General features: G+C 42.2%; 46 protein-coding genes and 1 tRNA gene (1 of these 47 cut by a window edge). 40 read left to right on the top strand and 7 right to left on the bottom strand.

What is annotated here, in order from left to right; all coding sequences use genetic code 11:
* From HNQ46_RS07860 to HNQ46_RS07815, 10 genes are all read left to right on the top strand, one after another.
* Nucleotides 1-64, top strand: partial view of a carbohydrate ABC transporter permease gene (locus tag HNQ46_RS07860; RefSeq protein ID WP_183684197.1) — the 3' end only. 980 nt of this gene lie to the left of the window's left edge; only the last 64 of its 1,044 coding nucleotides appear in the window; its start codon lies off the left edge, out of view; it ends in the stop codon at nt 62-64.
* Nucleotides 64-933 carry a carbohydrate ABC transporter permease gene (locus tag HNQ46_RS07855; protein ID WP_183684196.1) on the top strand — a complete coding sequence of 290 codons (870 nt, stop codon included), beginning with the start codon at nt 64-66 and terminating at the stop codon, nt 931-933. Before HNQ46_RS07860 ends, HNQ46_RS07855 begins: the two co-directional genes overlap by 1 nt.
* 122 nt (nt 934-1,055) lie before the next feature.
* The gene (locus HNQ46_RS07850) at nt 1,056-2,177 is read left to right on the top strand and encodes a LacI family DNA-binding transcriptional regulator (RefSeq protein WP_183684195.1); all 1,122 of its coding nucleotides are present in this window, start codon (nt 1,056-1,058) and stop codon (nt 2,175-2,177) included.
* Between the two features lie 98 nt (nt 2,178-2,275).
* The gene (locus HNQ46_RS07845) at nt 2,276-4,015 is read left to right on the top strand and encodes a glycoside hydrolase family 13 protein (protein WP_183684194.1); all 1,740 of its coding nucleotides are present in this window, start codon (nt 2,276-2,278) and stop codon (nt 4,013-4,015) included.
* A 93-nt stretch (nt 4,016-4,108) separates the two neighbouring features.
* On the top strand, nt 4,109-5,785 hold the full coding sequence (locus tag HNQ46_RS07840) for an alpha-glucosidase (RefSeq protein ID WP_183684193.1): 1,677 nt from the start codon (nt 4,109-4,111) through the stop codon (nt 5,783-5,785).
* A 223-nt stretch (nt 5,786-6,008) separates the two neighbouring features.
* Nucleotides 6,009-7,253 carry a S1C family serine protease gene (locus HNQ46_RS07835; RefSeq protein WP_183684192.1) on the top strand — a complete coding sequence of 415 codons (1,245 nt, stop codon included), beginning with the start codon at nt 6,009-6,011 and terminating at the stop codon, nt 7,251-7,253.
* A 368-nt stretch (nt 7,254-7,621) separates the two neighbouring features.
* The gene (locus tag HNQ46_RS07830; RefSeq protein ID WP_330604563.1) at nt 7,622-8,536 is read left to right on the top strand and encodes an alpha/beta hydrolase; all 915 of its coding nucleotides are present in this window, start codon (nt 7,622-7,624) and stop codon (nt 8,534-8,536) included.
* Between the two features lie 111 nt (nt 8,537-8,647).
* Nucleotides 8,648-10,063, top strand: coding sequence for an undecaprenyl-phosphate glucose phosphotransferase (locus HNQ46_RS07825; RefSeq protein WP_183684190.1), 1,416 nt, complete (start codon nt 8,648-8,650; stop codon nt 10,061-10,063).
* Between the two features lie 73 nt (nt 10,064-10,136).
* Nucleotides 10,137-12,029 (top strand): LCP family protein, encoded by a 1,893-nt coding sequence (locus HNQ46_RS07820; protein ID WP_330604562.1) that lies wholly within the window; start codon nt 10,137-10,139, stop codon nt 12,027-12,029.
* A 37-nt stretch (nt 12,030-12,066) separates the two neighbouring features.
* Complete coding sequence (locus HNQ46_RS07815; RefSeq protein ID WP_243155883.1) at nt 12,067-13,677, top strand: O-antigen ligase family protein; 1,611 nt, start codon at nt 12,067-12,069, stop codon at nt 13,675-13,677.
* 41 nt (nt 13,678-13,718) lie between these two features.
* On the opposite strand, the gene hpf is transcribed toward HNQ46_RS07815, so the two are convergent.
* Nucleotides 13,719-14,249 carry a ribosome hibernation-promoting factor, HPF/YfiA family gene (hpf, locus tag HNQ46_RS07810; RefSeq protein ID WP_183684188.1) on the bottom strand — a complete coding sequence of 177 codons (531 nt, stop codon included), beginning with the start codon at nt 14,247-14,249 and terminating at the stop codon, nt 13,719-13,721.
* 214 nt (nt 14,250-14,463) lie between these two features.
* On the opposite strand from hpf, the gene secA reads away from it, so the two are divergent.
* From secA to HNQ46_RS07755, 11 genes are all read left to right on the top strand, one after another.
* The gene (secA, locus tag HNQ46_RS07805; RefSeq protein WP_183684187.1) at nt 14,464-17,049 is read left to right on the top strand and encodes a preprotein translocase subunit SecA; all 2,586 of its coding nucleotides are present in this window, start codon (nt 14,464-14,466) and stop codon (nt 17,047-17,049) included.
* Nucleotides 17,050-17,146: 97 nt separating this feature from the next.
* Nucleotides 17,147-18,283, top strand: coding sequence for a peptide chain release factor 2 (gene prfB, locus HNQ46_RS07800; RefSeq protein WP_183684186.1), 1,137 nt, complete (start codon nt 17,147-17,149; stop codon nt 18,281-18,283).
* A 41-nt stretch (nt 18,284-18,324) separates the two neighbouring features.
* Nucleotides 18,325-19,575: a homoserine dehydrogenase gene (locus tag HNQ46_RS07795; protein ID WP_183684185.1), complete on the top strand. Its 1,251-nt coding sequence runs from the start codon at nt 18,325-18,327 to the stop codon at nt 19,573-19,575.
* 161 nt (nt 19,576-19,736) lie between these two features.
* Complete coding sequence (tsaE, locus tag HNQ46_RS07790) at nt 19,737-20,165, top strand: tRNA (adenosine(37)-N6)-threonylcarbamoyltransferase complex ATPase subunit type 1 TsaE (protein ID WP_183684184.1); 429 nt, start codon at nt 19,737-19,739, stop codon at nt 20,163-20,165.
* A 92-nt stretch (nt 20,166-20,257) separates the two neighbouring features.
* Nucleotides 20,258-21,031, top strand: a complete 774-nt coding sequence (gene tsaB / locus HNQ46_RS07785; RefSeq protein WP_183684183.1) for a tRNA (adenosine(37)-N6)-threonylcarbamoyltransferase complex dimerization subunit type 1 TsaB — start codon at nt 20,258-20,260, stop codon at nt 21,029-21,031.
* A gap of 22 nt (nt 21,032-21,053) precedes the next feature.
* Complete coding sequence (gene rimI, locus HNQ46_RS07780; protein WP_183684182.1) at nt 21,054-21,494, top strand: ribosomal protein S18-alanine N-acetyltransferase; 441 nt, start codon at nt 21,054-21,056, stop codon at nt 21,492-21,494.
* A 3-nt stretch (nt 21,495-21,497) separates the two neighbouring features.
* Complete coding sequence (locus HNQ46_RS07775) at nt 21,498-22,418, top strand: ribonuclease Z (RefSeq protein ID WP_183684181.1); 921 nt, start codon at nt 21,498-21,500, stop codon at nt 22,416-22,418.
* A 110-nt stretch (nt 22,419-22,528) separates the two neighbouring features.
* Nucleotides 22,529-23,545 carry a tRNA (adenosine(37)-N6)-threonylcarbamoyltransferase complex transferase subunit TsaD gene (gene tsaD, locus HNQ46_RS07770; RefSeq protein ID WP_183684180.1) on the top strand — a complete coding sequence of 339 codons (1,017 nt, stop codon included), beginning with the start codon at nt 22,529-22,531 and terminating at the stop codon, nt 23,543-23,545.
* 10 nt (nt 23,546-23,555) lie between these two features.
* Nucleotides 23,556-24,416, top strand: a complete 861-nt coding sequence (locus HNQ46_RS07765; protein WP_183684179.1) for an IspD/TarI family cytidylyltransferase — start codon at nt 23,556-23,558, stop codon at nt 24,414-24,416.
* A gap of 52 nt (nt 24,417-24,468) precedes the next feature.
* The gene (locus tag HNQ46_RS07760; protein ID WP_183684178.1) at nt 24,469-25,464 is read left to right on the top strand and encodes an NAD(+) diphosphatase; all 996 of its coding nucleotides are present in this window, start codon (nt 24,469-24,471) and stop codon (nt 25,462-25,464) included.
* Between the two features lie 21 nt (nt 25,465-25,485).
* The gene (locus HNQ46_RS07755) at nt 25,486-26,493 is read left to right on the top strand and encodes an asparaginase (RefSeq protein ID WP_183684177.1); all 1,008 of its coding nucleotides are present in this window, start codon (nt 25,486-25,488) and stop codon (nt 26,491-26,493) included.
* Between the two features lie 261 nt (nt 26,494-26,754).
* Here the strand turns inward: HNQ46_RS07755 and HNQ46_RS07750 are convergent, their stop codons facing one another.
* Nucleotides 26,755-28,110, bottom strand: coding sequence for a sensor histidine kinase (locus HNQ46_RS07750; protein WP_183684176.1), 1,356 nt, complete (start codon nt 28,108-28,110; stop codon nt 26,755-26,757).
* A 59-nt stretch (nt 28,111-28,169) separates the two neighbouring features.
* Nucleotides 28,170-28,856 (bottom strand): response regulator transcription factor, encoded by a 687-nt coding sequence (locus HNQ46_RS07745; protein WP_183684175.1) that lies wholly within the window; start codon nt 28,854-28,856, stop codon nt 28,170-28,172.
* A 145-nt stretch (nt 28,857-29,001) separates the two neighbouring features.
* Here HNQ46_RS07745 and HNQ46_RS07740 point away from each other — a divergent pair, with 145 nt between their 5' ends.
* On the top strand, nt 29,002-30,270 hold the full coding sequence (locus tag HNQ46_RS07740) for a bacterial transcriptional activator domain-containing protein (RefSeq protein WP_183684174.1): 1,269 nt from the start codon (nt 29,002-29,004) through the stop codon (nt 30,268-30,270).
* Between the two features lie 56 nt (nt 30,271-30,326).
* A tRNA-Arg gene (locus HNQ46_RS07735) sits at nt 30,327-30,400 on the top strand.
* Between the two features lie 54 nt (nt 30,401-30,454).
* On the opposite strand, the gene HNQ46_RS07730 is transcribed toward HNQ46_RS07735, so the two are convergent.
* A complete protein-coding gene (locus HNQ46_RS07730) occupies nt 30,455-30,916 on the bottom strand; it encodes an RrF2 family transcriptional regulator (protein WP_183684173.1) in 462 nt (153 codons plus the stop codon).
* Between the two features lie 133 nt (nt 30,917-31,049).
* Between HNQ46_RS07730 and HNQ46_RS07725 the strand changes: the two genes are divergently transcribed.
* Nucleotides 31,050-32,699, top strand: a complete 1,650-nt coding sequence (locus tag HNQ46_RS07725) for a helicase HerA-like domain-containing protein (protein ID WP_183684172.1) — start codon at nt 31,050-31,052, stop codon at nt 32,697-32,699.
* 187 nt (nt 32,700-32,886) lie between these two features.
* Here HNQ46_RS07725 and HNQ46_RS07720 read toward each other — a convergent pair whose 3' ends face one another.
* On the bottom strand, nt 32,887-33,798 hold the full coding sequence (locus tag HNQ46_RS07720) for a CPBP family intramembrane glutamic endopeptidase (protein ID WP_183684171.1): 912 nt from the start codon (nt 33,796-33,798) through the stop codon (nt 32,887-32,889).
* Nucleotides 33,799-34,172: 374 nt separating this feature from the next.
* Between HNQ46_RS07720 and recJ the strand changes: the two genes are divergently transcribed.
* From recJ to tnpA, 6 genes are all read left to right on the top strand, one after another.
* Nucleotides 34,173-35,888 carry a single-stranded-DNA-specific exonuclease RecJ gene (gene recJ / locus HNQ46_RS07715; RefSeq protein ID WP_183684170.1) on the top strand — a complete coding sequence of 572 codons (1,716 nt, stop codon included), beginning with the start codon at nt 34,173-34,175 and terminating at the stop codon, nt 35,886-35,888.
* Nucleotides 35,889-35,916: 28 nt separating this feature from the next.
* Nucleotides 35,917-37,173 carry a serine hydroxymethyltransferase gene (glyA, locus tag HNQ46_RS07710; RefSeq protein WP_279287716.1) on the top strand — a complete coding sequence of 419 codons (1,257 nt, stop codon included), beginning with the start codon at nt 35,917-35,919 and terminating at the stop codon, nt 37,171-37,173.
* Between the two features lie 569 nt (nt 37,174-37,742).
* Complete coding sequence (locus HNQ46_RS07705) at nt 37,743-38,687, top strand: AEC family transporter (protein ID WP_183684169.1); 945 nt, start codon at nt 37,743-37,745, stop codon at nt 38,685-38,687.
* A 139-nt stretch (nt 38,688-38,826) separates the two neighbouring features.
* Complete coding sequence (locus HNQ46_RS07700) at nt 38,827-39,774, top strand: alpha-hydroxy-acid oxidizing protein (protein ID WP_207720002.1); 948 nt, start codon at nt 38,827-38,829, stop codon at nt 39,772-39,774.
* Nucleotides 39,775-39,913: 139 nt separating this feature from the next.
* Nucleotides 39,914-40,600 (top strand): hypothetical protein, encoded by a 687-nt coding sequence (locus HNQ46_RS07695; RefSeq protein WP_183684168.1) that lies wholly within the window; start codon nt 39,914-39,916, stop codon nt 40,598-40,600.
* Between the two features lie 182 nt (nt 40,601-40,782).
* Nucleotides 40,783-41,238, top strand: coding sequence for an IS200/IS605 family transposase (gene tnpA, locus HNQ46_RS07690; protein ID WP_183684167.1), 456 nt, complete (start codon nt 40,783-40,785; stop codon nt 41,236-41,238).
* A gap of 197 nt (nt 41,239-41,435) precedes the next feature.
* Here the strand turns inward: tnpA and HNQ46_RS07685 are convergent, their stop codons facing one another.
* Nucleotides 41,436-42,011 (bottom strand): ECF transporter S component, encoded by a 576-nt coding sequence (locus HNQ46_RS07685; protein WP_183684166.1) that lies wholly within the window; start codon nt 42,009-42,011, stop codon nt 41,436-41,438.
* 474 nt (nt 42,012-42,485) lie between these two features.
* Here HNQ46_RS07685 and HNQ46_RS07680 point away from each other — a divergent pair, with 474 nt between their 5' ends.
* The 10 genes from HNQ46_RS07680 to HNQ46_RS07635 all read left to right on the top strand — a co-directional run bounded on the left by HNQ46_RS07680 (nt 42,486) and on the right by HNQ46_RS07635 (nt 56,103).
* Entirely contained in the window at nt 42,486-43,790 is a 1,305-nt protein-coding gene (locus HNQ46_RS07680) for an O-acetylhomoserine aminocarboxypropyltransferase/cysteine synthase family protein (RefSeq protein WP_183684165.1), read from the top strand.
* Between the two features lie 269 nt (nt 43,791-44,059).
* Nucleotides 44,060-44,824, top strand: a complete 765-nt coding sequence (locus tag HNQ46_RS07675) for a 16S rRNA (uracil(1498)-N(3))-methyltransferase (protein WP_183684164.1) — start codon at nt 44,060-44,062, stop codon at nt 44,822-44,824.
* A gap of 18 nt (nt 44,825-44,842) precedes the next feature.
* A complete protein-coding gene (locus tag HNQ46_RS07670) occupies nt 44,843-46,000 on the top strand; it encodes a cysteine desulfurase family protein (protein ID WP_183684163.1) in 1,158 nt (385 codons plus the stop codon).
* A gap of 118 nt (nt 46,001-46,118) precedes the next feature.
* A complete protein-coding gene (gene prmA, locus HNQ46_RS07665; RefSeq protein ID WP_183684162.1) occupies nt 46,119-47,201 on the top strand; it encodes a 50S ribosomal protein L11 methyltransferase in 1,083 nt (360 codons plus the stop codon).
* A gap of 107 nt (nt 47,202-47,308) precedes the next feature.
* Nucleotides 47,309-47,995 (top strand): response regulator transcription factor, encoded by a 687-nt coding sequence (locus tag HNQ46_RS07660; protein WP_183684161.1) that lies wholly within the window; start codon nt 47,309-47,311, stop codon nt 47,993-47,995.
* Between the two features lie 74 nt (nt 47,996-48,069).
* A complete protein-coding gene (locus tag HNQ46_RS07655) occupies nt 48,070-49,251 on the top strand; it encodes a HAMP domain-containing sensor histidine kinase (RefSeq protein ID WP_183684160.1) in 1,182 nt (393 codons plus the stop codon).
* Between the two features lie 270 nt (nt 49,252-49,521).
* Nucleotides 49,522-50,295, top strand: coding sequence for an ABC transporter ATP-binding protein (locus HNQ46_RS07650; protein ID WP_183684159.1), 774 nt, complete (start codon nt 49,522-49,524; stop codon nt 50,293-50,295).
* On the top strand, nt 50,295-52,658 hold the full coding sequence (locus HNQ46_RS07645) for an ABC transporter permease (protein ID WP_183684158.1): 2,364 nt from the start codon (nt 50,295-50,297) through the stop codon (nt 52,656-52,658). Before HNQ46_RS07650 ends, HNQ46_RS07645 begins: the two co-directional genes overlap by 1 nt.
* 444 nt (nt 52,659-53,102) lie before the next feature.
* Nucleotides 53,103-54,401 (top strand): radical SAM protein, encoded by a 1,299-nt coding sequence (locus HNQ46_RS07640; protein ID WP_183684157.1) that lies wholly within the window; start codon nt 53,103-53,105, stop codon nt 54,399-54,401.
* Between the two features lie 34 nt (nt 54,402-54,435).
* Nucleotides 54,436-56,103 (top strand): ABC transporter ATP-binding protein, encoded by a 1,668-nt coding sequence (locus HNQ46_RS07635; RefSeq protein ID WP_183684156.1) that lies wholly within the window; start codon nt 54,436-54,438, stop codon nt 56,101-56,103.
* 306 nt (nt 56,104-56,409) lie between these two features.
* Here HNQ46_RS07635 and thiI read toward each other — a convergent pair whose 3' ends face one another.
* A complete protein-coding gene (gene thiI, locus HNQ46_RS07630; RefSeq protein WP_183684155.1) occupies nt 56,410-57,618 on the bottom strand; it encodes a tRNA uracil 4-sulfurtransferase ThiI in 1,209 nt (402 codons plus the stop codon).
* Between the last annotated feature and the right edge of the window lie 53 nt (nt 57,619-57,671).

Here is a 57,671-nt window from a genome sequence, read left to right as displayed (position 1 = left end):
TATTCTGGCGGTTATTTCCCTGATTCAAGTTCGAATCAGCAATAGTAGAGAGGTGGAGATGTAATGGGCAAGTCTAAAAGTGTAAAAAATTTAATCTTGGGGATTCTGGGAACTTGCATTGCAATTTATATTTTATTTCCCTTCTATTTAGTAGTGATGAATTCCTTCAAGAGACAAGCAGATATCGTTAAGGATCCGGTGGCTTTTCAAGGGGTTAGTTTTGCCCAGTTACAGGCCAACTTGAATTCGGTAATTCATAATTCCAACTTTAACTTCTGGTATGCTTTCGGTACTTCAGCGATTATTACAGTAGTGTCTTTGGTTCTTCTGATTTTATTCGGCTGCATGGCTGCCTGGGTTATCAGCAGAAACAATAAAAAGCCTTGGGCTATTGCCGTATATATGACTTTTATTGCTTCTATGATTATTCCCTTCCAGGTTGTAATGCTTCCTCTTCTTTCCACCTTTAGAGATGTGGGAAAGTTTGTAGGCATTAATATGTTGCAGTCTGTACATGGTATTTTGTTTGCTTACCTTGGTTTCGGCGGTGCCATGACCGTATTTATTCTGACCGGTTTTATTAAGGGTATTCCCTATGAACTGGAGGAGGCTGCGGCAATTGACGGCTGTTCTCCCGAGGGAACATTTTTCAAGATCATCTTTCCTTTGCTTCGTCCGGTGATTACTACGGTGACCATTTTGAATGGTATGTGGATTTGGAACGACTATTTACTGCCTTCTTTGATGCTGGGACAGAATGGAAAGATTAAGACTCTTCCTGTAGCTGTACAGGCCTTTGTGGGATCTTATGTAAAACAGTGGGATTTAATTTTGTCTGCAGCATTACTGGCAATTCTTCCTATGATTATTGTTTTCTTAGTAGGACAGAAGCAGATTATGAGCGGAATGGTAGAGGGTGCTGTAAAAGGATAAGGAGAACAGCGTTCTCAAAGAATCTAACAGAGAGAGGAATATTTATTGCAAAGGACTGCAGGTTGCAAGGAATGCAGATCCTTTGCAGGCTGTTCTCAAGATAAATATTCAGAATGAAGATTATGGCTAGAATTAAAGATATTGCTAAACTTGCAAATGTAAGTCCCTCTACAGTATCCAATGTGATTCATGGGAGAAAAAACAAGTTAAGTCCTGAGCTCTATGAAAAGGTGCAAAGGATTTTAGAAGAAGAGCATTATGTTACGCACCGGGGGGCCCAAATGTTGACAAAACAGGGCTCCCGTCTTATTGCTCTGATTTTGACCTATAGCAGAGCTGAAGAGGAAAGTATTGTACAGGATCCCTTTGTTTCTTCGATTATCGGTGCAGTACAAAGTGCGTTGCAGAAGGAAGGATATTTTCTTTTGCTGTATGCCAATCCCCAAATGGAGCTTTGTACCAAAATCACTTTAGAGTGGAATGTGGAAGGGATTATTCTGTTGGGAGCAAAGCGTGAAGACTACTATTATTTACGTTCTCTGAATTCGGTACCGGTTGTTACTATAGATACCATTTTCTTTCCGGAGGATCATTCCTATGTTAATGTAGGACTGGAGGATTACCGGGGAGCGCTGGAGATGACTCGCTATCTGCTTTCCAAAGGACACGAAAAAATTGCTTATTTATCATTGATGGACGGCATGGATGTATTACGGAAAGATGCCATAGACAATATCCGGTATCAGGGGTACCTACAGGCTTACAAAGAAAAAAACTTAGCGGCGGATTGGAGCCTTTGCCGAAATTTATCCTATGATGGGAAAATTAGACAAAAGCAGTATAAGGACTTTTACCGGGAGAATTTTTGGGGCTGTACGGCTTTATTTTTTACAGCAGATATTATGGCCCTGGAAATGATGAGCTTTTGTATGGATCAAAAGCTACGAATTCCGGAAGATATTTCCATTGCCGGATATGATGGGATTTTTGCGGCAAAGAGAGCAAGACCTCGGCTTTGCACCATTTGTCAGGACAGCACGGAAAAGGGAAGACGGGCAGTAATGGAATTGTTACTTCTGCTTAAGGAAGAGCGGGATATTGGAACTCGTAAAAAAGATATTCGCTTACCTGTATTTCTGGAGAAAGGAAGTTCTGTGCAGACAGTAGGGGAGCAAAAGCAATCTCCCGGGCTACAGCTTCATTTGCAAAAGGAAGCGGAGTTAAGGATAGAGAAAAGTTCTTAGAGGAAGTGTAGTGTGCTTCCGTAACGGAATAGAAGATTGCATGCGAATAGTGTATTGTTAATGGAATAATATATTGTTTTCTTTGGAAGGAGAAGAAGATGAAAAAAACATGGTGGAAGGAAGCCGTTGTGTATCAGATTTATCCCAGAAGCTTCTGTGATAGTAATGGAGACGGTATCGGAGATTTGCCGGGAATTGAAAGCAAATTGGATTATCTTAAGGAATTAGGGATTGATGTAATCTGGCTTTCCCCTGTCTATCGTTCTCCCAATGATGACAACGGCTATGATATCTCCGACTATGAAGATATCATGGAAGAGTTCGGTACCATGGCGGATTTTGACCGTCTGTTAAAGAAGGCTCATGAAAAAGGCATTAAGATTGTGATGGATTTGGTAGTAAACCACAGCTCCGATGAGCATGCCTGGTTTGTGGAGAGCCGTAAGGACAAGGAAAATGCCAAGAGAGATTACTACATTTGGCGTAAGGGAAGACCACTGTCCACCGTATCTAAGGAAGAGCAGGAGCGATTTGCAGGAGATATTGTGGAGTATCAGGGAGAAAAGCTTCTTCCTCCCAACAACTGGGGCTCCTTCTTCTCCGGACCGGCCTGGGGTTTTGATGAGAAGACCGGGGAGTTCTATCTCCACCTCTTCTCCAAGAAGCAGCCGGATCTGAACTGGGAAAATGAAATTGTCAGAAAAGAAGTTTTCGATATGATGACTCGTTGGTGTGAAAAGGGAATTGACGGTTTCCGTATGGATGTTATTTCTCTGATTTCCAAGCCTGAGGGACTGCCAAGCACAGAAATTCCCAAGGGGGCTGTCTATGGAGACGGAGCAATATGCGCTAATGGGCCAAGAGTCCATGAGTTCTTGCAGGAAATGAATCAAAAGGTGCTTTCCAAGTATGATTTAATGACTGTAGGAGAAACTGCGGGAGTAACTTTAGAGGAAGCAAAGAAATATGCCAATGAAGCCCAGACCGAGTTAAACATGGTTTTCCAGTTTGAGCACGTGAACATGGATGAGAATCCCAAGTACGGCTTTAAGTGGAACACAGGCAGAATGCCTCTGGTGCCTTTAAAGAAGAATCTGGAAAAATGGCAGCTGGGTTTACAGGATGTGGCTTGGAACAGTATCTATCTTTGCAACCATGACCAGCCCAGAGTGATTGCTCGCTTAGGGGATGACGGGGGACAGTACAGAGAGCGTTCCGCAAAATGTATTGCCACCTTCCTTCACATGATGCAGGGAACTCCTTATGTATATCAGGGAGAAGAGCTGGGAATGGGAAATTATCCCTTCACCGATCCTTCCCAGTTTAGGGACTTGGAAAGTATCAATGCGTATGAAGAACTGACAGAGAAGCTTCATATCAGTCCGGAGGAGCTGTTCCCCATGATTGCCCATAAGAGTAGGGACAATGCCAGAACTCCCATGCAGTGGAACAGTGAAAAGGAAGCGGGCTTTACCACAGGAACTCCTTGGATTTCGGTAAATCCCAACTATACTACAGTGAATGCGGAGGAACAGCTGAAGAGAGCGGATTCCGTGTTCCACTACTATCAGAAGCTGATTGCTTTACGCCATAGCTCCGACTTGATTGTGTATGGAAACTTCCGCTTATTACTTCCGGAGGATCCGGATTTATTCGTGTATGAGCGTTCTTTGGGAGAGAAGAAGCTTTTAGTAGTTTGTAATGTATCGGAAAATGAGAGAGATTTCGTGATTCCTGAGGAGTTTAAGACAGGAAAGCTCTTGATCCACAATGTGGAAGGGGAAGATGCCAAGAGAGGACATTTGCTTCCCTATGAGGCCTTTGTATTAGAGATTTAAAAAATCTGTGGCAGACTTTGTCACGGCAGGACAACTGTCATTTTTATGGAAGAATAGAATGATAGAGAAGGAAAAGTATAGTAAGGAGAAAAAATGAGAAAAGAATGGTGGCAGGAGAAGGTCGCTTACCAAATTTATCCCAAAAGCTTTAAGGATACCAAGGGAAATGGTATCGGAGACATTCGGGGAATTATCGAAAAACTGGATTATTTAAAGAATCTGGGCATTGATATTATCTGGATTTCTCCCTGTTTCCTATCCCCTTTGGCGGATCAGGGCTATGATATTGCGGATTACTATAAGATTGATCCTCGCTTTGGCTCCAATGAGGATATGGAGGAGCTTTTGGCAGAGGCTAAGAAAAGGGACATGCATATCCTTTTGGATTTGGTGGTAAACCATTGCTCCGATGAGCATGAGTGGTTCCAAAAGGCAGTTGCTGATCCTAAGGGTCCCTATGCGGATTATTTCTTCTTTGAAGAGGGAATTGACGGGAAGGAGCCCAATAACTGGCGTTCCTATTTTGGAGGCTCCGTTTGGGAAAAGGTGCCGGGAACGGAGAATACCTATTATCTCCACCTCTTCCATAAGAAGCAGCCGGATTTAAACTGGGAAAATCCAAAGCTTAGAGAAGAAATCTATAAGATGATTAACTGGTGGTTGGATAAGGGCGTGTCCGGCTTCCGTATTGATGCCATTCTGAATATCAAGAAGGTATTTCCTTTACAGGGACACCATTATCCGGCGGACAGAGATGACGGCATGGCAGCCTGCACCAATATGATTTATGAGGCGGAGGGAATCGGAGACTTCCTTCGGGAAATGCGGGATCGTTGCTTCCGTCCCCACAATGCCTTTTCTGTGGGAGAGGTTTTCAATGAAACAGAGGAGCAGATTCCGGAGTTTATCGGCGAGGACGGTTATTTTTCCTCTATGTTTGACTTTCGTGCCCATAGCAGCGGACATTCCGACAAGGGCTGGTTCGACAACAAGCCGGTTACGCCCAATGCTTATCGGGACAACTGCTTCTTAACCCAAAGATTGGTGAATCCGGTAGGATTTATTTCTACTGTCATTGAGAACCATGATGAATCCAGAGGAGTCAACAGCTATATTCCGGCGGAAGACTTAAACGATACCTCCAAGAAGTTTATTGCTACCATGCTGATGATGCAGAGGGGCCTTCCCTTTATCTATCAGGGACAGGAAATCGGTATGGAAAATGTAATTTTCCACGACATCTCTGAAGTAGACGACATTTCTACCCTGGATGAGTATAAGATTGCCTTGGAAAATGGCTATAGTAAGGAAGAGGCGTTAAAGATTGTAAATCGTTACAGTAGAGATAATGCCAGAACCCCTATGCAGTGGAGCAGCGAAAAGGAAGCAGGCTTTACCACCGGCAAGCCCTGGCTTCCCGTAAACCCAAACTATACAAGAATTAATGTGGAAAGCCAGGAGAAGGATCCCCATTCCGTGCTTTCTTATTACAAGGCTCTTTGTGCTCTTCGAAAGCAGGAGGAGTATAAGGAGGCGGTAGTCTACGGAGAATTTATTCCCTTCCTGGAGCAGGAAGATCGCCTGATGGCTTTCTATAGAAAGGGAGAGAAGAAAACATTTCTGGTTTTGGGCAATTATAGAAAAGAAGAAAGAGAAGTGGAGATTCCCGGAACAATCAAGAAAGTTGTACTTTCCAATGTAGAACCAAGAATCAACGGGAATAGGGTAAAGCTTTCCGGCTATGAAGCTTTAATTTTAGAGGTAGAATAGAAGGCTTAGCTGAATAAACTTAGAGCGTTTTTTTAAGAGTGAGGACACAAAATCCTCACTCTTTTTCCATTTTTTTGCCACATTTTTTTTCTATTCTATGTTTTGTCAAAAGGAAAACAGTTTCCTGAGACAGTGAAAGATAGTGAAAAAATTTCAATAGAAAATGAAGAGGAAAAAGCTAAGCCGTAAGGCAAAAAAAATCGGCTTAGTAAGGAGGTAAATTATGGCAAGAGGAAATAGAGTAGCAGGAATTGTGGCATCCGCCCTTCTTTTCGGAGCAGTGTCCGGAGGAACTATGGTGGGGGTAAATGTGTTGGCAGACCAACACCGTTCAGAAATTGTAGCAAGCGTAAATGAGCTTACCGGACAGGAACAGAAAGAAAGTACTTCTCCCATTCAGAAAACAGTGGCAAAGGATAAGGATGATACGTCTTCCGCAAAGACTACTGCAACCGGAGAAGAAAGTGTCTCCAAGATTGCAAAGGATGCCATGTCTTCCGTAGTTTCCATCACAAATACCATTAAGTATCAGCAAAACGGATTTTCTCTTTACGGCCAGGGACAAACTCGAGAGGCGGCAGCCAGCGGTTCCGGAGTGATTATTGGGGAAAATGATAATGAGCTTCTGATTGTTACCAATAAGCATGTTGTGGAGGATTCCACTTCCCTGTCCGTACAGTTTGTGGACGGAAAGTCCTACGATGCAAAGATTAAGGGGACAGACAGTGATGTGGATTTGGCAGTGATTGCGGTTCCTTTGGATTCCATTTCCGCTGACACAAGGAAGAGTATTACTACAGCCACCTTCGGGGATTCCGATGCCTTAAGCGTAGGAGATCAGGTAGTGGCTATCGGAAATGCATTAGGCTATGGACAGTCTGTAACCACCGGAATTATCTCAGCCAAGGATAGAGACATTCAAACGGAAAACGGTACGGAAACCGGTCTTTTACAAACCGATGCAGCGATTAATCCCGGAAACTCCGGTGGTGCTTTACTGAATATGCAGGGAGAATTAATCGGTATCAATGTGGCAAAGTATTCCGATACCACCGTAGAGGGTATGGGCTATTCCATTCCTGCCAAGAAAGCGCAGGAAATCGTAGAGACACTTTCCAAGAGAGATACCAGAGAAAAGGTCAAGGATGAGGAAAGAGGCTATATCGGTATTCAGGGTAAAACGGTGGACAGCAGTATTGCGGAAGCCTACAACATGCCCCAGGGAATTTACGTCTATAAGATTTTAAAGGGTGATGGTATTGATAATTCCGCTTTACAGGAAAAAGATATTATTACCAAGTTTGACGGACAGGGCGTAAGAAGCCTGGAGGATTTGGTATCCTTGATTTCCGGCTATAAGGCAGGAGAAAAGGTGGAAGTGACTGTAAAACGTCTTTCTGCCAAGGGACAGTATGAAGAAAAGACGGTAGAGGTAACCTTAGGGAAGAACAGTACCGACAATAACTAAGAAAAGCTTCTTTTGGAGATATCTTCAAAGCTTAAAGAAGATGAGATTTTTAGAAAAATGATATTTTCATAGAGGAGGCTTTAAGCTACTCCTAAATAGTAGAAAAAATGAACGGAAAATAAAAAATAAATTGTGTGATTGCGATAAAAAAAGCTTCCAAGACGAGTTCCGGAAGCTTTTTTTATGCTATACTAAACAAATATGTCTTATGATATTTTATAGAAAGAGAAGGCTGGATGAGCATGAGAAGAAAGTTTTTCAAAAAAAGAATAGGGATAGCTTTCTTTTTATGTTTTTTTCTAGCTCTTAGCTTTTTTTTCTTCCGGGAGGAAGGCAAGGGAAGGGAAAGAGACGCCATAAAGGAGGCTGTGTCCTTTACCAAAAGAACTGCCGTTCAAACGGGGGAAGAGAAGAGAAGCTACAGAGAAGAATATGGAGAATATATTCGTTATAAAAATATTTCCTATCCTTCCGCCTACCCCAACAACTTCTTTGATGCATATCTGTATCCGAAAGAACGGAAGAAGGAGGTTCTGGGCACCATCCTTTATTTTCATGGAGGAGGATTTGTGTCCGGCAGTAAAAATGTTGTGGATCAGCATCCCTATTTTCTGGAATGGCTGAAGAACGGATTCCAAGTCATAGCCATTGACTATGCTCTGGCGCCGGAGTATCCCTATCCTATCGCCCTGAGGCAAGCTGCCGCTGCCGTAAAAGCCATAGTACAGAAAAAGGATATTTTAGGGATTGATCCGAATAAGCTTATTATTCTGGGAGACAGTGCAGGAGCTGCTCTGGGAGGACAGTTTATCCTCAGCCAGCTGGATGAAAATTACAGGAAAAGATTAAAGATGGAAGAGGTATTAGGAAGGGGAAAGGGCAAGATTTGCGGCTTTATCTCTCTTTCCGGCCTTTTGGATACTACCCGTTACGGGCAGACCAATTCAAAGGAAAACAATTCTTATTTTCGGAACTGGGGAATTGCTTATTTTCAGGAAAAAGATTTGGAAAAGGGAAGAAAGGCGAAGGAAGCCTCTGTTTTGCAAAATATTGAAAAATCCTTTCCTCCCACTTTTCTGTCAGACGGAAATCTCGGCTCCTTTCAGGAACAGGGAAAGGACTTTCAAAGAAAGCTCCGTCAAATCGGCATTCCGGTGGAAAGCTATTTTCCCGGTAAAAATGAAGGGGAATTGCCCCATGACTTTGAATTGCAAGTCCATAGACCGGAGGCGGAGCGGCTTTTAAGAAGACAAATCGCCTTTGCGAAGAATCTGCTTTCCTAAGAAATCCAATACACTTTCGGTAAAAATTCAGTTTTTGAGAGCCGGAGTCATTTTTTGTGGAGGGGGTTTCCCAAGAAATTTTCGATACTGCTGTCGTACAGGAAGGAAAATATGATCAAAGATAAACAAAAACAGCTCAATCAATTACAGGTCCTCTTTGACGGAATCGTCATAGCCTTGGCCTATTTTTTGGCGTGGTATTTAGCTATTGAGAATCCTATCTTTCCGGAGGGCCACGGCGTTCTTTCTCCCAAGGTATATTTCACGGCTCTACTCCCCTTGATTCCGGGATACTTAATCTTGTATTGGATTTTCGGACTTTATCATCCTATGCGTACCATGCGGATGAAAAATGTGCTTTTTCGCATAATACAAGCCAACAGTGTAGGACTTTTGCTTTCCGCTTCTCTTTTCTTTGCTTTTCGTAAATCCGGTTATTTTGAGCATTTTTCTACCAAGGTCTTGTTTTATAACTATCTTGGCAATATTTGTTTAAATACCCTGGAGCGATATGGTTTAAGAAGATTTTTGGCTACACTTCGAAAGAAGGGATTTAACCAAAAACACCTTATTCTGGTGGGATTTTCCGCAGTTTCCAACCGCTTTATCGATGCTTGTAAAAGAAATCCGGATTGGGGCTATACCATTTACGGTATTGTGGATGATTTTGCGGAGAAGGGAGAGTCCTATAGAGGCGTAGCCGTAATCGGAAAAATCAAGGAACTGGGAGACTTCCTGGCTCAAAACACGATTGACGAGATTGCCATTACCCTGCCCCTTGCCGCTTATGAAAAGCTTCCGGGAATTGTGGCAGTTTGCGAAAAATCCGGTGTCCATACCAAATTTTTGCCGGACTATCAGGAGATTATTCACTCCAAACCTATTGCGGAGGATTTGGACGGACTGCCCGTTATCAATATTCGGAATGTTCCCTTGACAGATCCTTTTAATGCTTTTGTGAAGCGACTGATGGATATTTTCGGTGCCCTGGTGGGAATCATTCTTTTCGGTCCCCTGATGCTGTTGGTGGCGCTTTTGATTCGCCTGGATTCCAGCGGCCCCATCATTTTCAAGCAGGAAAGAGTGGGAAGGCATAATCTTCCCTTCCAAATGTACAAATTCCGTTCTATGCGGGTACAGACCGTGGAGGAAGAAAAGAAGGGCTGGACGGTAAAGGGAGATCCCAGAGTGACTTGGATTGGAAAAATTATCCGAAAAACCTCTATTGATGAACTTCCCCAATTTTTCAATGTCCTACGGGGGGATATGTCCCTCATCGGTCCCAGGCCGGAGAGAACCCAGTTTGTGGAGCAGTTCAAGGAACAGATTCCTCGTTATATGATTAAGCATCAGGTTCGACCGGGGATGACCGGCTGGGCGCAGGTGAACGGTTTCCGAGGAGATACTTCCATAGAGGGAAGAATCCGTTGTGACCTTTGGTATATTGAAAACTGGAGCCTTTCTTTGGATATTCGCATACTCTTTTTAACCCTATGGAAAGGATTTATTAACAAAAATGCCTATTAATTTTTTTGTGTTTTCATGGTATTATACCTTGATTCCTGTAAAATAAGCTTTGAAATCGATTTGGAGGAGTAGTGTGGCATTAGAACAGAATAAGGGGAGAAGACCTCATAGTCATAGCGGAAACAAAGAGAGCAATCATAGCTCTTCTGCGGAAGTGAAGAACGCGTCAGAAATAAAGAAGAGGGAGAATGCTCCCTTTTCCGAGAAAGAGCAGGATTTAAAGGCACAGATTGCAAGAGGAAAGCGCTTGCAGGAAGACCGGCCTACAGGAAGAGATCAGGGGAAGGAAGATCTGTCTTTTTTGGATAGGAAGCTTTCCCAAGAGGGAAAGAGGGAAAAAAATCCGGACTTCTATACCCTTCCCAAGGAAAGAAACGAGGAGAAGCGCAAGAGTTCTTTGGATATTTTGCAGGTGAATTCTCCGGATCAGATCGAGGAAGAGCTGGAAGAGTATTATGATGAGAAGAATAAAAAGAAGAAATCTTTGTGGAAGAAGGTTCTTCTGATTTCCGTTATCGAAATTCTCACTTTGATTATGATTTTCTGTACCGGTTATGTGGTTCGCTACATGAATATCAAGCCGGATGTGCAGTTTAATACAAAGAACGTTAAGAATGACAATATCGATGTCAAAAAGCAGGAGCAGATGCAGGGCTACTGGACCATTGCCGTTTTCGGTGTAGACTCCCGTGACGGCGGAGTGGGCCGGGGTGCCAATGCGGATGTGCAGATTATTGTTTGCATCGACAGAGGCACAGGAGAAGTTAAGCTGGCTTCCGTATTCCGTGACACCTATTTGAATCTGGCAGCAGGCTCCCGTTTCGCCAAGATTAACGAGGCCTATGCGGATGGAGGCCCGGAACAGGCGGTTGCGGCTCTCAATAAAAACCTGGATTTGGATATTGAACACTATGCCACCTTTAACTGGAGAGCAGTGGCAGATGTGATTACCATGCTGGGCGGAGTGGATATTGATATTACCCAGAAGGAATTCCGTTACATGAATGCCTATATTCACGAGACCAGTATTGAGTCCAAGGTCAATGAGAAGAATCCTGCGGCGGAGTATATTAAGGGACCGGGAATGCAGCATTTGGACGGTGTACAGGCGGTAGCATATGCCAGACTTCGATACATGGATGATGACTTTACCAGGACCAAGAGACAAAGAGAGGTTATCTCTCAGGTTCTTGCCAATGCCAAAAAGGCGGATTTAGCCACCTTGACCAATGTTATTGATACCGTTCTTCCTCAGATTGCCTTTAATGTGGATGTGGGAGATATTTTAGAGCTGGCCAAGGGTGTTAATCGTTATAATATTGTAGGTTCTGAAGGCTTCCCTTATGATTTGACCACACAAATGATGGGTAAGAAGGGAGATTGCGTTATTCCCCAGAGCTTAGCCTCCAATGTAACCAAGCTTCATGCTTATCTCTTTAATGATACGAATTATAAGCCCTCCGCTGCAGTCTGGACCTACAGTGACAAGATTGCGGAGGATTCCGGAAGCTATAAGAACGGAAGAGGAGACAGCGACAGCAGCTCCAAAAAGAAGAAATCCTCAGAAGACAGAGAGGAAGAAGAGAATAGTAAAAAGAAGAAGAGCTCCACGGAAGAAAGCGGAAAGAAGAAATCTCAGTCCGAGGAAAGCTCCGAGTCCAAGAAATCCAAAACAGAGACGGACAGCAACGGAAAAACCGTAGAAAGTACAAAGAATTCCGAATCCAAGCAGGAAACAAAAGAGAGCAAAAAGGGCGAGATTCAGTACACGGAAGAAAGTACTGCGGGAGAAAATAAAAAAATCACGGAAGAAAGTAAGAAATCCAACGAAGAGACGAAGAAATCCGTGGAAGAAACAAAGAAAAAGGAAAATAATGCAGAGCCGAGCATAGGTAATAATCCGCCTACTGCAGCAAGCTCCGCAAATTCCGGAGAGAATCCGGGACCGGGTGATATTGTAGATTAGTGTTTTGTAGAAAATGAATGAGGGAAGAGGGAGAGCTATGGAACTAAAGGACTCAAAGGCCAAAAGAGACTTTTATACAATCGGAAATGGAATTTGTTTACTTTACCTTGCCTTGATGCTTTTGCTTTTCCCTCTCTATTCTCGGGACAAATACTTTGATATTCTCCAGGCTCGTTTTGATTTTTTCTGGATTTGCAGCAGTGTTTTTTCCGTACTGCTTTTTGCCTTTGTGGCTTTATATTCTTTGACCCTAAAGAAGGAAGAACGAAAAGAGATTCTTCCTTCTCTTTTTTGGAAGAAGGAAGAGGGAAAGAAAAAGCCCTTGTTTGCTACGGATCTTCCCTTTTGTGTTCTGATTCTTCTCTTTTTCCTTTCCATGTTCCTTTCCGGATATCCTTACGAAACCTGGTGGGGAAGTACGGGAAGATATATGGGAGTTCTGAGCTGGCTGCTTTTCTTTACGGTGTATCTTGGCCTTAGTCGATTTTATCGCTTTAAAAAGTTTCATCTTCTCCTGTTTTCTGTAGGCGTGGTTTTACAGTGCTTATGGGGAATCAGCGATTTTTACATGATGAACTATATGCATTTCTTCGACAATGTTTCGGACTTATCCAAGTGGGCGATGTTCGCGGGACCTGTGGGCAATATCAACGGCTATACTAGCCTTGTTTTATTTTATGCCTGCCTCTATACCGGTTTATATTTGCAGGAGAAGGAGCTTCGCTGGAAGCACTTTTTTATGGGAATGATGCTGCTTTGCCACATTGCTACAATCTTCGGAAGTAGCGACAACGCAGTCATCGGCTACTTCTTTGTTTTTCTGGTCCTACCGTTTTTTAGCTGGGAGGATAACAAAAGCTTCGGAACCTGTCTTTCCGTGTATTTCTTATTTTTCCTTTCTTTGAAGCTTTCCGTGCTTTTTGCCGGAAAGGGACAAAGCATTCTGCAGATTTCTCCACCGGGATTTCTCTTTTCCATGGGAAAGACAGTTCTTCCTTACCTGGGGATGGGACTCACCGGTATCCTTTGGGCTTTGGGAAGATTCAGCAAGAAGGAATTGTCCATGAAGCTTTTCAAGAGGCTTTATGTCCTGCTTTTAATCCTGTTCTTCATGGCAGGAGCCTATGCCATCTATGATGTAAATGTGATGCATCGCTATCCGGTGCTGGAACAGTTCAGCCAATTTTTACGCTTTGATGATTCCTGGGGAACCGGCAGAGGCTTTATCTGGAGGATGGGTATGGAATACTTCCGAGACAGGATGCCTATGCTTAAGAGACTTTTCGGCTATGGGCCGGACGGTTATTTTATGCTGACGAATGACAATTATAAGGTAGAAGTGGAACAGGCCGGTATGGGACTGATTGACAGTATTCATAATGAATATCTGAATTTGCTTTTGACCATCGGTGTTTTTGGACTTTTAGCCTATCTTTTTTTACTGAAAAATATCTTCACCGTGTTTTGGAAGAAAGAGACTGAGAATTCAGTGGAAGCAACGTTCGGACAAAATGCCTTTCCCTTTGCGGTAAGCCTGGCTTATCTGGCTTATCTCACTCAGGCCGGCATTAACATTGCGGTACCCATTGTGATGCCCATTGTGATGCTTCTGTGCTTTTTGGGAATTGCCGGAAAGAGAGCGGAATAAAAAAGGGAGCTGTACAGCTCCCTTTTAAATATTTTAAGGTATTATTCCTCCGGCTCGATTAAGCCGTAGCTGTTGGCCTTTCTCTTATAGACTACATTGACCTTGCCGGTGTTGCCGTCCTGGAAAACAAAGAAGCTGTGTCCCAGAAGCTCCATCTGCAAGCAAGCTTCTTCTGCAGTCATAGGCTTTAAATCAATGTGCTTGGTACGAACAATCTTGATTTCTTCCTCGTCCTGTGCCGGCTTCTCATCGATGAATTCCGAACTAAAGTCGGAACCTGCCTGATGACGCTGAATTAATTTGTTCTTGTATTTACGAATCTGCCGCTCCAGAACATCCACCACAAGATCAATGGACTGGTACATATCTTCGGTAGCTTCCTCTGCACGGATTACGCTTCCCTTTACGGGGATGGTTACCTCGATCTTTTGCATATCCTTTTGGGTAGAAAGTGTTACGTTACAGGGGGTTTCCGCCTGGAAAAACTTATCCAGCTTCCCTAACTTCTTCTCCACGCCATTTTTTAGTCCATCGGTTAGACTAAGGTTTCTTCCGGTAATGGTAATTTTCATAAAAAATTCCTTCCTTTCTATGTAGTCCAAAAGAATTTCTTCTTTTCTTGAGTATATCATTTTTTTTCATCTAAGGATATGAAAATCTTGTGAATAATCAACAAATCTGTGTGGCTGAAACACCTTGAATAAGCTTGGAACTAATGGTAGAATCTATGAGTTATAGATTTATACGGAACCATACAGAGATTGTATGGAGAAGGAGTATAGGATAATGAATCTTTTCGAGAAAATATTTGGTACCCACTCACAGAGAGAATTAAAGCTGATTCAACCTAAGCTGGATAAAATCCTTTCTTTACAAAGCACTATGGCAGCTATGTCGGAGGAAGAGCTTAAGGGGCAGACAGAGAAATTTAAAAACCGCTTGGCACAGGGAGAAACCCTGGATGACTTATTGCCCGAAGCCTTTGCTACCGTTAGAGAAGCGGCTAAGAGAGAGCTGGGTATGGAACATTTCCCCGTACAGCTGATTGGTGGAATCGTTCTTCATCAGGGACGTATTGCGGAGATGAGAACGGGAGAAGGAAAGACCCTGGTGTCTACCTGCCCCGCTTATTTGAATGCGCTTGCCGGCAATGGCGTTCATGTCGTTACCGTAAACGATTACCTGGCAAAGCGTGACTCCGAGTGGATGGGAAGAGTGCATCGTTACCTTGGTTTAACCGTCGGTACGGTTTTGAATGAGATGTCCACAGAGGAAAGACAGGCAGCCTATGCTTGTGATATTACCTATGTGACCAACAATGAATTGGGCTTTGATTACCTGAGAGACAATATGGCAATTTACAAGAGTCAGCAGGTGCTTCGAGGCTTGAATTATTGTATCATCGATGAGGTGGACTCTGTTTTAATCGACGAGGCAAGAACACCTTTGATTATTTCCGGACAGTCCGGAAAGTCTACCAAGCTCTATGAGCTTTGTGACATTTTGGCACAACAGCTGGAAAGAGGAGAAGAGTCTGCGGAATTTTCCAAAATTAATGCAATTTTGGGAGAGGAAATTGAAGAAACCGGAGATTTTATCGTTAATGAGAAGGAAAAGACCGTAAACCTTACCCAGCAGGGTGTGGAGAAGGTAGAGAAGTACTTCCATATTCAAAACCTTGCGGATGCGGAGAATCTGGAAATCCAGCACAACATTATCCTGGCTTTAAGAGCGCATAATCTGATGTTTAGAGATAAGGACTATGTAGTAAAGGATGACGAGGTTTTAATCGTTGATGAATTTACCGGCCGTATCATGAACGGTCGTCGTTATTCTGACGGCTTACATCAGGCAATCGAGGCCAAGGAGCATGTACAGGTAAAGAGAGAGTCCAGAACCTTGGCTACCATTACCTTCCAGAACTTCTTCAACAAGTTCAAGAAGAAGGCCGGAATGACCGGTACTGCACAGACCGAGGAAAAGGAGTTTCGAAACATTTACTCCATGGACGTTATCCAGATTCCTACCAACAGACCGGTACAGAGAATTGATTTGGATGATGCGGTATATAAGTCTAAGAAGGAGAAGTTCCAGGCGGTGGTGGATGAGATTCAGGCTATCCACGAGACCGGAGCTCCGGTACTGGTGGGTACCATTGCCATCGAAACATCCGAGCTTTTATCCTCCATGCTTCGGAAGAGAGGTATTAAGCACAATGTCTTAAACGCCAAGTTCCATGAGCAGGAGGCGGCTATCGTAGCAGAGGCCGGTGTACACGGTGCGGTAACCATTGCCACCAACATGGCGGGTCGTGGTACCGATATTAAACTGGATGATGAGGCAAAGGCTGCCGGCGGTCTTCATATTGTAGGTACGGAGCGTCACGAGTCTCGAAGAATCGACAATCAGTTAAGAGGTCGTGCCGGAAGACAGGGAGACCCGGGACAGTCCCAGTTCTTTATTTCCCTGGAAGATGATTTGATGCGTCTCTTCGGTTCCGAAAGATTGATGGGTATGTTTGAGGCTCTGGGTGTACCGGATGGAGAACAGATTCACCATAAGATGCTTTCCAATGCCATTGCCAAGGCTCAGGAAAAGATTGAGTTAAATAACTACGGCATCCGTGAAAACCTCTTAAAGTATGATGAGGTCAACAACGATCAAAGAGATGTTATCTATACCGAGAGAGAAAAGGTATTGGAAGGGGACAATATGCGTCCTCTCATCGTACGCTTTATCACGGATACAGTGGATAATTATGTTGCCGAGTGTATCGGAGAGGGACAGACCCCCAAGGAATGGGATTTGTCCGGCTTAAATGACACCCTGATGAGCATTATTCCTTTAAAGAAGTTAAGACTTACGGAAGAGGAATATGAGAACATGACCGGAGATGAGCTGAGCCAGAGACTGAAGGAAGAAGCCATTCGCCTTTATGAGCAGAAAGAGGCGGAGTTTCCGAATCCGGAGCAGATGCGTGAGGCTGAGCGAGTAATTCTTCTGAAGGTTATGGATCAGAAGTGGATGAGCCATATTGATGACATGGATATCCTAAGAGACGGTATCGGTTTGCAGGCTTACGGACAGAAGGATCCCTTGGTAGAGTACAAGATTGCCGGCTATGAGATGTTCCAGAATATGATGAGAAGTATTCAGGAAGAAACCATCAGAGTGCTGTACCAGATTAAGCTGGAGCAGAAGGTGGAAAGAGAGCAGGTGGCAAAGCCTCTGGCTACCAACAGAGATGAGTCTGCGGTTAGAAGTCCGAAGCAAAGAGAAGGAAGAAAGATTTATCCCAACGACCCATGCCCCTGCGGTTCCGGAAAGAAGTATAAGCAGTGTCACGGCGCCAACCTCTATCAGAAGGACTAATTCCCGAAAAGAAGAGTTACTGCAGTAAAAAATAAGGATTAAATAGCAAGAAGAAATCGAGAAAGTATAGTAAGAAGAGCATGAGAAAGGAGCCTCTGTGATTGAGTTTGATCAATTTAAATCAGAACTTTCCTCCAAGGAAGAGCCCTTACAGCAGTTGGAAGCTGCTCTGGACTTGGATACCAAGAGAAAAAGAATCATAGAGTTGGACCGTATGATGGAGGAACCTGATTTTTGGGGGGATCCGGAGAAGGCCAACAAGCTTTCCACAGAGGCGAGACATTTGAAGGATGAGCTGGAAGGCTTTACTGCGCTAAAAGGCAATTATGAGGATATTGAAGCCCTGATTCAGATGGGAAAAGAGGAAAATGATGATTCCGTAATTCCGGAGATTCGGGAATTACTGGAAAGCTTTTCCGAAAGATTGGATCAGATGAATACCACCCTCCTTTTGTCCGGAGAATATGACAGCATGAACGTTATCCTTCGCTTAAATGCCGGAGCAGGCGGGACGGAGGCCAATGACTGGGCAGGCATTCTCTACCGGATGTATACCCGATGGGCGGAGAGACATGGCTTTACAGTGAAAATCTTGGATTATCTGGATGGAGATGAAGCCGGCATAAAGTCCGTTACTATGGAAGTTGTGGGAGAATATGCCTACGGCTACCTTCGCTCTGAGTCCGGCATCCATCGCTTGGTTCGTATTTCTCCCTTTAATGCCCAGGGAAAGCGGCAGACCTCCTTTGTATCCTGTGACGTTATGCCGGATATCGAGACGGATATCGACATTGATATTCGGGAAGAGGACATTAAGATGGAGGTATTCCGTGCCTCCGGTGCAGGTGGACAGCATATTAACAAGACCTCCTCTGCAGTTCGTTTGATTCATATTCCCACCGGCTTTGTGGCAGCCTGTCAGGAGGAACGTTCTCAGATTCAGAACAAAAACAAGGCCATGCAGATGTTAAAGACTAAGCTTTATCTGAAGGAAAAGGAAGAGCAGGAAGCGAAGCTTGCGGGCATTCGAGGAGAAGTAAAGGATAACGGCTGGGGATCCCAGATTCGTTCTTATGTTTTACAGCCATATCGTATGGTAAAAGACCTGCGTACAGGAGAAGAAAGCGGCAATACGGATGCGGTTTTGGATGGAGATATCGATCGTTTCATTTCCGCTTATCTGAAGTGGATGCAGTTGGGCTGTCCGGATCGAAAGATTGCGGGAAATGACTAAAAATGGGAAAAGTTTCTTAGGAGAAGAAAGGGGCGAATGAGATGAAGATTGCCATCATGGGCTACGGAACCATCGGATCCGGCGTGAAAGAAGTGCTGGATATGAATAGGGCACAGATTGAGAAAAAGGGCGGAGAAAATATTGAAATAAAGTATATTCTGGCCAGAAAAGAGCATATTCCCGGTGTGGAGGATGCCTTAGTCACTACAGATTTTTCCGTCATTGAAAATGATCCGGAAGTGGAGCTGGTGGTGGAATCTATCGGAGGAATTCATCCGGCTTACGAGTATATTAAAAGCTGTCTGGAAAAGGGCAAGCATGTGGTAAGCTCCAACAAGGCGGTGGTGGATGCCTGCGGTTCCAAGCTGATTCGAACTGCTAAGGAGCATAACTGTAACTTCTATTTCGAGGCTTCCGTAGGTGGCGGAATTCCGGTTATTCGTACCCTTTACCATAACTATGCCGGAGAAAATGTGACAGAAATCACCGGTATTTTAAACGGTACCACTAACTTTATCTTAACTAAGATGAGAGAGGAAGGCTCCAGCTTTGAGGACACCTTGAAGGAAGCACAAAGACTGGGCTATGCGGAAAGAGATCCCTCTGCGGATATCGATGGCTTTGATACTTCCAGAAAGACTGCCATCCTCCTTTCCATGACCTCCGGCAATCGTTGCCGCCACGAGGACATTTACACGGAAGGAATCCGTAATGTCAGTGATATTGATATGGCTTACGCCAAGGCCTTAGGATACAGCATTAAGCTTTTGGGTTCCGTACAGACTGTGGAGGACAAGTATTTTGCTTATGTAGCCCCCATGATGGTGGAAGAGCAGGATCCTCTCTATCCGGTAAATGGAGTGTATAACGGGATTCGTATCGTAGGAAATTGCCTGGGAACCACCATGCTTTATGGCATGGGAGCCGGTAAGCTGCCTACTGCCAGTGCGGTAGTTTCCGATATTATTGCGGCAGTGCGTCATAAAAGTAATTTCCAAGGAATCGGCTGGTCCGATAAAATGATTGAAATAGAGCCCATGGGCGGAAATGCTTTCCGTTATTTTCTTCGCGTTGAAGGGACGGAAGAAGGAATTGAGAAGGAGTTAAAGAGCTACTTCGTAGAGGATGGAAAGGTAAAGGTTCATGTTCTTCCCGGACGAAAGGATGAATTTGCCATCATTTCCGATATTCTTTTCGAAGAAGATTTTCTGGCTCGTCTTTCCGCCTTCGAGGATGAAACCGGAAGGAGAGTATTCCATTACCTTCGTGTAAATTCCGGTTCAGAGGAATAAGAAGATATCGTCGGCTAGCCGCAGCAGAAACGAGAGCTTCTTTTTGGGAATATCGCTTGTATGGAACTCGATGACATAGGTCTTGCCTACGCCATTGGGTAAGAATAAAAAGAAACGCTGGCGTCTAAGGCACCAGCGTTTTTTGTGAATAGGAGCAAGGAATGGAGTGGATTAGCAATAGTGAGGAAGAAAGCTATCAGTTGGCCTTTCGCCTGGGACAGAAGGCCCAAAAAGGCGAGATTTATTGCCTGGAGGGAGACCTTGGGGTAGGAAAGACCGTCTTTGCCAAGGGCTTTGCCAAGGGCCTGGGGGTTTCGGAAAATGTAGATTCCCCTACCTTTACCATCGTGAAGGAATATCAGGGGAGAGAAAAGCTCTATCATTTCGACCTCTACCGTATCGTAGATCCGGAGGAACTTTGGGAAATCGGCTTTCAGGACATGCTTTCCGGGGAGGGCATTGCTTTAATGGAATGGGCCAGTCAGGTCAGGGAGGATATTCCTCCGGAAGCCAAATGGATTTATATTGAGAAGGATTTAAGTCAGGGATTTTCCTTTCGGAAAATCCGCATGGAAGACAGCGATAAATAGAAGTAGAGTATGAAAAAAGCGAAGAAAGTTTACGGAAAACGCTTTAACAAGAAATAGGAAATAGAGTAATTTATGAAAGAAAAGGATAGAAAATGATAAGCTTAGCTTTAGATGCTTCCGGACGAGTTTCCGGGGTTTGCCTTTTAAAGGACGGACAGATTTTAGGGGAGATGGATTTACAAATCGGACTCACCCATTCCGAAACCTTACTGCCTCTTTGCATCAGTCTTTTGGAGCATTGCAAGGTATCTTTAGAAGAGGTGGATCAGATTTTCCTGTGCAAGGGTCCGGGCTCCTTTACCGGTCTTAGAATCGGAGCGGCAACAGGAAAGGGACTGGCTTTAGCCGGAAATATTCCCCTCTATGGAATCAGTACCTTGGAAATGCTGCAGGAAAATCTGAGTTTTTTACAAAATCCCATCCATGTGCTTTTGGATGCCAGAAGAGGACAGGTTTATACCGCATCTTATCGCTTGGGGCAGTGCATTTCTCCTGAAAGGGCGGTGAGTATTGAGGCGCTTCTTGACTTTGCAAAAGAACAGGAAGGGCAGCAGATTTTCTTGGGGGACGGCATTTTCCCCTATAGAAAGCAGATTGAAGAGAGTCTGGGAAAGGAACGCTGCCTTTTCCCCAATCCCCAGAACACCCTGCAAAGAGCCGCTTCCCTGGCATTACTGGGGGAAAAGAAAAAGGCGGAAGGCTTGGAAGCAGGGTTTCACTTGGAGTATTTAAGGAAGCCTCAGGCGGAAAGAGAAAAGGAAGCAGGGGCTTTAAAGGATTTTCAGATTGTGCAGGAAGAGGCATACAAAGACTTAGGAAAAACCAGGGATAAGCTGATTGCGAAGAACTACCCGATTCACGAATAAAGTGAGTAATCAAGGAGGAGAAATGTTTTTTCGATACATGGAAGTACGGGATGTGGAAGAGATTTGGGAGATGGATCAGGCTCTTTTTGGCAGTATGGCTTATTCTCGGCAGGATTTCCTCCGTGCTGTAGAGGGAAAATACGATAGAGCCATAGTTTTGGCGGAGGATGAGGAAATCTTGGGCTATGCAATTCTGAGAGTCTTAGGCGTAGAAGGAGAGTTGGAGAGCATTGCCGTGAAGAAGAAGCATCAAGGTAAGGGCTTTGGGAAGCAACTGCTTCGGGAAATTCTCTCTATCGGAGATCGGGAAGCTATTCAGAAAATATTTTTAGAGGTAAGGGAAAGCAATTCCCCTGCCAGGGTAATCTATGAACGAGAGGGATTTCGGGCCTTTTCCAAAAGAAAGGCGTATTACCGAGACCCGGAAGAGGATGCCATCCTCATGGAAAGGACGATACAATAAATTATGTTAGAATTATGTTTACTGGGAACCGGCGGAATGATGCCCCTACCCAAGCGCTGGCTCACCAGCTTAATGTTACGCTGTAACGGGTCCAGTCTCTTGATAGATTGTGGAGAGGGAACCCAGATTGCCATGCGGGAGAAGGGGTGGAGCCCTTATAGCATTGACACCATCTGTTTTACCCACTACCATGCGGACCATATTTCCGGACTTCCCGGAATGCTTCTCAGCATGGGAAATGCGGAGCGAACCAAGCCGGTGACCATGATCGGTCCCAAGGGACTGGCCAGGGTTGTGAATGGGCTGCGGAGCATTGCGCCGGAACTGCCCTTTGCCATCGAATATATAGAAATTCAGGAAGAAGAGCAGAGATTTTCCTGTGAAAGCTTTCAGCTGGAGGCTTTTAAGGTGCAACACAGTATTCCATGCTTTGGGTATAAAATCACTATTCCCAGATCCGGAAAATTTTCCGTAGAGCGGGCAAGGGAGGCGGGAATTCCGGTTTCCTGCTGGAATCGTCTGCAACATGGAGAAGCGGTAGAGTATGAGGGCAGTCTTTTTACCCCGGATATGGTCATGGGAGAGGCAAGACGTGGGATTTCCGTGGTCTATTGTACCGATACCAGACCGATTCCCAGAATAGCCGAAAAGGCGAAGGATGTGGATTTGTTTATCTGTGAAGGAATGTACGGGGAGGAGGATAAACTCTCCAATGCCAAAAAGCATAAGCACATGACTATGGAAGAGGCAGCCATCTTAGGACGGGAAGCTCAGCCCAGAGAAATGTGGCTTACCCACTATTCTCCTTCCGAGGTCTATCCGGAGCAGTATAAGGATAAGTTCAGCCATATTTTTCCGGTGAAATTTGCAAGAGATGCATGGAGCAAGGACATTTCCTTTGAAGAAGAGGAAGAAGGAAAATAAAGCTGAAAACGAAGTAAAGAACAGGATAGGGTAATTCAATGCACAAGAAGATTATAACAATCTGTGTGATGAGATTCTGAATTTAGGAAATATAGAAAGAGTACAGTTTTATGGAAGATGTTTTGATTCTGGGAATCGAAAGCAGCTGTGATGAAACCGCAGCGGCAGTAGTAAAAAACGGAAAGGAAGTACTTTCCAATGTGATATCCTCTCAGGTGGCTCTACATGCGGAGTTTGGCGGAGTGGTGCCTGAGATTGCTTCCCGTAATCATTTGGAAAAGATTGATGAGGTGATTCGTCTGGCAATGGAAGAGGCGGGAAAAAGTTTTTCCGATCTTACGGCGGTGGCGGTAACCTACGGTCCGGGATTGGTAGGTTCCCTTCTGGTGGGAGTTTCCGAAGCCAAGGCTCTGGCCTATGCCATTCAGAAACCCTTGATTCCGGTACATCACATTGAAGGACATATTGCGGCAAATTATCTTGCTCATCAAGATTGTATTCCTCCCTATGTTTGCCTGGTGGCCAGCGGTGGACACAGTCATTTACTGTATGTGGAAGACTACGGAAAAATCAAAATCTATGGAAGAACCAGAGATGATGCGGCGGGAGAAGCCTTCGACAAGATTGCCAGAGCCGTGGGACTGGGATATCCCGGAGGCCCAAAGCTGGAGCAGAGTGCGAAAGAGGGAGACCCCTTTGCTTATCATTTTCCCAAAGCAAAACTGGATACTCCCTACGACTTTAGCTTCTCCGGCGTAAAATCTGCGGTTTTAAATGAGCTAAACCATAAGAAAATGTTGGGAGAAGAAATAAGTGTTGCAGACCTTTGTGCCTCTTTTCAGGAGGGAGTCTGTGAGGACTTGGCAGAAAAATGTCTACAGCTTGCTCTGGATTTAGGGGTATCCAAAATGGCTGTGGCGGGAGGCGTCTCCGCAAACGGCTGTCTTAGAAGGAAGATGGAGGAGAAGGCGAAGGCCCACGGTTTAAGCTTTTACTGCCCAAGCCCTGTGCTATGCACGGACAATGCAGCTATGATTGCAGCAGCAGCCTACTATGATTATCAGGCAGGAAAACGGGGAGAAGCCTCTTTGAATGCTTATCCATCCCTGGCTTTAACGGAAGGCTAGGGAGGGAAGAATGCCAAATCAAAGAGAAATTACCGTCATCCTTCTGATGGCCGGAAAAGGAAGCCGCATGGGATGCAAGGAAAAAAAGCAATTTCTGTCCTTTCAGGGAAAGCCTTTATATTATTCCGCCCTGCAAAAGTTTTGCAGCTGGAACAGGTGCAAAGAAATCCTTTTGATTCTTTCCAAGGAAGATAAAGAAAGGGTGGAAGGAGAGCTTAAGCAATGGAGGGAAGAGCTGGGGCTTCGGCTCTTAGAAGGAGAATCTGCACAGTGTAAAGAGGAGCTCGCTTCTTCATTTTCTCCACTTACACAGGAAGGTATAGCAGTTTCCTTGATTGAGGGGGGAGCAGAGCGCTACTGGTCTGTTTACTCCGCCTTGGAATTTTTGAAAAATAGGGAAGCGAATAGAGAAAAGCATAGAAAAGAGCAGGAGATAGAGCATGGAGAAAGCAAAAATCTTCAAACCGAGCTCTCTCTTTTTATTCATGACGGGGCACGGCCTTGCTTTAGTTTAGACCTATGCGAAAGAATCTATGAAGCTCGAAAGTCCTATGGGGCGGTAATTCCGGGACTTCCGGTGACAGATACCATTAAGCGAGTGGAGAAGGGGATTGTGCAGGAAAGCGTGGATAGAAGCAGTCTTTATAGGATTCAGACTCCTCAAGCCTTTTCCTTTCCCCTACTTTGGGAAGCCTATAAGACTTTCTTAGAGAAGAAAGAGGAGGGGCTATCCATTACGGATGATGCCATGATGGTGGAGGCATTTAGCAAGGAACAGCCCTACTTGGTTTTAGGGGAAGAGAAGAACCAAAAAATTACGGTGCCTGAAGATTTGATTTACCTAAAATTTTTAGAAGAGCATCATAAATAATAACATGAAATCGTTTTAAATCAGACAACAGCGTAAGAAAGGATAAAGCCGGATGATTCAAGACCTGGGACAACATCATTTTCAAAATCAATATCACCCTGAAAAAAAGCCCGGGAAAGAGGACTATTTCCTTTCCTTTTCGGGAAAGTCGGTGTTGGTTAGAAGAGAGTCGGGAAAGAAGGTGGATCCTTCAGATGCTATCATGAGTGGAGACGGTTTAAGCCTAAGATGTCCGGAGGGAGAGGGTTTTTCCTTTTATAAAATCAAAGAGTATTTGTCCTCCTTTCCCAAGGAAAAAGAGGAAGTACAGGAAAATGCCTTATCCCGAAAGGGAGAGCAGCAGGCCATGGGAAATGATTGGAGAAAGTTCTTTACCTATCTTTTTTCTTTGGACGGACAAGACTATTATCTGCTGAAAGATATCGTGGAATTCGGAGAATATCTTTCCTTGGAAGAATTGCGTCGGGAGTTTAAGGGACCAAAGTCACTGCTGTTTTTAGCCAATACAGGGATGCATCTCTTTCATTTTTACCAAAAGCACCGTTATTGTGGCGTCTGCGGTACAAAGATGGAGAAGGATCAAAGAGAACGGGCAATGCGTTGTCCCAACTGTCAGGAGGTCTTCTATCCGAAGATTATGCCGGCGGTTATTGTGGGAATCATTCATAAGGATAAAATCCTTTGCACAAGATATGCTAACAGATTAAGTTATCTGCCCGCCCTTGTGGCAGGCTTTATCGAGATTGGCGAGACTGCGGAAGAAGCGGCGATTCGGGAAGCCATGGAAGAAACCGGTGTTCCCATTAAGGAGCTAAAGTATTATAAATCCCAGCCCTGGGGAATGGCGGACGACTTGCTCCTGGGATATTTTGCAAAAGTGGATGAGGAAAAGACTTCTTTTACGACAACGGGAGAGGTTCAGATTATTCGAGATGAGGAAGAGCTTTCCGAGGCGGTCTGGCTAAGCCGAGATGAGGTGGAGCTCCAGGGAAATGATTTCAGCTTAACCAATGAGATGATGCGGACTTTTAAAGAAGGAAAAGTTTGAATTACACGGAAGGAGAAACGGGTGAAAAAGGTATTGCTAATTGCCACAGGAGGAACGATAGCCTCCAAGCAAACGGAGGAGGGACTAAGTCCGGCTCTTAGTGCAGAGGAAATCATTGCCTTTGTACCGGAGCTGCAGAAAATTGCCGAGCTTTCCATTGTCCAGCTTTGCAATGTGGATTCCACCAATATGCAGCCTAAGATTTGGCGGGAAATGGGGGCTTGTATTCAAAAAAACTATGACCGTTATGACGGATTTGTGGTTTTGCATGGCACGGATACCATGGCTTATACCTCTGCGGCGTTAAGCTATATGGTGCAGTATTCCAGAAAGCCTATTGTCATTACCGGCTCCCAAAAGCCTATCAATCAGGACAGTACCGATGCCAAGATGAATCTTCTGGACAGCGTGCGTTATGCCTGTGATCCGTATTCGGAAAATGTGGTTCTCCTCTTCAATGGCAATGTGATTTCCGGTACCAGAGCGAAGAAAATGATGGCCCGTTCCTTCCATGCCTTCCAAAGTGTGAATTTCCCTACCTTGGCCAGAATGCAGGACGGCAGAATCATTCGATATATCCCCTACCTGCCCCTGAGAGAGGCGGTGGAATTCCATTTGGATTTGGAAGATTCCATCTGTGTTTTAAAGCTGATTCCCGGTACCAGAGCGGAAATGCTTTCCTACCTCTTTGAAAATTATGATTGCATCGTCATGGAAAGCTTCGGCGTAGGCGGTATTCCGGAAAGTATGCAGGAAGTCTTTTATAAGGAAATGGAGAAGTGGCAGAAAAAAGGAAAAATCATTGTCATGGCTACCCAGGTGGTAAACGAAGGCTCCAACATGGAAATCTATCAGGTAGGACAGAAAATCAAAAAAGACTTCCAGCTTTTGGAAGCCTATGATATGACCTTGGAAGCCACCATTACCAAATTAATGTACCTGATGGGCAAATACAAAGGGGACTATCCAAGCCTAAAGAAGGAGTTCTACACCACCATAAACAATGATATTCTCTGTGCCGTACAATAGCAGGAATTGCTTTTTCATGCCTTTTTTTCGCTACGCAAAAAATAAATAGGATGTGAAGCAAAAGATTCTGTAGCCCTTGCTTTCATGCAAAATAGCTTCGATGCAGGGGCAATCTGAGCCCGCGGGCACTTGCGAAAAACGACCGAAAGGAAGTTTTTCGCTTAGTACCCCTGCGTAGGCGAAGTTAGCGAGAGCGTGCCCCCAAGCGAAGCTGTTTTGTCGGAAAGCAAGGTTAAATCCTTACTTCACATCCTATTTTCTTTACTGTATAGGGAGGGCAAGGACAAAACAATTCCTGCCATTCTTCCCGTAGCCATAGATTTTCCCCTTGTGGTTTCCGGCGATTTCTTTGGCGATGGATAGTCCCAAACCGAAGCTTTCGCTTTGGCTTCTAGCCTCATCCAATCTGGTAAAACGGGCAAAAATCTTTTCAAATTCTTCCTTACTTAGGCTTCTTCCGGCGGAATCCACAGAAAGGACGGCCAAATTTTTTTCTCTACATAGTTTCACATAGAGGGTGGAAGGTTTATCCGCGTATTTTCGTCCGTTATCTAAAAAGATTCGTAAAACCTCTTCTACCTGACTTTCTATAGCATGCTTTAAGAGAATATTCTGTTCTAGGTCAACCGCTAATTCCATTCCCTCTTCAAAAAACAGAGCTTCCATTTGCAGACAGATTTCAGCCACTCTTCGGGAATAATCCATTTCTCCGTAGGTAAATATCTGTTGCTCCAAGCGGGAAAGCTGTAAAAGCTTTTCCACCAATTCCTGCATTTTCTTACTCATCACAGCGATGTTCTGAACAAAATCACCGGTTTCCGGAGCTAAATTCTGGTCTTCCAGAAGGGAAAGATTAGCGGCGATAACAGCCAATGGCGTTTTTAATTCATGACCGGCATCGGAAATAAACTGCTTTTGCTTTTCCATGGCTTGAACACTGGGACGGATGGCCCAGGTGGAAAAGAAATAATCCAGAGGAAGGAAAAGCAGAATCAGTACCAAAACTAAGAGCGCAGTGGAAAAGGCTTGTTTATTCAGTATGCTTAGTTCTCTTTGATAATCTCCTAAAATCAAGGTTTTTTGCCCTTCTTCTCTAAGAAGGTAATGAAGCTTATAACCATAGACTGTACCGGAGCTTTTTCTTTTACTCAGAATCTTCTTTACGATAGTATTTAACACTTCGGAACTTTCATCGGTGTAGATTTCTTCGTTGTTGTTCCCAGCAGTTTTTGAAAAACTCGTTTCTACAGTTGTTTCCGAAGGGGCATCCTTTTGTTTGCTCTTCTTATTCATCGGAGGAGAACCCGAATCCTGCCCTTCCGGACCATTTTCGGAGAGGGGAGAATCAAAGGCGGAATAGTCCCAGGCCGGGGAACTTTGCTGACTGATGATTTCGTTATCCTCTCCAATTTCCAGGATGACGTAGGAAAAGGAACGGCTGGGGAGAGACTCATGACCGTTTCTAAAGCCCGGGAATATCAGCTGTTCCAGCTCCATATTCATTTGCTCCTCCAACGTTTTTTTACTGTAGTTAAAGTTGGTGAAGGACAATATCAACAACATTACAGCAAAGAGCAAAAAGAGGAGGACCATAATACGAATTTTCTGTTTTTTCATGGGCTTCCTTTCATCCTTTCATGATTCGCGTTTTTTTCCAAAAATCTGACAAGTCTTTTTTACTCCTTCTTGCTTTCTTCCTGCTCCGCCAGAAAATATCCCAGACCTCTACGGCTTTGGATGCTTACAGTACTTTCCAAAAGTCGAAGCTTTTTCCGAAGAAATCCCACATAAACCTCCACATGGTTTTCCACCGCGTCACTGTCATAGCCCCAGACTTTTTGGAGAATCTGCTCCTTACTTAGAATTTGATTTTTTCCTTGTAAAAGCATACGCATCAGTTCAAATTCCTTTTTGGACAGCTTCAGACTATGAGCTCCGGAAGAAAGATCTTTACTATCCAGTTCCAGGCTTAAATCTCCGAAGCTTAAGCTGTTTACTTCCTGCCCCTGTCTTCGCAATAAGGCGGAGATGCAGGCCAAGAGCTCTCTTTTGTCAAAGGGCTTGGTGAGATAGTAGTCAGCACCCCCCTCCAAGCCTTCGATACGATCCTCCAGCTGACTTTTGGCGGTAAGCATCAGAATAGGCAGACCATTTTTTTCTTTACGCAGCTGTCTGGCTACCTGATAACCGTTCAGCTTGGGCATCATCACATCCAAAATCATTAAATCGTAAATGGCGGTTTTGGCATACTCCAAAGCCTCTTCCCCGTCATACGCCGTGTCCACTTCATACTCCGCCCGCTCCAAAATCATTTTAATGCTCTTGGATAGAATTTTCTCGTCTTCTACTAATAAAATTCGCATAGGAGTCTCCTTTTTTTCGTTTTTCCTAGTATAATACAGGAAATATTGAAAAAAGCCAAAATATTTATCCTTTTAAAGCTTTACAAGCGATAAAAAAAATCTTAAAATAGGCAGGAACAAATGGTATTTTTGATAAAGGACGATTATGGAAGCGAAAAAGAAAAGTAGAATTTATGTAGAGATGCTGGGTGGCTTTTCTCTTTACATTGGAGATAAGCAATTAGACTTAGGAAATAACAATAAAGCCAATTTCCTAAAGCTCACCGAAATTGTCCTCTTAAGAGGGCTGGGGGGCATTTCCAAAAGAGATTTGATTGATGGAATATTCGGTCATAAGTCCCTTTTGGATGAAAATAACAGCTTGAATAACCTGCTCCACCAGGCGAGAACCCAGTTGAAGAAGGCGGGGATGCCCGGAAAGAAGATTATTGACGGAAAAAGAGGAATCTATGCTCCGGAGTATCTTCCTGAGTATGATTACGTCATGGATGTGCAGGAATTCGAAGACATTTGCTTAAAGGCGAAGAACAGTAAGGAAGAGAGTAAGAAGTTGTCTTACTATCAGAAGGCTTTTAAGATATACAAGGGTGAATTGTTGCCGGAGTTTGCTACGGATTACTGGGTAATCTTGGAGAGCGTTCGCCTAAAGCGCCTTTATGATGAAGTGATTGAATTCTTAGGGGCTTATTACCGTGAGCATCAGGAATACGAAGAGCTTTTCATGATGTACGATCAGGCCAATAAAATCTATCCGGACAACGGATGGCAGATCGAGATGATTGATGCTCTGATTCTGAAGAAGGATTATAAGACCGCATACGATTTATACATGAAGTGCGCTCACTACTATCAGGACGAGTTGGAAGTACCCATTCCCGATGCTTTACGGGCTTGCTACGAAAGACTTTCCGACAATGTTCGTGTAGTAACCGACGATATCCGTCAGATTCAGGCCAATATTGTTCGTAAGGACGAGAAGCTGAAGAGCGAGATGGGAACCAGGAAGATTGGCGCTTACCTTTGCCCCTTCACCAGCTTTATTGACGTTTATCATGTACTTAGACGAAATTTGGAAAGAAGAGGCTCTTCCATCTTTATGATGCTTTGCACCTTGGTGGATTATGAAGGAAAGCCCATCCAGAATCAGGATAAGCTGAACACCCGTGCTGAGATTTTACAGCAGTCCTTATCCGAAGGCTTAAGAAAGGGAGACGTTTACACCAAGTATTCTTCCTCCCAGTACCTGATTCTTCTGATCGGAACCAAGAGAGAAGACTGTGCCATCATTTACCAGAGAATCTCCAGAAGATTAAAGGAGCTGGCAGGCTCTCGTGCAGAGTTCCGTTATCGTATCGTATCTCTTGCAGAGATTCCCGGAATCTTGGAGAGAAACGGTGCAATGGATGAGATTTAGAAGAAGTGCTTGACAGGAAAATGAAGCTTTGCTATGATATTCCTTGCGTTTCGCAAGCGTGCGTAGCTCAGCTGGATAGAGCGTCTGGCTACGGACCAGAAGGTCGTGGGTTCGAATCCTGTCGCACGCAGAAAAAGACGATGAATTTCTTCATCGTCTTTTTTTAATTCTTAACGAGTATCGCTCACGTAGTGTGCGGTATCTCGTTTTTACTCGGACAATGCTCCAGCTTCCCTTTGGAATTGCATTGCAGTAAATCCTCCAAGCTATAGCGGTTCACTACGGCATAAATGGCTTCGTCGATTTCCTTATATAAGGGGAAGGTGGGACAGCTGGCAGACCTTTCGCAATTACTTCCCTCCTTCACACAATCCACAGGGGAGAGGGTTCCCTCTGCAGCATCTAAAATATCTCCCACAGAAATATCCTTTGCTTCCTTTAAAAGAAGATATCCCCCCTTGGCTCCCCGGACACTTTTTAAAAAGCCTCCCTTCACCATCAGGGCTATAATCTGCTCTAAATATTTTACGGAAATTCCCTGCCGTTCCGCTACTTCCTTGATGGAAACAGGATTTCCCTTTTTTTCCTGTTCAGCAATATCTATCAGTGTACTTAAGGCGTAACGGCCTTTGGTTGAAATCATCATATTTTTTCCTCCATGGCTTTTTTATATCCTAGCATAGTACTGGGAGTTTTGACAAGTTTATTAAAAAAAGCAATGTTCAAGAATGTGCTTTTCGGGTAAAATGGCATTAATGATTCAATAAGAAGGAGAGCCTATGTCTAAAATTGATTTCGCCATAACTGAAGAAGGAAAAAGAATTTCTATTCTTTCCGATAAAATTAATCGTCACGGATTTATAGCCGGTGCAACGGGAACAGGTAAGACGGTAAGCCTAAAAGTTTTAGCGGAAAAGTTTTCTTCCCTGGGAATTCCGGTTTTTGTCTCGGATGTAAAGGGAGATTTATCCGGTTTACTAAAGCCGGGAGAAGCTTCCGAAGGAATTGAAAAGAGAAGAGAAGAATGCAAGCTTACAGAAGAGGAATTCCGTTATCAGGGCTTCCCTGTGGAGCTTTTTGCTCTTTCGAAGGAGGAAGGGATTCCCTTGCGTTGCACGATTTCGGAGATGGGACCATTGCTCTTAAGCCGAGTACTGAATTGTACGGATGTGCAGAGCGATATTTTGCGCGTGGTCTTTAGGATTGCGGACGAAGAAGGGCTTTTACTGATTGATACCAAGGATCTACGTTCCGTATTGCAGTATGTGGCGGAAAACAGCAAGGAATACAGTGCTTCCTTTGGGAATTTGCCTACTCAAAGCTTAAATGCCTTAATCCGTTCCGTAGTAGCCATGGAAGAGGCGGGAGGAAAGGAATTTTTTGGAGAGCCTGCCTTGGATGTAAAGGATTTCTTCCGGCAAAATGAGAAGGGGCAGGGGATTATTCATCTTTTTAATGCTAAGAAAATTATGGGAGAGCCGAAGCTGTATTCCACCTTCCTGCTTTACCTTTTATCGGAGCTTTATGAACTGCTTCCGGAGGTTGGGGATTTGGAGAAGCCCCGCTTTGTCTTTTTCTTTGATGAAGCCCATCTTCTCTTTGATGATGCACCTAAGGCCTTATTGGATAAATTAAATCAAATCACTCGTTTGATTCGAAGCAAGGGGGTAGGAATTTATTACATTACCCAAAGTCCTTCGGATATCCCGGACGCCATCTTGGCTCAGTGCGGAAATAAGATTCAGCATGGCTTAAGAGCCTATACTCCGGCAGAACGTAAGAAAATTCGTGCGGCAGCAGACAGCTTCCGAGAGAATCCGGCATTTTCCTCCGAAGAGGTACTGGAGAATCTGGGGACAGGAGAGGCTTTGATTTCCTGCTTAGAGGAAGATGGAAGCCCTGCTATAGTGGAAAAGGCTAAGATTTTCCCGCCCCAGTCTTATCTGGGAGAGGCAAGCCCTGAGGAGCAGGATAAGGCCGTTAAAGCCTCCACCTTGTATATTCGTTACGGAGAGGCTGTGGACCGGGATTCTGCTTATGAATTCCTGCACAGAAAGGGAAAGGAAGAGCAGGAGCGTTTCCAAAAGGAATTAGAAGAAAAAGAAGCAGAGAAAAATCGTCTTCTTCAGGAAAAGGCGGAGGAAAAGGAAAGAGCCAAGCAGGAGAAAGAAGAAGAAAAAGCCCAAAGGCTTAAGGAAAAGGAAGAAGAAAAGGAACGCCTTCGTCAGGAACGGGAAACGGAAAAAGAAAGATCCAAGCAAAAGACCGTAATGAAATCAGTGGGACGCTCCGTTTCCGGTTCCATCGGCCGAGAAATCGGCTCCGGCATCGGAAAATCCGTCTTTGGAAAAGGCTTGGGAAGACGATTGGGAGGAAATATCGGTGCTGCCTTTGGAAGAGGCATCCTGGAAACCCTCTTTGGGAAATAAGGAGGGATGTAAAAAATTAGCTATTTTTATGCAGTATAGGTCCGGAACAGGGGCACGCTCTCGCTAACTTCGCCTCGTAGGGGTACTAAGCAAAAAACGCATTTCATTTGTTTTTTGCAAGTACCCACGGGCTCAGATTACCCCTTATTCCGGACCTATATGCATAAAAAGCTATAATAGTTTATTTTTACATCGCTCCTGCATCCATGGGGACGAAGAGGCTGACACAGGCTAGTGCCACCATCAGGATGATATCGACCCATAAGAGGGGAGAGGAAAAGAATTGCTTTAAGGAAAGGGAGTGTTCTTTTTCGTACTGGTAATCTTCTGCAAAATGCGTTCTGTTTTTGAGAACAAAATAAATGCCATAAAACATGCCTGCCAGTAAAAAACCGCCATAGATTCCTTGAATCAAAGTTGAATCCTGAGAGAGATTATTTACCACAATAGCCAAGAGGTTATTACTGAAATGCAACAGGATGGAATAGGGAAGGCCGTGACGGTCTCTAATGAAGAAGAGAATCATTCCCATACTGAAGGCCGGTGCAAATTGCAGGAAATTGCTGTGCATTAAAGCAAAGAAAAATGCGGTGTAGAAAGCTGCAAAATATTTTCCGTAGGAACGGAAACGACGATAAAAGATTCCGCGAAAAACCAGTTCTTCCATAAGGGGAGCCACCAAAATCGTATAAAACAGCATAGGAGCATTCGTCAGGCTCCCCCCTCTTGCCGCTTCTTCGGAAAAAGATAAGTTTAATCCAAGCTTGGTAAAGAGCGTTATAATCGGGATATTGATGATTCCTCCTATCCACTGGGCGGCTTGGAAAAGCATAAAATAATGCAGAAAAGACAGGACACTAAAGCTTGGTTTTTCCGGGTTTGGCTCTGCGACTGTTTCTTTAGGAAAGATATTGTCCAAAAGACAATAGCTGATAATAACGGAAATGACCATGCAGATGTATTGATCGGATAGTAAAGGAATCTTGGTTAAAGGCAGAAGCAGCACTAAAAGTACAGCTAATATCTGTACAGACAATACATATAACAAAAGGGCTAAGGCGCTCTTATTTAAATCTCTTTTGATTTCTAATAAATTCATTATATCTCCATTTCTATTTGTGTAATTTAAATTCTTCCAATTTTTCTAGGTTCTTTTACTTCCTTTTACTTCTATAAATCCTTTTGGCGGCTCCTTATATTGTTGCTTCTTGTATTGTTGCTTCTTGTATTGTTGCTTCTTGTATTGTTACTTCTTATATCGTTGCTTCTTATCTTTCTTCTGTTCTTTTCTTCCGAATAGCGATACAATAAAAACTCTCGATGGAAGTTGGAAAATAAGAATAAAGCAGAGCCAGGACTTTTCTACTATACAAGAAAAATAATACTTCCGCAAATTAATTTAAGGATTTGGAACAGCATAAAGTTTCATAATGAGATGCATCGGCAAAATAAGATTTAATAAAGAAGGAAAAAATGAAAAAGTGGTATGTATACGGTAAAAAGGCAGATTTTCAGGAGTTGGGAGAGAAATTATCTCTGGATCCGGTTTTGGTTCGCATTCTTCGGAATCGAGATTTAACAACAGAAGAAGAAATGCGGAATTTTTTAGAGGGAGAAGAGATTCCCTCTCCTCTTTTCTTGCCGGACAGTATTCGTTTTTTAAATCGTCTGGAGCGAGCCATAAAAGAGGGAGAAAAAGTTCGGATTGTGGGAGACTATGATGTGGACGGCGTTTGTGCCTCCACCATATTGGCTAAGGCACTTTCCCTTTTTTTCTCCAAAGAGCAGCTTTCCGTGGTAATTCCCCATAGAATTTTAGATGGCTACGGAATTAACGAGCAGATTATCGAGGAAGCAAAGGCAGAGGAGATTTCCCTTCTGATTACCTGTGACAATGGTATTTCCGCATTTTCCGCCATGGAGAAAGCAAAAGCCTACGGTATGGATGTATTGCTTACGGATCATCATGATTTACGAAGAGATGAGGACGGAAAGAAAAGGATTCCGGAAGCTTTTGCCGTGGTGAATCCCAAAAGAGAGGGCAGTAAGTATCCTAATGAAGAAATTTGCGGAGCCATGGTTTGCTATCTCCTTATGAAAATGCTTTTGGAAAAACGGCAGAAGGGCTTAGATCTTTTGGAAGAATTGGCCTGCTTTGCCGGCATTGCCACGGTTTGTGATGTAATGCCTCTACAAAAAGAAAATCGAGTTATCGTAAAGTATTGCCTGAGCCATTTGCAAAAGACTCAAAATATCGGAATGCAGGCCCTTCTAAAGCAGTGCCATATTTTGCCGGAGCAGGAAATTTCCTCCTATACTCTTGGTTTTCAAATCGGCCCCTGCATCAATGCGGGAGGTCGCTTGGAAAGTGCGATGCTGGCGCTTTCTCTTTTCCTGGAGGAGGATGAGGGGAAGGCAGAGGAAAAGGCGGCGCACTTACTGGTTTTAAATGAAGAACGAAAGGAAATGACGAAAAAAGGGGTGGACGAAGCGAAGGCGCTGGCGGAACAGGAAGGAGATGTGCCGCTGCTATTTTTGGTGCTTCCCGATTTACATGAAAGTCTTGCCGGAATTGTGGCGGGACGAATCCGAGAAGCCTATTATCGTCCCTGCTTCATCCTCACCAATGGGGAAGACGGAAGTTGTAAAGCCTCCGGACGTTCCATTCCCGGCTATCCTATGGCGGAACGCCTGGAGGAACAAAAGGAACTGCTGCTACGCTTCGGAGGTCATCCCATGGCTGCCGGATTTTCCGTTGCAAGGGAAAATGTTTCTATACTAAAGAAGGCTCTCCTGCAAAATGCAAAGCTTCAGGCAGAGGATTTGGAGGAGAAGGTCTGGATTGATGTGGTCCTACCTTTCTCCTATCTAAAAGAGGACTTTGTTCGTTCTTTGTCCCGCTTGGAACCCTTCGGAAGAGGCAATGAAAAGCCTGCCTTTGCTCAAAAGAATGTTTTGCTAAAGGATTATAAAATTGTGGGAAAAAACAAAAATGCCATCAAATTATATTTGGAAGATGAACAAGGTATACGAGTGGAGGGAGTACTCTTTGAGGACGGAGAAAAATTTTTGAACAAAAAATCTAGTCGAAATAGATTTAATCTGTTATACTATCCAAAGATTCAGGTGTACAACAACATAAAGCAACTTCAAGTGGTGGTTTCTGAGTATTTTTGGCAAGAGGATTAAGGAATATTCAGATGAAAAGGAGGCGTGAATGATCAAAGAAATCATGAATTTTATTCAAGAACATGACCCTGAGGTGGGGAAGGGAATCTGGGAAGAGTATGAAAGACAGCAAAACAACATCGAGTTGATTGCTTCTGAGAATATTGTTTCCACTACTGCAATGTTGGCTATGGGAACCGTATTAACCAACAAGTATGCGGAGGGATATCCCGGAAAGCGTTATTACGGAGGCTGTGAAGCTGTAGACGTAGTAGAAGCTATTGCTATCGAAAGAGCTAAAGAATTATTCCATTGTGAATATGCAAACGTTCAACCCCACTCCGGTGCACAGGCCAATATGGCAGTTACCATGGCAATCTGTAAGCCCGGAGACAAGATTATGGGTATGAGTTTGGATGCCGGCGGACATTTAACCCATGGTTCACCCGTAAACTTCTCGGGACTTTACTATAATATCATTCCTTATGGAATTACCAAAGAAGGCTATATTGACTATGATGCGGTAATGGAGATTGCTTTAAAAGAAAAGCCAAAGATGATTATTGCCGGTGCCTCCGCATATCCAAGAGTCATTGACTTTAAGCGTTTCCGTGAGATTGCCGATGCTTGCGGCGCAATCCTTTTTGTAGATATGGCGCATATTGCAGGTCTCGTTGCAGCAGGCGTGCATCCAAGCCCGATTCCTTATGCTCATGTTACTACCACAACCACCCATAAGACTTTAAGAGGACCTCGTGGCGGTTTGATTTTATCCAGTAAAGAAGTAGCAGAGAAGTACAACTTCAATAAGTTCGTATTCCCCGGTGTGCAGGGCGGACCTTTAGAGCACGTAATTGCGTCTAAGGCAGTTTGCTTTGGGGAAGCTTTAAAGCCGGAGTATAAAGAATATCAGCAGCAGGTAGCGAAGAATGCGAAGGCATTGGCTGCAGCTATGCTGGACAAGGGATTCCAGCTGGTATCCGGCGGAACGGAGAACCACTTAATGCTGGTGGATTTAACCAACTTCCAGGATGTTACCGGAAAGTTCCTGCAGAATGCTTGTGATGAAGTGCACATCACACTAAATAAGAATGCAATTCCCAATGATCCCCGTTCTCCATTCTTAACCTCCGGTGTAAGAATCGGAACTCCCGCGGTTACTGTCCGCGGTTTTAAAGAAGAGGATATGAAGGAAATTGCAGAATGCCTTTACAAGGTAGCTACAGACTTCGAAAGCAGCAAGGAAGAAGTAGCAAGAAGAGTGAAAGCATTAACCGATGCACATCCTATTTATGAAGGAAAGTAATACAGCTTTACTTTAAAAAAATAAAGAAAGCAATTCATACGAAGAGCCGTTATGCAGCGGCTCTTCATTTTTTTTACATCATTATCAAAAGGACTTTAAAAAACAAAACTTTTTAGTGGATTTCTACGCTCTACAGGTCTGATATAGGGGTAATCTGAGCATGTAGCAAGCCTTCGAAAAGAAGAACTGTAGAAATTCAAAGCCAAAGCGACGGAAGCTGTATGGATATGAAAGAGGGCAATCTGAGCCCGTCGGTACTTGCGAAAAACACAGGTACTGTGTTTTTCGCTTAGTATCCGCTACGTGGCGAGGTTAGCGGGAGCGTGCCCGATTTCATATCCATACAGCTTCGAAGCATAGCCTTTTATCATTATACAGTCCTACACTACTAAGGCGAGCTTAGCGAAAGCGTGCCCCTTATCAGACCTGTATTGCGTAGAAATCTTTTTTCTTTTTAAAGTCTCTTTCTGATTACTTGCATTTTTTTAATGTAAAGCATATGATAGGCTGGAAATTTTCAATGGAACGAAAACAAGAGCCTTTGGGCTTTTATAAAACAAGGAGGGAAAATGGCAGCGGTTTCTGTGATATTTCCGGTATTCTTCCTGCTATTTTTGGGAGGTCACGCCAGAAGAAGAGCTTGGATTAGCCACGAACAAAATGAGGGAGCAAAGCGAATTGCGCTGGATATCTTGTTTCCTTTCCTAATTTATCAGGTTATGGTGGAAACAAATCTGGAAAAGGGCGTATTTTTAGAAATCATTTTCTTGATTTTTATCTGGATGCTGGTTTACTTTCTGGGAGGACAACTTTCCAAGCTTTTACCGGGAGACTTTCAAGAGATTGCCCCCTTCCTGTGCTTAACCTGCGAAGGCGGGGCAGTGGCGCTGCCTTTGTATATCAGCGTGGTGGGGAAGAGCTATACGGCCAATTTAATTCCCTTTGATATCGCGGGAATCCTGATTAACTTTATCTTTGTGCCCCTGATTTTAATGAATAAAAGTATAGGAGAACGGAAGCTTTTGCCCTTTGCCAGGAAAATATTTACCAGCTCCTTTATCCTTGCGGTGCTTTTCGGAGTATGCATGAATACCAGCGGTTTGCATCAAGTCCTTATGCAAAATACAGGTCTAAAGGCTGTTTTTGACAATACCATGGAAGCGTTGACCGTCCCCATCGGCTCTCTGATTTTGTTTAGCCTTGGCTATAGCATGAAGCTGCACAAAGGATTTTTAGCGTCTTTATTTACTTTGGCAGGAATCCGTCTTTTGTTCTGCGGAAGCATCATTCTGCTGTTCTTCCTGCTTTTTAAGGAGCAAATGCAGAATCGAATTTTTTCCTTCGGTGTCATTCTGTACTTTCTTTGTCCTACAGGATTTCCTGTACCTTTACAAATTAAAGGACTTTTACAAAAGGAGGAGCAGGAGGAATTCGTTTCCGCCTTTATTTCCTTATTTTTACTGATTGCGCTTGCCGCCTATGCCCTTTTGGTTTTATTCTACCCGATAGTTTAAAGCTTGGAGGACACTGCTTAAGAGAAAGAATAGAGAGTTCTAAAAGCAAAAAGGATATCCTTGAAGAGTGGAAAAGCTTTCTTATGCAAGCCGGGTAAATGTATACTGTTATACTTAGTGATTTTGAAAGGAGATTTTTATGGAAATGAACAATAGCCCATGGCCGGGAAGACCGGGAGTTATTCCGGTGACCAGTGGAAATGCAGAGGATGCCAACCGATACAACAGAGCCTATTTGGATCGGATTCATGTGGAAATGCGGGTGATAGACAGTACAGAGGTCACCTTGGAGAAGGAGATTTTTGGAAAGAAATATGCCTCTCCCATTATGATGCCGGCATTTTCCCACTTGAACAAGGTACTGGAAAATGGAAGAACCCCTATGGAGGAGTATGCCTCAGCGGCGAAGGAATTAAATGCCCTTAACTGGGTAGGTATGGAAGACAATGAAGATTATGGAAAGATTGTTGCCCAAAATCCCGATACAGTACGGATTATCAAGCCATTTGCGGATCATGGAAGAATACGGGAAGAGATAGACTATGCTGTAGAACATGGCTCCGTAGCGGTGGGAATCGACATTGACCATGTGCCGGGAACAGACGGATTCTATGATGTGGTAGACGGAATTCCTATGGGGCCGGTGTTTAGCAAGGATTTAGCGGACTTTGTAGCCTATGCCAAGCTACCCTTTGTGGTAAAGGGCGTGCTTTCCGTTCAGGATGCACTGAAGGCAAAGGAAGCAGGCTGTGCCGCCATAGTAGTTTCTCACCATCACGGCAGACTTCCCTTCGGAATTGCTCCTCTACAGATTTTACCGAAAATCAAGGAAGCTTTACAGGATAGTAAGATGCAGATTTTCGTGGATTGCAGCATGGATACCGGCTATGATGCCTATAAGGCTTTGGCCTTAGGAGCGGATGCGGTTTCCGTAGGTCGGGGAATTCTGCAACCCCTTCTTTCCCATGGGGCAGAGGGAGTGATTTCCAAGGTAGAAAATATGCAGGAGGAACTTCGGGAAATGATGATGTATACCGGAGTGAAGGACTGCGATTCCTTTGATGCCGGTGTTTTGTATCTTTGCTAATAAGGAGAAGAACGGGAAGCAATCAAATAGCTTTGGTATGAAAAACTAAAACGGGAAATAAAAATTCTCTAAATAGATCAGCGAAAAAGAGAAATGGAAATTTCCGGAATAGATAATCGAAAAATAGAAGGGGTAAGGGATGGAAAAAAAGACCGGAGAAAAAGGATTAATGCTGGGGCATTTTATTTTGCTACTGTTGGAGTGCATCGTAGTATTGCACGGATTGCAGGATGACGGACTGGGAACCTTTCGTTTTTATACGACGGATTCCAACCTGCTTTGCGGAATCAGCTCGGCGCTTATGCTTTTTTTCCTTTTACAAAGAAAAAATCAAGAGGGAAGGGGAGTACTCAGTAAGGCCTTGCAGGGGAAAGGAGAGAGCTGGACATTTCCTTCCTTCCTGTCTGTTTTACGCTATATTTCCTCGGTGTGTTTAGCCCTGACCTTCTTCGTGGTGCTTTTAGTGCTGGGACCGGAGAATGGATTTGCCCATGAATTTTTGGGTGGAACAAGATTTTTCAGTCACCTGCTTTGTCCCTTTCTTTCCATTTTTCTCTTTCTCTTTCCGGAAGAGAAGCGTTCCCTGCCTCTATCTGTGATAGGAAAGGCTCTGGGAGTAACATTGCTGTATGCCATCCCTCTTTTGATTTTAAATGGAATGGGGCTGGTTTCCGGTCCTTACAGCTTTCTGAAAATCCGAGAGCAGTCTGTAGGAAAAACCATTTTTTGGATTATAACGATTTTACTTGGCAATGCACTGCTTGCTTTGGCTTTACAGAAGGGAAAGAATTTATTTTCCGATAACAAAAAACTCCTCACCCGATAGGGTATGAGGAGTTTTTTTGTTTAATGGACTTTAGCCAGTATCAGAGCTGACATTTGAAAAATGTTAGCTCTGATACAAAAAACCACCCGCTATGCGGGTGGGAAACACTTGTTATACAAAAATCACCTTTCCTAATACAATAAAGTTGTTCAAGCTATATTGCAGAAAAGGAAGGTGATTTTATGGCGAAGAAAGAATATGCATTAGCACATACGAAATGGATGTGTAAATATCATATTGTCTTCACACCAAAGTATAGGCGAAAAATAATATATTATCAATGTAAGTCAGATATTCGGGATATTATCAAGCAACTCTGCGCCTTTAAAGGAGTGGAGATTATAGAAGGGCATTTAATGCCGGACCATGTACACATTCTGGTTAGTATTCCACCTAAGATTAGCGTTTCTTCTTTTATGGGCTATTTAAAGGGAAAAAGTGCTTTGATGATATTTGATAAACACGCAAATCTTAAATACAAATTTGGGAACAGACATTTCTGGGCCGAAGGCTATTATGTCAGTACAGTAGGTCTAAATGAAGCCACAATAAAAAAGTATATCCAAGATCAAGAAAAACACGATATAGCTTTGGATAAACTAAGTGTTAAAGAATATGAAGACCCTTTTAAGGGTTAAAGTGCAGTAGTAACAATACCCCTTTATGGGGTAGCGACGAGTCAAACGCAATATGGCTTGAATGGAGCTGTGGGAAGGTGTAAAGCAAACTTCCCATAGCCCAAAATGAAAGCCAGCGCCTTTAGACGCTGGCCAGTAGCAGGGGCTTATAGCCCCGAGCAAACCACCCGTTTGACGGGTGGTAGTGATTGCGTTTCTTAGGCAAGACGCAGGGTATCCATATTTTGCTTTCTGAGTATAGGATAGAGTCCCATGTAGACAAAGACGGAAACGATGGTGGAAGTGATAGCGTTGATTCCTGTAGCCATCAGGTTAATCTTAAAGGACAGTTCCGCAGCAGGCTTTCCTAAAATTAAGAGCTTATAGAAATAGCCGATGCTGGGATCCAGAATCACATTGGCAAAAAGTCCGCAAACGGCAGAAAGTAAAACCCATTTAAAAATTTTGGATTTGTCGTTTGTATCCTGAATATTTCCTAACTTATGGGCAACCAAGCCTACAATTAAGCCGATGACCATTTTACAAATCAAGGTTTTAGGAGCATAGGTGATATATACCGGATCCAGTAAATCCCCGATGGTCATTCCCAGAGCTCCGGCAAAGCCGCCTAAGGGACCGCCCAGAACCAGCGCTGCAATGACTACTACCGCATTTCCCAAATGAATAGAAGTGGCATCCGCTCCGACAGGAATTTTAATCTGTAAGAAGGTGAATACAGCATAGGATAATGCCGCAAATAGGGCAGTAAGAGTTAATTTTTGTGTCTTGTGCATAATGATTTCCTCCTGAAACTTAGATATTGGGAAAAAGAATGAAGATGATAAAGTGATTTTTAAAACTTCATTTTGTTTATAAACTGAGAATAAGATAAGTCTGAACTTATAAAAATATCCAATTTAAAAGAAAAATATAAGACCAGAATGGAGATATACAGTACTTTGAAGCTTTTGCTATTCCTAAGTTTTTACTGTAGTGATAAGTAGACCCTTATCGGCATAGAGGGAACAGTGAGAAAAGCATTTGCTATAAATGGAAACTATAGCTAAATCCAAAACTCTTGTATTATACAGGAATTTCAGAAAATGCTAGTATAAGTCCAGCAAGAAAAACTTTTGCAAGTAAGTAAGAAGCAGCAAGATGTAAGTAAGAAGTAGCAAGAAGTAGTGAGAAAGAAGCTGAAGGAAAGCTTCCGAAAGAAAGTTTTAAACCATCGGAAAGCTTGTGTAGAGTATAAGGAGGAAAATAAAATGGGAGTTAAGAAGAGAAACGAGAGAAATTTTGGATTTGATACCAAGGCGATTCATGTAGGACAGGAGCAGGCGGATCCGGCAACCGGGGCAAGGGCGGTACCTATCTACCAGACCACATCCTATGTTTTCGATAATTCCGATCATGCGGCAGATCGTTTCGCCTTAAGAAATGCCGGAAACATTTACGGACGTTTAACCAACCCCACTCAGGGTGTTTTGGAAGCAAGAGTAGCAGCTTTAGAGGGCGGTGTGGCAGCTTTGGCGGTGGCTTCCGGTGCAGCGGCGGTGACCTATGCCTTTAAGGCTGTGGCGCACAATGGGGATCACATTGTCAGCGCAAAGAACATTTACGGAGGAACCTATAACTTCTTAAAGCATACCTTCCCGGAGTTCGGTGTGGAAACCACCTTTGTTTCTCCCACAGACTTAGCTGAGGCGGAGAAGGCAATTCAGGAGAACACCAAAGCACTCTATATTGAATCCTTAGGAAATCCAAACGGAGATGCCGTTGATATTGAGGCTTGGGCAAATCTTGCCCACAAGCATGGTCTTCCCTTGATTGTGGACAACACCTTTGCCACCCCCTATCTGATTCGTCCTATCGAGTACGGTGCAGATATCGTGGTGCACTCCGCAACAAAGTTTATCGGCGGACACGGTTCTTCCTTGGGCGGACTTGTGGTAGATGCCGGAAAATTCGATTGGGCTAAGAGCAAGAAGTGGCCATGGCTTACCGAGCCGAACCCCTCTTACCACGGCGTTCGCTTTGCAGTAGATACAGCCCCTGCGGTAATCGCAACCTACCTTCGTGCCATCACCATCCGTGATGAGGGAGCAGCAATTTCTCCATTCAATGCCTGGGTATTGATTCAGGGCCTGGAGAGTCTTGCCCTTCGAGTAGAGCGTCATAGAGATAACGCTTTAAAGGTTGTGGAATATTTAAAGAAGCATCCGAAGGTGGAATCCGTTTCTCACCCTGCAGCATCCACAGATCCCGCTCAGCAGGCGCTTTATAAGAAATACCTGCCCAACGGCGGCGGCTCCATTTTCACCTTTACGGTTAAAGGAAATGAAAGAACCGCTAAGGATTTCATCGATAATCTGGAGTTGTTCTCCTTACTGGCAAATGTAGCAGATGTAAAGTCTTTGGCGATTCACCCGGCATCCACCACCCACTCCGAGGGAACCAAGGAGGAGCTTCTGGCCCAGGGCATTCAGGAGAACTCCGTACGTCTTTCCATCGGTATCGAAAATGTGGAGGATATTATTGAAGATTTAGAGGAAGCATTTAAGGCAATCTAAGCTAGGTTTCCTTATAATAGTAGAAAAGCAAAAACTATAGAAGAAATCTAAAAACTAAAGTTTTTTAGTAGGATTGATAAACCGACATGGCTTGGAAGATAGCTTTGTAAAAAGGAAGAGGCAGATGGTAGAAAAAAACCATCTGTCTTTACTTTCTTTTCTTATTTTTCGATGCTTTTTTTCCTTCCTTTGCGAGGGATTGTATTCTTTTCCGGAAAGCTGTAAGATAAAAGAGTTTTTAAGAATATTTCCGGGAAAAGGAAGCGCTAATGCATCATTTTTTTGTGTCGAAAGAAGAGATAGGGGAAGGGGAAATCCTTTTAAGAGGAGAGAACTTCCACCATTTACATAAGGTATTACGAGGGCAAATTGGGGAGAAAATCCTGATTTCCGATGGAGAAGGGGTGGATTATCAATGTGAAATTCAGTCCTTTTCGGAGGATGAGGCGGTTCTTTCCATTTGCTTTCGAGAAGAACCCCATGAGCTGCCTGCAAAACTTATCCTGCTTCAAGCCCTTCCCAAGGGGGATAAGATGGAATGGATTATTCAAAAGGCGGTGGAGCTGGGGATTTCCGCCCTGATTCCTTTGGAAAGTAAGAACACGGTGATGAAGCTAAAGGAAAAAAAGGAAGAGAAGAAAATCAGCCGTTGGCAAAGCATTATGGATGCTGCAGCGAAGCAGAGTAAGCGTTCCATTCTTCCCAAGATGGAAAAGGGAATGGGCTGGAAAGAAGCCTTTTCCTATGTGAAGAATTGTGATTTTAAGCTTCTGCCCTATGAAAATGAAAGAGGCGTAGTTCCCACAAGAGAAATCCTTAGCAAGATGGAAGAGGCAGTGAGAGGAAAGAAGGATTGTTCCATTGCCCTTTGTATAGGACCGGAAGGAGGCTTTACCAAGGAAGAGGTGGAGGCAGCAATGGCGGAGGGCTTTCTTCCCATCAGTTTGGGAAAACGCATTTTACGGACAGAGACCGCAGCCATTACGGCATTAAGTCTGATTATGATGCAGTTGGAATATGCAATAACGGAGTAAGACCGGAAGGAGAAGAAGATGAGAAGTATCTATTTGGATAATGCAGCCAGTACCAAAGTATATCCGGAAGTGGCGGATTTGATGACCACTACCATGTTAGCAGACTATGCAAACCCGTCGGCAAAGCATAAGATGGGCGTGGAAGCGGAAGCCTATTATCGTGAGGCCAGAGAGACCATTGCAAACACTTTAAAATGCAAGGAAAAAGAGATTATTTTCACTTCCGGGGGAACAGAGTCCAACAACACCGCCTTTATGGGAACCTGCTTCGGCATGGAGAGACAGGGAAAGCACATCATTACCTCCGCCATTGAGCATCCGGCGGTATATAAGCCCTTGGAGTTTTTAGAGCAACATGGTTTTTCCTTAACCGTCCTGCCTGTAGATGAAAAGGGACATATCTCTCTTACGGATTTGGAAAATGCTATCCGGGAAGATACCATTATGGTTTCCATTATGATGGTAAACAATGAGATAGGAGCTGTGCAGGATATTGCCGCTATTGGAAAATGTATTAAGGAAAAGAATCCTAAGACCCTTTTCCATACGGATGCCATTCAGGCTTATGGAAAAATGGAGCTTCGTCCCAAGAGAGACATGGTAGACCTGCTTTCCGTCAGCGGACATAAGCTTCACGGACCAAAGGGCATCGGATTTTTGTACGTGGATGAAAAGGTAAAGCTTTCTCCGTTAATGCTTGGCGGAGGACACCAAAACGGTCTTCGTTCCGGTACCCTGAATATCCCCGGTATTGCAGGACTGGGACTTGCGGCAAAGCTTAGCTACAGCCATTTTAAAGAAAAGCAGGAAATGCTCTATCATTTGAAGGATTTTTTTATTGATGAATTGGAAAAAATAGAGGGCGTGACTGTACATTCAGAAAAAGGGGAAGCCTCCGCACCCCACATCGTTTCTGCAGCCTTTCAGGGCGTGAAGGCGGAGGTTCTGCTTCATGCCTTGGAGGAAAGAGGAATTTATGTCAGCAGCGGCTCCGCCTGCTCCTCTAACCATCCCGGAATCTCCGGAACCTTGAAAGCTATCGGACTAAGCCATGGTGACTTGGATTCCACCCTGCGTTTTTCCTTCTCCCAATATACGGAGAAGAGAGATTTGGAGGAATGTATCAGCGTTTTAAAAGAAGAATTACCGGTTCTAAGGAAATTTTTTAAGGCATAAAAGAAAGGGGCTACAAAAATCAGAAATATACTGCATATCAGTTTTGATATATCGGATTTTTTGTAGCCCCTGTTTTTTATTATTAAAAAGAGGGAAAGAAAGAAGGAAAGGGGCTGCTATGGTTTGGCGTAAGTATAGCATTGATACCACTGTTGAGGCGGAGGAGATTCTGGCCGCATTTCTTATGGAGGAATTGGGCATTGAGGGGGTAGAGTTTTCCGACCAGCTGGGGATTACCGAGGAAGAGGCGAAAACGATGTTTGTAGACCTTTATCCGGAGGGAGATGACAGCGTAGAGGATGCCACCCTTTCCTTTTATGTGGAAGTGCTTTCCAAAGAAAATAAGGAAAGGCGAAAGGAAGAGGTGGAAAAGGCCTTTTCCGACCCCTTGGTGGATCATTCCTATACCTTGAATTCTTCCAACATTTTTACGGAAGAAGAGTGCGATGAAATTCTCAGAGCATTGAAAAAAGAGCTGGAAAATATGTCTTCCTACTGCAATATCGGTAAGGGAAGCATTAGCCAATCCGAAACGGAGGATAAGGACTGGCTGAATGCTTGGCATGACTTCTTCCATTCCTTTTCCGTGGGAGATTTTTTCATCTGCCCAAGCTGGGAGGAGGTACCGAAGGAAGCTGAGGGGAAAATCCTGCTGTCGGTAGATCCGGGCACAACCTTCGGAACCGGACAACATGAAACCACCAAGCTCTGCCTTCAGGCTTTAGGAATATACGGAAAGGGAAAGGAGAGGGTTCTGGATTTGGGAACCGGATCCGGAATTCTGGGCATAGCTGCTCTCAAGATGGGAGCAAAGGAAGTATTCGCCACGGATTTAGACCCTCTATGTGAGGGCGCGGTGGAAGAAAATCTTTTGAAAAATACCCTCTCTAAAGACCAAATGACGCTTTTTATCGGAAATATTTTGGGGCAGGAAAAGGAAGAGCTGGCCTTTCGTAAAAGCTGTGAAGAAAAGCCCTTCTCTTTGGTTTTAGCCAATATTTTAGCACCGGTTATCATTGCCTTGGCACCGGAAGTACCAAAGTTTTTGGAAGAAGGAGGAATCTTTATTGCCTCCGGAATTTTGGAAGAAAAGGCGGAGGAAGTCAGAGAGACCCTGAAAGCAGTGAAGGAATGGGAAATTCTGGAAGAGCTGCAGGAAGGGGAGTGGCACGCCTTTATATGTAGGAAAAAGTCATTTTAAGAGAAAGAGTCAGTAGTTTTATTTAAACAAAGTAAAGAATATACAAATCTACCATCTATTTATTAACGCATACAGGGAGAAGCAGAAAGTGAGGTAGAGCTGTTTTTATGATTTATGATTGTCTAATCATTGATGATGAGAAAAGTTTGCTGGAAGCCACAAGTGAATATTTGAATTTGTTCGGTATCAGTACCGTTACGGCAGAGTCTGATGAGGGATGTTTTGAAGTTCTTTCTCGAGATAAGGTAAAGTTAATTTTGCTGGATATTAATTTGGGTGATGAATCCGGGTTTGAACTTTGTAAAAAAATTCGACAAATGACTGATGTGCCCATTATTTTCATCAGTGCACGTAGCAGTACGGATGATATGATTTTAGCCTTACATATTGGAGGGGATGATTATATACAAAAACCTTATTCTCTCAGCTATTTGCTTGCAAAAATACAGGTTTTCTTGAAACGATATTATCCGGAAGATAAATTAGACGGCGTGAGCGTGGGAAGATGTGAGGCTGATTTAAAAAAAGAAGAATTATATAACGCCGGGGAAAGAATAAAGCTGAAAGGAATGGAAAAAAAGTTACTTTTCTATCTCCTGAAAAATCAAGGCAGAACCATATCGAAAGAGGAATTATTCCAAAATGTATGGCAGGATAGTATCACCGGAGATAATACACTAAATGTCCATATTCGCAGATTAAGAGAAAAAATAGAGATAGATCCTAACGAACCGCAAGTTTTAAGAACAGTTTGGGGGATAGGGTACATGTTGACATTAGGAGAAGGACAATGAAAAAAGGGTATCTCTATTTTCTACTAATCTTGATCCTTTCCTGGCTTACCCTGGTATTTTTAGGCTTACCGATAATGAAGAAGCCTAACGATTTTGCTGAGGTAAATTATATCAGAAAATCAGTGGAAAAAAACTGGGGGCACTGGGAAGACAGTGCTTTTCGAGATAGGAAAAGCACTCTTTCATTCTATGTTATTAATGAGCAGGGAGATATTGTTTACGAATCCATGCTCATGAAGAGACGTGGATTGGAAGACTCTATAAAAAACAAAGATACGATTATAGATATTGTAAAAAACGAGAAAGCAGTGGGAAAGCTTATTATTTTAAATGAAGATTATGAACGTTACGTTTCGTACAGTATTCGTATGAGAAATATCTATTTACTGATTAACAGCTTGTTTTTTATCATTATTGCAATCCTGGTATTTGAAATATGGAGAACCATACTTCAACCATTAGACCAATTAAAAGTTTTTGCAGAAAGAATTTCAGATGGAAATCTTGAGATGCCTCTCAGTATTCATAGTAACAATGCTCTTAGTACATTTGCCAATAGCTTTGATATTATGAGAGAGAAGCTTTTAAACGCCAAAATCAATGAGCAAAATGCTCTAAAAAAGAGAAAAGAGCTTATAGCCTCGTTAAGTCATGATATAAAAACGCCGATTGCTTCCATAAAAGCAACGACAGAACTTCTTGCGTTACAAGAGGATAACGCATCTAAAAGAAAAAAGATGATGATCATTATGGATAAAGCGGAGCAAATCAATCTTCTGGCTTCCAATTTATTGCAGTCTACATTAGATGAGTTGGAGGAAATGGAAGTTATTGTAAGAGAAGAATGTAGTGAAGTTGTAACAGATATTATTCGTAGTGCAGATTACAAAAACTATATTAGAGAAATATCCATTCCTTCCTGCATTATAAAAATAGACAAGAATCGGCTATTGCAGGTTTTCGATAACATAATCAATAATTCTTATAAATATGCAAATACGGAGATTGCTGTATCTTCCTGTTTTTTCAATCAGTACTTACGAATCTCTGTTAGCGATTTTGGAGACAGCATTGAAGAGGAAGAAATTCATCTTGTGGATCAAAGATTTTATCGGGGAAAAAAAGCAAAGGATTTTGCCGGTTCCGGATTGGGCTTATATATTTGCAAAAAGATTATAGATAAAATCGGAGGAAGAATTCGTTTTGATAAAATAGAGAATCAATTTTGTGTAACAATAGATTTACCATTGGCGTAATTAGATGGAAGATACTACAGGAAACTTTCAAAGAAAGACTTTCCTGTAGTGTTTTTTTGTTCGTAAAGAGTAGTGCATGCAAAGCCTGCATTTTCAATAGCATTTTAGAAAATGGGATAAAGAAATTCAGGAGAATAATAAAGTTAAGAATCATGGTAAGTCAGTTAAGAATTGTTAAGGAAGAGGCAAAGACTGCTAAGATTTAGAATGATAAAATCAATATAGAAAAAGGGACGTGCAACAAGAAATGAATCATGAAAGGAACGCAAAATGGTGAGTCATGATAATAATATAATCATTAGAACAGAAAAGCTCTGTAAAAGCTTTTCAATGAAAAACCATAGTGAACACATCTTAAAGAATATAGATTTAGAAATTTATGAGAGGGATTTTACGGTGGTTATGGGAGCATCAGGCTCCGGTAAGTCAACTCTTCTCTATATGCTTTCGGGAATGGATAATCCATCTTTGGGAAGAGTCTTCTTTAGAGACGAAGAGATTTCAAGTAAATCTAACAATGCATTATCTGATTTTAGAAGAAATCACTGTGGATTTGTATTCCAACAGATTAATTTGATTCATAATCTTACGGTTCTGGATAACGTTGTGCTAAGCGGTCTGTTAAGAAATAAAAATAATGCTGAAGTTATGCAGAAAGCAAAGCAGCTTCTCTCAATGGTTCATATTGAAGAAAAAAATTGGGATAAAAGTCCCGCAGAAATCTCGGGAGGTGAAGCACAAAGAGTTGCAGTAGTCCGTGCTGAAATCAATGAACCGGATATATTGTTTGCAGATGAACCTACAGGAGCACTGAACTCCGAATCAGGGTGCAGAGTTCTTGATTTATTAAGCAATATTCATCAACAGGGTAGAAGTGTCTTAATGGTTACCCATGACTTTAATGCAGCTTTAAGAGGGAATCGCATACTGTATTTAAAGGATGGAGTGATTTGCGGGGAGTGTAATCTGGGACAATATACAGTAGATCATGATAAGGAAAGAAATATACAATTGGACGGTTTTCTAAAGGAAATGGGTTGGTAATGATGATAAAAAGAATATTACTTTTTAACCTTTCTAAAATTAAAAAAAATGTGTATGGATCTTTTGTCTTTGTTTTTTTGATTGCGGTGTCTTCTTTTTTGATAGGGATATCTTTTTCTATAGAAGATAGTTTTTCGGCTTTATTTGAGACTGTTTATGAAGCAACAAACAGTGCAGATTATAGCGCCATATTTCCCAGAGAATACTTAGAAAGTAAAAAAAGGGATATCGAGAGCTTCATTCAAAAATCAGAAATCAATACCGCTTATGAAACAGAAGATACTTTGATTTTCTTAAAAACAGCAATCTCTGTAGAAAATAAGGAAGAATTACAGGGTTCGTGGATTATACGGAATTTTGATAGAGACAATCTTTTATCTACTGTCAATCTTGTGGAAAAAATGGAGACCCAGCCGGAGAATGCAATATTTGTTCCCTATCTGTGCAAAACTTTATTTGGTTTTCAATTAGGAGAAAATTTATCTATAAAGTACCTTGATGAGTATAAGACCTTTGTGATTGCCGGATTTACTGAGGATATCTTATATGGTAATCGAGGCGTTATGGCCTTTGATGTACCGGAGAAATCTTTCTCGGAATTGGAAAATTCTCTTGGAAATGAGAGCCGCAGTGCTTTATTGTTGCTTAAGTCTGAAGATAAGGGTTTAAGACAAAACTTTATCCCACTCATCAAAGAGGCGCCTTATGGAACCTATACGGATATTGCTTCCGCTCGGTATTCTATGCACTCCACATTACACGTTTACAGTATTGCGATACTTTTCTTTTCTATGGTAACTCTGATAGTGGTTTGTCTGGTAATGTATTTTAGAATTAAAGACAGTTTTTATAAGGATTTTAAAACAATTGGAGTAATGAAAGCCCTAGGCATTAGTGATAGGGAAATTCGACTATCCTTTGTATTCCAATATATTTTCTTAGGGTTTATGGGAAGCGTTCTAGGGATTTTATTATCTGCTGTACTGGCATCCACTTTCATTCCCTCCATAACGGCAGAAAGCGGTATGAAGTGGGTAAATTCTTTTCATGTGATGAGAGGATTAGAAATCCTATCGGTGAATCTAATTATAGTATTCCTATTTGCATTTCAAGCAACGGCTACCGTAAAGAAAATCACTCCGGTAGCAGCCATAAGGGGACAAAGGGGTAATTATAATGGTGGAATCAGTCATTCATTTTTTGGGAAAATTCCTTTATCCCTGGACTTTTTATCAGCTATTTATTTATTGATTTGTAGAAAGAAACAAAATATAGCCATCTGCTTGATTGTTGCCTTAGCAGTATTATCCTCTTCATTTTTTATCACTTTATTTTCCAATATTGTTCAAAAAGAAGACGGTTTATCGCAAATCAGTGGTATGGAGAAATTTGATATTGTTTTAAAGCCCGAGAAAGAAGCAGACATTCAGAAGCTATATCAGACAATATCCGAAATGGATAACACCAAAGCCGTTATAAAATGCATAGGTCCCGGAGGGGGAGAAATCCTATGTGATAACAATGTAAGCGGAAGAGTAACGGTTTATGATGACTATGAGAAATTGGAGAAGATAGGCTTATATAAGGGAAGGTATCCTTTCTATGACAATGAAATCGCCATCTCGGTTAATCTCTCCAAGAGTTTAAAAAAAGGAATAGGAGATGTGATTTCGATCAGAAATGATTATCAAGAACAAGCTCCGGAGGAAGAATATGTAGTAACCGGACTGACACAAGGCAGCTATACCGGAGGACTTGATATTTTCTTTACCTATGACGGTATCCTAAAAATAGAACCGGATGCCAGTTGGGAATCGATGTATCTGTATCTAAAGAATAACAGGGACATAGAGGTCGCAATATCAAAGATTCAATCTCAAATGGGGGATGAAATTACTTACATCGAAAATTTCAAAGAATTATTTAACAGCCAATTTGCTTCTGTTATAGCCAATGTAAAGGCGATTCTCCTCTGGGTACTTTTCGTAAGTATGTTTATTACACTAACTACTGTGATTTTACTGGTAAAGACAGTAGTTTTAAATAACGAAAGTGATTTTGCTGTGATGAGAGCAATAGGCTTCACGACGTATCAGATAGCAAGGCAGATTTCTATGAGTATCCTGCCGATTTTGACAATGGCTTCCTGTATAGGATATTTATTATCCTTGCTATTTACCAATAGAATTTCGATCCTTATGTTGCAAGGAATGGGGATTTATGATTTGCGGTTTAACCTTCCTAATGGATATATACTTTGTTACGCAATAATCCTTATTCTATTATCTTACTTCCTGTCCATACTCTATGTGTGTAGGCAGAGTAAGTATTCTCCTAACTATATTATTAATAGAGGGGAGTAAAAAATTGTTTATAAGCTCTTGAGTAAATACAGTTAACATTAAAGAAAGGAGAAAATGATATGAGATTCAAGATTTTAGAAAGAGGCTACTTAACATTTTCAGAAGTTAATTTTTGCGGAATTTTTGGGAACTGCATTACAAGAATTAGATAATATTCAAGATTTTTGAAAAAGAAATTGTCGATTAACTACTTTCATGTTGTATTTGTTTTTATATAAATACCACGTTGGATTAGTTTAGAATTCAATTTACTTGAGAGCTTATAAAAATAGAGATTTATAGTAGTACTGTAAGAGATTATATTGTCGGGGGTAATATTTAAAAGAGATGGCATTGCCTTTTGGAAGAACAAATTTCGTCCTTTATGTTCCGCCTATAACGTGATTTCTGAAAGTTGTATACGGTAGAAAAAGTTGCTAAAAAGATATTAATTAAGGAGAAACAATGGTAGCTTCAAAGTATAATTTATTATTAGATATTGAAGGGAAAGAGTATCTTTTCAATTTGGCATCTCAATGTTTGATTTCTTGTGATCACGATTTAGTCGATTTTTTGAATGGAAATCAGGAAATTCGTTTATCAAAAGGTGAAGAAACTAGCTTATATGAAAATGGCATTATAGTTGATAGCCATGAATTTGAGGTTTCAAGATTAAAGAGCAATATATCTTCGTTAAAGTTTGATAAAACCAAAATGGCGGCATTTATCTCGACAACATCAGCTTGTAATTTAAATTGTACATATTGTTATCAGGATATAAGGAAAGAACTTAATTGCAAGAAGTATATGACTGAAAGCAATTGGAAAGTGGTTATTGAATATTTTAAAAATGAAATAAAAAAATATAATACTAAATTATTTGCCGTCAGTCTTTTTGGTGGAGAACCAATGTTTAATGATTCTATGTGTCAGCAAATAATTACAGATTTGAGACGTCTAGAAGATATTTTTCCAGAATTAGTGATTCAGTGTGTATTGATTACCAATGGTACTTTATTTAATGAAAGTAATATTAAATTCTACTTAGATAATATAGACAATATCCAAATTACGCTAGATGGAATTAAGGAGATTAATGATTCATTCCGTGTATATCCCAATGGCGAAGGTAGTTTTGACAAGATTATTTCAAGTCTAAAATTAATTAAAAAGCATAAAACTTCAGATATTTTGAGTACGATATGTTTGAGAATAAATGTAAACAAAGAAACAGTGAACAAATCTAAAGAATTGATAGATTATTTAATTGATAAAAATCTTACACAAGCTATTACATCAATAAAATTCCATGAGATATTTGGAACCCAAGGAGAGATAATTTTAGATGGTAATGACGAGAGAGACAATGATATTGAATTGGCAAAAGAAATTGTTAAGTTGAATTATTACTTAATTGAAAATGGGATTAAGGTATTTAAAGAAATTAGTGGGCTATGTATTGGTAAATTAGCGAATGGATATACAGTGGATGAACAACTCAACATATATGCTTGCCCTGGGCTATTATATAGTGATGTTCATGGCAAAATAAGTACCGATGGAAAGTTAATTATAGATAATAAGAAATGGTATGATTATCATTTGGAAGAGGCAAAATGCATTAACTTTTGTAAGTATGCTCCGATATGCTATGGAGGATGTACCTGGGCAAAAGGAGAAAATGAAAAGGATTGTATGAGGGATATTTTTGATGCAACTCTTGTGGATAAATTAAAGACTTACATAATATCACAATATATTTAAGATGGCTTGTATGACAAGGTAAAAAGGATTAAAAATGGCAAACTATATTCTAAGATACAAATATCTTATATTCCTGAGTTTTTTCCTTAGTATTTTATTGGGAATAATGGATGTTGGGAAAGGCATAATATTAAAAGAAATTATCGATACTGCAATCACAAATAACAATTCAGGATTTTTGAGAATTATTGTTGTAATAGTTCTTTTTATTTTGTCAAATATAGCCTTATATGCATCATTTCAGAGACTATCTCTTTTGATAGCGTCTTATATATGTAAAGACATTAAGAATGATTTAATAGGTAATATTATAAATAAATCAGACTATGATAATATGGAGTTCATATCTACTGTAAATAAAGATGTAGATATGATATATGAAAAAAAATTAATCAATCTGTTTATGTTAGTTAGAACAATGTCTTCATTTGTACTTTCGCTCGGCTATTTGATATATGTCAATATATATATTGCAATGTCTGTTGTGGCTTGTGGATTAATTAGTATTTATTTGCCAAGTTTATTTGTAAATAAAAGTTCTGAATTAAAAAATGTATATATAGAAGCTACTGCACAGTTTTTTCGTATGCTAAAAGAACTATTATACGGAATTGAAACTATCAAACTTTTTATGCTTGAAAACGAATATTTAATAAAGCTAAATGATTCAAATAAAAAAGTTGAGGAAAGCAGGTTACGATCTAATTTTTATGATGATTGTATACAGTTATTGGTAACATCTAATGGATTTTTGATCTTGTCTATAAATGTTGTTTTGGCTGCATTTTTATCACATAAAGGCTATTTTTCAATAGGAACTGCTTTGGCAATCATGCAAGTTATGAACTATGTTATTTTGCCTATAAATCAGGGACCATTTTACATTGCCGAAATGAATTCAATTTATCCTATAGAACAAAAAATACTCGGGATACTGGAAAAAGTAACTTATGAGAAAACATTAGATAAAGAGAAAGTATTACAAGAAGAAATTAAAACTATAGAGATAAAAAACCTGAGTTATTGTTATCCAGGTTCTCAAAGTTTTGCAATAGAAAACCTTGATTTATTATTAGAAAGAGGTAAAAAGTATGTATTACTAGGAAGTAGTGGGAGTGGTAAAAGCACTTTATTAAAGGTGTTAACAAAGCTTAATAAAGCGTATTCTGGAAAAATAGAAATAGATGGCGAAGAACTTTCTGATATAGATGAAATATCGCTGAGGAAGAAAATTAATTTTGTACAACAGAATCCTTATATATTTCAAGATACATTAGAATTTAATATATGTTTAAGACATGATGTTGAGAAGAAAGAATTGGATAAAGTTATTGAATTGGTAAATTTAAAGGAACTAATTAGAAAATTACCTAATGGAGTAAAAACAGTTTTATCAGATAATGGAAATAATTTATCAGGAGGAGAAAAACAAAAAATAGCAATTGCAAGAGTTTTTATTAGAGAACCAGAGATTATATTTGTGGATGAGGGGATGAGTGCATTGGATACAAAGAATACATACTTTTTGGAAAATATGTTTCTCAAGTATAATGGAACCATTGTTACTATCAGTCATAAGAGCAATCCACAAATTCTGAAACAATACGATCAAATAGTAGTAATGGAGAATTCAAGAATAGTAGCTGTTGGAAATTTTAATCAAGTGGCTCAATCTCCATATTCATATTTGTTAAACGTATAGCAATTCCAAAATTGAACTTATTCTATATTCTAAAAAGTAATGTGAACATTTTATTTGAAGCTTAAATTAGTTGTTCGTTGTTAGAACAAGAATTGGAGAAGCAGTAAAAATGTAGAAAAAGACAGTTCATTCCTTCCGGTATAGGTCTAAAATGGGGGTAATCTGAGCCCGTCAGTACTTACTGAAAGCGAGCGAGGCGAAGCTTGAAGTTAGTACTGTTACGAAGGCGAGGTTAGCGAGAGCGTGCCCCAATTTTAGACCTATATCGGAAGGAATCCTTAAACATGACTTTTCCTACATCCTTTTTTAAATTTCAGCAGCCTTATCCTTCCGCATCAAAATCGCCTCTGCCTCATTGATGGCCTTCTCCACCATTTCCGCTACGATAGGCGCCAGTTTTTCCTCTGATTTCCGAATCTTCTCCGGGATAGGCTTGGTAACGGGGTGCTTTGCCACGAAGATGGTACAGCAATCCTCGTAGGGTTCAATGGAGGTTTCGTAGGTTCCGATTTCCTGAGCCACATCTACGATTTCCTGCTTATCGAAGGCAATCAAGGGGCGGTAAACCGGAAGAGTGCAGACCTCATTGGTGCAGACCAGACTTTGCAGAGTCTGGGAAGCTACCTGTCCGATGGATTCTCCGGTAATTAAGCCGATACAGTTATTTTTATAGGCCAATGCCTCAGCAATCCGCATCATATAGCGGCGCATAATAATGGTCAGCTCCTCGTGGGGGCAGTGCTCATAAATAGCCAGCTGAATATCCGTGAAATTTACCACGTGAAGCAGTATGGGTCCGGTATAGGTGGAAACCTGCTTCGCCAGGTCCATAACCTTGATTTTTGCTCTTTCGCTGGTGTAGGGTGGGGCATGGAAGTAGGTAGCTTCCAGTAAGGCACCGCGCTTTGCCACCTTGTAGCCCGCAACGGGGGAGTCAATTCCTCCGGAAAGCAGCAACATGGCCTTTCCGTTTGTACCCAGGGGCATTCCGCCCAGTCCGGGAATAATCTTTCCGTAAATGTTCATATACTGGCGGATTTCCACTCGAAGCTTCACATCCGGCTTATGCACATCCACGCGAGCATTGGGGAAGGCCTCCAAAATGCTGTGGCCAAGTTCCTGATCCAGCTCCGGAGAGGTCATGGGATAGGACTTTTCGGCTCTTCGACTTTCTACCTTGAAGGAAACATTGCTGTCGCCATAGGCTTCTTTAAAGTAGGAAAGAACTGCATTTTCCAAAACGGAGAAGTCCGGACTTAAAGGCACCTGCACCATTGGCGCAATGCCGGCAATACCGAACACATGGCGAAGGGCATCAATGCACTCCTCATAATCGTAGTCCTCGGACTTTACATTTACATAGATTCTTCCCCGTTCCCGGCTTACGGAATAGCTTCCGGTGGCCCGCTTTAATTTCATCCGAATGTCATGAACCAGGGCGTCCTCAAAGACATAACGGTTTTTTCCCTTGGTGCCGATTTCTGCATATTTAATCAAAAATGCTTGGTATTGCATAATTCTCCTTCTTTACATAAGAAAAGTGCATGAAACCATGCACTTTTGAAAAG

It is taken from the genome of Oribacterium sinus, assembly GCF_014202695.1.
Lineage (GTDB): Bacteria > Bacillota > Clostridia > Lachnospirales > Lachnospiraceae > Oribacterium > Oribacterium sinus.
Note: the sequence above shows the minus strand (reverse complement) of the source record. Positions and strands in the feature narration are given on the sequence as shown.

Coding starts and splice junctions, on each gene's coding strand:
- rimI (WP_183684182.1), top strand. CDS start 21,054: ATGTTTTTTCGATACATGGAAGTACGGGATGTGGAAGAGATTTGGGAG.
- HNQ46_RS07660 (WP_183684161.1), top strand. CDS start 47,309: ATGATTTATGATTGTCTAATCATTGATGATGAGAAAAGTTTGCTGGAA.
- HNQ46_RS07635 (WP_183684156.1), top strand. CDS start 54,436: ATGGCAAACTATATTCTAAGATACAAATATCTTATATTCCTGAGTTTT.
- HNQ46_RS07845 (WP_183684194.1), top strand. CDS start 2,276: ATGAAAAAAACATGGTGGAAGGAAGCCGTTGTGTATCAGATTTATCCC.
- HNQ46_RS07795 (WP_183684185.1), top strand. CDS start 18,325: ATGAAGATTGCCATCATGGGCTACGGAACCATCGGATCCGGCGTGAAA.
- HNQ46_RS07670 (WP_183684163.1), top strand. CDS start 44,843: ATGAGAAGTATCTATTTGGATAATGCAGCCAGTACCAAAGTATATCCG.
- HNQ46_RS07655 (WP_183684160.1), top strand. CDS start 48,070: ATGAAGAAGCCTAACGATTTTGCTGAGGTAAATTATATCAGAAAATCA.
- tnpA (WP_183684167.1), top strand. CDS start 40,783: ATGGCGAAGAAAGAATATGCATTAGCACATACGAAATGGATGTGTAAA.
- HNQ46_RS07645 (WP_183684158.1), top strand. CDS start 50,295: ATGATGATAAAAAGAATATTACTTTTTAACCTTTCTAAAATTAAAAAA.
- HNQ46_RS07765 (WP_183684179.1), top strand. CDS start 23,556: ATGCCAAATCAAAGAGAAATTACCGTCATCCTTCTGATGGCCGGAAAA.
- tsaB (WP_183684183.1), top strand. CDS start 20,258: ATGATAAGCTTAGCTTTAGATGCTTCCGGACGAGTTTCCGGGGTTTGC.
- HNQ46_RS07720 (WP_183684171.1), bottom strand. CDS start 33,798: ATGAATTTATTAGAAATCAAAAGAGATTTAAATAAGAGCGCCTTAGCC.
- HNQ46_RS07680 (WP_183684165.1), top strand. CDS start 42,486: ATGGGAGTTAAGAAGAGAAACGAGAGAAATTTTGGATTTGATACCAAG.
- HNQ46_RS07650 (WP_183684159.1), top strand. CDS start 49,522: ATGGTGAGTCATGATAATAATATAATCATTAGAACAGAAAAGCTCTGT.
- HNQ46_RS07850 (WP_183684195.1), top strand. CDS start 1,056: ATGGCTAGAATTAAAGATATTGCTAAACTTGCAAATGTAAGTCCCTCT.
- HNQ46_RS07640 (WP_183684157.1), top strand. CDS start 53,103: ATGGTAGCTTCAAAGTATAATTTATTATTAGATATTGAAGGGAAAGAG.
- hpf (WP_183684188.1), bottom strand. CDS start 14,249: ATGAAAATTACCATTACCGGAAGAAACCTTAGTCTAACCGATGGACTA.
- HNQ46_RS07760 (WP_183684178.1), top strand. CDS start 24,469: ATGATTCAAGACCTGGGACAACATCATTTTCAAAATCAATATCACCCT.
- thiI (WP_183684155.1), bottom strand. CDS start 57,618: ATGCAATACCAAGCATTTTTGATTAAATATGCAGAAATCGGCACCAAG.
- HNQ46_RS07740 (WP_183684174.1), top strand. CDS start 29,002: ATGGAAGCGAAAAAGAAAAGTAGAATTTATGTAGAGATGCTGGGTGGC.
- glyA (WP_279287716.1), top strand. CDS start 35,917: ATGATCAAAGAAATCATGAATTTTATTCAAGAACATGACCCTGAGGTG.
- tsaE (WP_183684184.1), top strand. CDS start 19,737: ATGGAGTGGATTAGCAATAGTGAGGAAGAAAGCTATCAGTTGGCCTTT.
- HNQ46_RS07835 (WP_183684192.1), top strand. CDS start 6,009: ATGGCAAGAGGAAATAGAGTAGCAGGAATTGTGGCATCCGCCCTTCTT.
- HNQ46_RS07700 (WP_207720002.1), top strand. CDS start 38,827: ATGGAAATGAACAATAGCCCATGGCCGGGAAGACCGGGAGTTATTCCG.
- recJ (WP_183684170.1), top strand. CDS start 34,173: ATGAAAAAGTGGTATGTATACGGTAAAAAGGCAGATTTTCAGGAGTTG.
- HNQ46_RS07750 (WP_183684176.1), bottom strand. CDS start 28,110: ATGAAAAAACAGAAAATTCGTATTATGGTCCTCCTCTTTTTGCTCTTT.
- HNQ46_RS07825 (WP_183684190.1), top strand. CDS start 8,648: ATGATCAAAGATAAACAAAAACAGCTCAATCAATTACAGGTCCTCTTT.
- HNQ46_RS07695 (WP_183684168.1), top strand. CDS start 39,914: ATGGAAAAAAAGACCGGAGAAAAAGGATTAATGCTGGGGCATTTTATT.
- HNQ46_RS07815 (WP_243155883.1), top strand. CDS start 12,067: ATGGAACTAAAGGACTCAAAGGCCAAAAGAGACTTTTATACAATCGGA.
- HNQ46_RS07730 (WP_183684173.1), bottom strand. CDS start 30,916: ATGATGATTTCAACCAAAGGCCGTTACGCCTTAAGTACACTGATAGAT.
- HNQ46_RS07855 (WP_183684196.1), top strand. CDS start 64: ATGGGCAAGTCTAAAAGTGTAAAAAATTTAATCTTGGGGATTCTGGGA.
- tsaD (WP_183684180.1), top strand. CDS start 22,529: ATGGAAGATGTTTTGATTCTGGGAATCGAAAGCAGCTGTGATGAAACC.
- HNQ46_RS07685 (WP_183684166.1), bottom strand. CDS start 42,011: ATGCACAAGACACAAAAATTAACTCTTACTGCCCTATTTGCGGCATTA.
- HNQ46_RS07745 (WP_183684175.1), bottom strand. CDS start 28,856: ATGCGAATTTTATTAGTAGAAGACGAGAAAATTCTATCCAAGAGCATT.
- prmA (WP_183684162.1), top strand. CDS start 46,119: ATGGTTTGGCGTAAGTATAGCATTGATACCACTGTTGAGGCGGAGGAG.
- HNQ46_RS07705 (WP_183684169.1), top strand. CDS start 37,743: ATGGCAGCGGTTTCTGTGATATTTCCGGTATTCTTCCTGCTATTTTTG.
- HNQ46_RS07775 (WP_183684181.1), top strand. CDS start 21,498: ATGTTAGAATTATGTTTACTGGGAACCGGCGGAATGATGCCCCTACCC.
- HNQ46_RS07725 (WP_183684172.1), top strand. CDS start 31,050: ATGTCTAAAATTGATTTCGCCATAACTGAAGAAGGAAAAAGAATTTCT.
- HNQ46_RS07675 (WP_183684164.1), top strand. CDS start 44,060: ATGCATCATTTTTTTGTGTCGAAAGAAGAGATAGGGGAAGGGGAAATC.
- HNQ46_RS07840 (WP_183684193.1), top strand. CDS start 4,109: ATGAGAAAAGAATGGTGGCAGGAGAAGGTCGCTTACCAAATTTATCCC.
- secA (WP_183684187.1), top strand. CDS start 14,464: ATGAATCTTTTCGAGAAAATATTTGGTACCCACTCACAGAGAGAATTA.